General features: G+C 62.8%; 41 protein-coding genes and 1 tRNA gene (1 of these 42 running past the window's edge). 12 read left to right on the top strand and 30 right to left on the bottom strand.

The genetic code is table 11. The features are described from left to right. Positions 1-127: 127 nt before the first annotated feature. The 8 genes from ABIA90_RS36155 to ABIA90_RS36120 form a co-directional block, all read right to left on the bottom strand. On the bottom strand, positions 128-1,438 hold the full coding sequence (locus tag ABIA90_RS36155) for an ABC transporter substrate-binding protein (RefSeq protein ID WP_208088083.1): 1,311 nt from the start codon (positions 1,436-1,438) through the stop codon (positions 128-130). Between the two features lie 161 nt (positions 1,439-1,599). Further along, entirely contained in the window at positions 1,600-2,649 is a 1,050-nt protein-coding gene (locus ABIA90_RS36150; protein ID WP_166343504.1) for a methyltransferase, read from the bottom strand. 187 nt (positions 2,650-2,836) lie between these two features. Then, positions 2,837-4,072 (bottom strand): ABC transporter substrate-binding protein, encoded by a 1,236-nt coding sequence (locus ABIA90_RS36145; RefSeq protein WP_063981672.1) that lies wholly within the window; start codon positions 4,070-4,072, stop codon positions 2,837-2,839. Positions 4,073-4,112: 40 nt separating this feature from the next. Further along, the gene (locus ABIA90_RS36140; RefSeq protein WP_354120247.1) at positions 4,113-5,591 is read right to left on the bottom strand and encodes an ATP-binding cassette domain-containing protein; all 1,479 of its coding nucleotides are present in this window, start codon (positions 5,589-5,591) and stop codon (positions 4,113-4,115) included. After that, a complete protein-coding gene (locus tag ABIA90_RS36135; protein ID WP_014493139.1) occupies positions 5,591-6,517 on the bottom strand; it encodes a branched-chain amino acid ABC transporter permease in 927 nt (308 codons plus the stop codon). The genes ABIA90_RS36140 and ABIA90_RS36135 overlap by 1 nt, the downstream gene beginning before the upstream one ends. Before the next feature lies 1 nt (position 6,518). Further along, positions 6,519-7,394, bottom strand: a complete 876-nt coding sequence (locus ABIA90_RS36130; protein WP_063981675.1) for a branched-chain amino acid ABC transporter permease — start codon at positions 7,392-7,394, stop codon at positions 6,519-6,521. Positions 7,395-7,496: 102 nt separating this feature from the next. Next, the gene (locus ABIA90_RS36125; RefSeq protein WP_354120489.1) at positions 7,497-8,711 is read right to left on the bottom strand and encodes an ABC transporter substrate-binding protein; all 1,215 of its coding nucleotides are present in this window, start codon (positions 8,709-8,711) and stop codon (positions 7,497-7,499) included. Positions 8,712-9,009: 298 nt separating this feature from the next. Next, the gene (locus ABIA90_RS36120; RefSeq protein ID WP_354120248.1) at positions 9,010-10,110 is read right to left on the bottom strand and encodes an NAD(P)/FAD-dependent oxidoreductase; all 1,101 of its coding nucleotides are present in this window, start codon (positions 10,108-10,110) and stop codon (positions 9,010-9,012) included. Positions 10,111-10,335: 225 nt separating this feature from the next. Here ABIA90_RS36120 and ABIA90_RS36115 point away from each other — a divergent pair, with 225 nt between their 5' ends. Further along, positions 10,336-12,225, top strand: a complete 1,890-nt coding sequence (locus ABIA90_RS36115; RefSeq protein ID WP_354120249.1) for a peroxidase family protein — start codon at positions 10,336-10,338, stop codon at positions 12,223-12,225. Between the two features lie 87 nt (positions 12,226-12,312). On the opposite strand, the gene ABIA90_RS36110 is transcribed toward ABIA90_RS36115, so the two are convergent. Next, positions 12,313-13,530, bottom strand: coding sequence for an SMP-30/gluconolactonase/LRE family protein (locus tag ABIA90_RS36110; RefSeq protein WP_354120250.1), 1,218 nt, complete (start codon positions 13,528-13,530; stop codon positions 12,313-12,315). 269 nt (positions 13,531-13,799) lie between these two features. Here ABIA90_RS36110 and ABIA90_RS36105 point away from each other — a divergent pair, with 269 nt between their 5' ends. From ABIA90_RS36105 to ABIA90_RS36080, 6 genes are all read left to right on the top strand, one after another. Beyond that, complete coding sequence (locus ABIA90_RS36105; protein WP_354120251.1) at positions 13,800-14,054, top strand: hypothetical protein; 255 nt, start codon at positions 13,800-13,802, stop codon at positions 14,052-14,054. Positions 14,055-14,603: 549 nt separating this feature from the next. Further along, complete coding sequence (locus tag ABIA90_RS36100; protein ID WP_063981681.1) at positions 14,604-16,166, top strand: 2-isopropylmalate synthase; 1,563 nt, start codon at positions 14,604-14,606, stop codon at positions 16,164-16,166. A 173-nt stretch (positions 16,167-16,339) separates the two neighbouring features. After that, positions 16,340-19,942, top strand: a complete 3,603-nt coding sequence (locus tag ABIA90_RS36095) for a beta strand repeat-containing protein (RefSeq protein ID WP_354120252.1) — start codon at positions 16,340-16,342, stop codon at positions 19,940-19,942. Between the two features lie 222 nt (positions 19,943-20,164). Continuing rightward, on the top strand, positions 20,165-21,178 hold the full coding sequence (locus ABIA90_RS36090; protein WP_063981683.1) for a TRAP transporter substrate-binding protein: 1,014 nt from the start codon (positions 20,165-20,167) through the stop codon (positions 21,176-21,178). Positions 21,179-21,376: 198 nt separating this feature from the next. Next, positions 21,377-21,985 carry a Spy/CpxP family protein refolding chaperone gene (locus ABIA90_RS36085; RefSeq protein ID WP_155794966.1) on the top strand — a complete coding sequence of 203 codons (609 nt, stop codon included), beginning with the start codon at positions 21,377-21,379 and terminating at the stop codon, positions 21,983-21,985. Between the two features lie 180 nt (positions 21,986-22,165). Next, a tRNA-Lys gene (locus tag ABIA90_RS36080) sits at positions 22,166-22,241 on the top strand. A gap of 154 nt (positions 22,242-22,395) precedes the next feature. Here the strand turns inward: ABIA90_RS36080 and ABIA90_RS36075 are convergent. Further along, positions 22,396-22,743 carry a hypothetical protein gene (locus tag ABIA90_RS36075; RefSeq protein WP_354120253.1) on the bottom strand — a complete coding sequence of 116 codons (348 nt, stop codon included), beginning with the start codon at positions 22,741-22,743 and terminating at the stop codon, positions 22,396-22,398. Between the two features lie 444 nt (positions 22,744-23,187). Here ABIA90_RS36075 and ABIA90_RS36070 point away from each other — a divergent pair, with 444 nt between their 5' ends. Together ABIA90_RS36070 and ABIA90_RS36065 are read left to right on the top strand one after the other, a co-directional pair. Then, positions 23,188-23,925 carry a sensor histidine kinase gene (locus tag ABIA90_RS36070; protein ID WP_354115939.1) on the top strand — a complete coding sequence of 246 codons (738 nt, stop codon included), beginning with the start codon at positions 23,188-23,190 and terminating at the stop codon, positions 23,923-23,925. A gap of 87 nt (positions 23,926-24,012) precedes the next feature. Next, positions 24,013-24,639, top strand: coding sequence for a response regulator (locus ABIA90_RS36065; protein WP_063981767.1), 627 nt, complete (start codon positions 24,013-24,015; stop codon positions 24,637-24,639). 118 nt (positions 24,640-24,757) lie between these two features. Here ABIA90_RS36065 and ABIA90_RS36060 read toward each other — a convergent pair whose 3' ends face one another. The 8 genes from ABIA90_RS36060 to ABIA90_RS36025 form a co-directional block, all read right to left on the bottom strand. After that, positions 24,758-25,027, bottom strand: coding sequence for a twin-arginine translocation signal domain-containing protein (locus ABIA90_RS36060; RefSeq protein WP_354120254.1), 270 nt, complete (start codon positions 25,025-25,027; stop codon positions 24,758-24,760). 125 nt (positions 25,028-25,152) lie between these two features. After that, positions 25,153-28,281, bottom strand: a complete 3,129-nt coding sequence (locus tag ABIA90_RS36055; RefSeq protein WP_354120255.1) for an efflux RND transporter permease subunit — start codon at positions 28,279-28,281, stop codon at positions 25,153-25,155. Continuing rightward, positions 28,278-29,522 carry an efflux RND transporter periplasmic adaptor subunit gene (locus ABIA90_RS36050; protein ID WP_354120256.1) on the bottom strand — a complete coding sequence of 415 codons (1,245 nt, stop codon included), beginning with the start codon at positions 29,520-29,522 and terminating at the stop codon, positions 28,278-28,280. Before ABIA90_RS36050 ends, ABIA90_RS36055 begins: the two co-directional genes overlap by 4 nt. Before the next feature lie 35 nt (positions 29,523-29,557). Next, entirely contained in the window at positions 29,558-30,043 is a 486-nt protein-coding gene (locus ABIA90_RS36045; RefSeq protein WP_354120257.1) for a DUF992 domain-containing protein, read from the bottom strand. Beyond that, entirely contained in the window at positions 30,044-30,643 is a 600-nt protein-coding gene (locus tag ABIA90_RS36040; RefSeq protein ID WP_354120258.1) for a hypothetical protein, read from the bottom strand. Further along, complete coding sequence (locus ABIA90_RS36035; RefSeq protein WP_354120259.1) at positions 30,640-31,776, bottom strand: AI-2E family transporter; 1,137 nt, start codon at positions 31,774-31,776, stop codon at positions 30,640-30,642. The genes ABIA90_RS36040 and ABIA90_RS36035 overlap by 4 nt, the downstream gene beginning before the upstream one ends. Before the next feature lie 51 nt (positions 31,777-31,827). After that, positions 31,828-32,064, bottom strand: a complete 237-nt coding sequence (locus ABIA90_RS36030) for a hypothetical protein (protein ID WP_354120260.1) — start codon at positions 32,062-32,064, stop codon at positions 31,828-31,830. A 232-nt stretch (positions 32,065-32,296) separates the two neighbouring features. Continuing rightward, positions 32,297-32,494 carry a DUF6894 family protein gene (locus ABIA90_RS36025; protein WP_063981773.1) on the bottom strand — a complete coding sequence of 66 codons (198 nt, stop codon included), beginning with the start codon at positions 32,492-32,494 and terminating at the stop codon, positions 32,297-32,299. Between the two features lie 240 nt (positions 32,495-32,734). On the opposite strand from ABIA90_RS36025, the gene ABIA90_RS36020 reads away from it, so the two are divergent. Continuing rightward, on the top strand, positions 32,735-33,445 hold the full coding sequence (locus ABIA90_RS36020; RefSeq protein ID WP_063981774.1) for a Bax inhibitor-1/YccA family protein: 711 nt from the start codon (positions 32,735-32,737) through the stop codon (positions 33,443-33,445). Between the two features lie 13 nt (positions 33,446-33,458). On the opposite strand, the gene ABIA90_RS36015 is transcribed toward ABIA90_RS36020, so the two are convergent. The 7 genes from ABIA90_RS36015 to ABIA90_RS35985 all read right to left on the bottom strand — a co-directional run bounded on the left by ABIA90_RS36015 (position 33,459) and on the right by ABIA90_RS35985 (position 38,295). After that, positions 33,459-33,962, bottom strand: a complete 504-nt coding sequence (locus tag ABIA90_RS36015; protein WP_028152030.1) for a DUF1269 domain-containing protein — start codon at positions 33,960-33,962, stop codon at positions 33,459-33,461. Between the two features lie 187 nt (positions 33,963-34,149). Beyond that, positions 34,150-35,898 carry a complex I subunit 5 family protein gene (locus tag ABIA90_RS36010; RefSeq protein WP_354120261.1) on the bottom strand — a complete coding sequence of 583 codons (1,749 nt, stop codon included), beginning with the start codon at positions 35,896-35,898 and terminating at the stop codon, positions 34,150-34,152. A gap of 23 nt (positions 35,899-35,921) precedes the next feature. Continuing rightward, a complete protein-coding gene (locus tag ABIA90_RS36005) occupies positions 35,922-36,263 on the bottom strand; it encodes an NADH-quinone oxidoreductase subunit K (RefSeq protein WP_354120262.1) in 342 nt (113 codons plus the stop codon). Next, positions 36,260-37,189: an MnhB domain-containing protein gene (locus tag ABIA90_RS36000; RefSeq protein WP_224580856.1), complete on the bottom strand. Its 930-nt coding sequence runs from the start codon at positions 37,187-37,189 to the stop codon at positions 36,260-36,262. The genes ABIA90_RS36005 and ABIA90_RS36000 overlap by 4 nt, the downstream gene beginning before the upstream one ends. A gap of 11 nt (positions 37,190-37,200) precedes the next feature. Then, entirely contained in the window at positions 37,201-37,494 is a 294-nt protein-coding gene (locus ABIA90_RS35995; RefSeq protein ID WP_028152034.1) for a cation:proton antiporter, read from the bottom strand. Next, positions 37,491-37,781 carry an MrpF/PhaF family protein gene (locus ABIA90_RS35990; protein WP_071911305.1) on the bottom strand — a complete coding sequence of 97 codons (291 nt, stop codon included), beginning with the start codon at positions 37,779-37,781 and terminating at the stop codon, positions 37,491-37,493. Before ABIA90_RS35990 ends, ABIA90_RS35995 begins: the two co-directional genes overlap by 4 nt. Next, complete coding sequence (locus tag ABIA90_RS35985) at positions 37,774-38,295, bottom strand: Na+/H+ antiporter subunit E (protein WP_028152036.1); 522 nt, start codon at positions 38,293-38,295, stop codon at positions 37,774-37,776. The genes ABIA90_RS35990 and ABIA90_RS35985 overlap by 8 nt, the downstream gene beginning before the upstream one ends. Before the next feature lie 366 nt (positions 38,296-38,661). On the opposite strand from ABIA90_RS35985, the gene ABIA90_RS35980 reads away from it, so the two are divergent. Together ABIA90_RS35980 and ABIA90_RS35975 are read left to right on the top strand one after the other, a co-directional pair. Further along, on the top strand, positions 38,662-39,765 hold the full coding sequence (locus ABIA90_RS35980; protein WP_063986176.1) for an efflux RND transporter periplasmic adaptor subunit: 1,104 nt from the start codon (positions 38,662-38,664) through the stop codon (positions 39,763-39,765). Further along, on the top strand, positions 39,762-42,827 hold the full coding sequence (locus ABIA90_RS35975) for an efflux RND transporter permease subunit (protein ID WP_354120263.1): 3,066 nt from the start codon (positions 39,762-39,764) through the stop codon (positions 42,825-42,827). Before ABIA90_RS35980 ends, ABIA90_RS35975 begins: the two co-directional genes overlap by 4 nt. A gap of 6 nt (positions 42,828-42,833) precedes the next feature. On the opposite strand, the gene ABIA90_RS35970 is transcribed toward ABIA90_RS35975, so the two are convergent. The 5 genes from ABIA90_RS35970 to glsA form a co-directional block, all read right to left on the bottom strand. Further along, the gene (locus ABIA90_RS35970) at positions 42,834-44,663 is read right to left on the bottom strand and encodes an SLC13 family permease (protein ID WP_166343459.1); all 1,830 of its coding nucleotides are present in this window, start codon (positions 44,661-44,663) and stop codon (positions 42,834-42,836) included. Positions 44,664-44,715: 52 nt separating this feature from the next. Further along, positions 44,716-46,545: an SLC13 family permease gene (locus ABIA90_RS35965; RefSeq protein WP_354120264.1), complete on the bottom strand. Its 1,830-nt coding sequence runs from the start codon at positions 46,543-46,545 to the stop codon at positions 44,716-44,718. Between the two features lie 54 nt (positions 46,546-46,599). Next, complete coding sequence (locus tag ABIA90_RS35960; RefSeq protein WP_354120265.1) at positions 46,600-47,982, bottom strand: M20/M25/M40 family metallo-hydrolase; 1,383 nt, start codon at positions 47,980-47,982, stop codon at positions 46,600-46,602. A gap of 103 nt (positions 47,983-48,085) precedes the next feature. Next, positions 48,086-49,735 (bottom strand): MFS transporter, encoded by a 1,650-nt coding sequence (locus tag ABIA90_RS35955; protein ID WP_354120266.1) that lies wholly within the window; start codon positions 49,733-49,735, stop codon positions 48,086-48,088. A gap of 72 nt (positions 49,736-49,807) precedes the next feature. Next, positions 49,808-50,076 carry the 3' end of a glutaminase A gene (gene glsA, locus ABIA90_RS35950; RefSeq protein WP_354120267.1) on the bottom strand. It continues 730 nt past the right edge of the window, so 269 of the gene's 999 nt are visible here — the last part of the coding sequence; the start codon falls outside the window, past its right edge; the stop codon is at positions 49,808-49,810.

Genomic DNA, 50,076 nt, shown 5'->3' with positions numbered 1-50,076 from the left:
GCGACAACTACAGATCTTGGCAGGCAATTGCCGCGACCAGGGCATTCGCTCATGACGTCTTCAGCCTCAAGAGCCCATAACGCAACAGGCCCACAAGGGGAGAGGGGAAGAGACCGTCCGCATCACCTCACGCCCCGTAGGTCGAGCCCTTCGGCAGCGGAAACACCGGGTCCTGCGTGCGGATGTTGGTCGGCCACACCACCGAGATGCGCTCGCCGGCGTTCTGCATCACCACCGGCGTCGAGCGCTCGTTCTGGCCCGACAGCGGCGTGCCCGGCGGGAAGAACTTGACGCCGTAGCCCTGGATGGTGCCGCCGGCGGGAATGTCGACGTCGAGCGCGGCCTTGCGGATGGCCTCGGGATCGAAGCTGCCGTATTTCTCCTTGGCGACCGGCAGCACGTTGTTGAGCAGCACCCAGGTCTGGTTGAAACCCATCGAGCAGTGTGGCGGCACTTCGGTCGCGCCGGTCTTGGCCTTGTAGCGCGTGACCATGGCGTTGGTCAGATCGCCGATGCCCGGTGCGAGCTTTGCGGGATCGAGCAATTGCGCCGGCACCGGATCGATGTTGCAGAAATTGTCGATGTCGGCGCCGAAGGTCGCGCGCAGCTTGTCGAGCTGGCTGTAGCCGGCGCCGGCGCCGAACAACATCTTGAAGCGCAATCCGCTCTCGCGCGCCTGGCGCAGGAACAGGGTGATGTCGGGGTTGTAACCGGCATGCGAGATCACGTCGGCCTTGGCGCGCTTGATTTTCGTAACGAGCACCGAGAGGTCGGGCGCCGAGGCGGAGTAGCCCTCGCGCAGCACCACCTGGATGCCGGCCTGCTTGGCGTAGGCCTCGTCGGCCGCCGCGACGCCGACGCCATACGGGCCGTCCTCGTGGATCAGCGCGACCTTGACGTCCTTCGGATCCATACCGAGCTTGCCTTGCGCATGCTCGGCGAGGAAGCTCGCGAAGGCCTGGCCATATTGGTCGGAATGGATCTGCGCTCGAAACACGTATTGCAGGTTCTTGTCCTTGAACACGGCGGTCGAGACCGCGGTCGTGATCCAGAGGATCTTCTTCTGCTGCTCGACCTTGGCCGCGAGCGGCACCGCATGCGAGCTCGCATAGACGCCGTTGATGATGTCGATCTTCTCCTGACTGATCAGGCGTTCGGCCTCGTTGATCGCAACGTCGGGTTTGCTCTGGGAATCCGCGGCGACCGGAGCAATCTTGGTCTTGCCGCCGACACCGCCTTTCTCGTTGACGAGATCGATCGCGATCTGCGCGCCGATTGACGAGGCCACCGAGCCGCCGGCGGCGAAGGGGCCGGTGAGGTCGTAGATCAGGCCGATGCGCAAATTCTCGGCTTGCGCCTGGGCCCGGGTCCAATCGAGGCTGAGTGCGGCGGCGGCAGCCGCCGAGCTCTTCAGCAACTGCCTGCGTGAAGTCGGCATCCTATCCTCCCTCAAAACCCGTCTGTTGATTGGTCTTGTTATTTTTTTACGAATTATGGGGAGCGGGACGATGGAAAGTCAACATGGCGAAAGGTCGATAGGCGGGTCATGGCGCAGAACGCAACTGCGAAGACGAACTGCATCGAGCGATCTGCCCGACCTCAGTTGGTGTCGGAGCGCATTGCCTCGAATACCGCAAAGCCTGCGCCGTCGAGCAACGGCACCACCCTCGCCAATCGGAATCCGGCCTGCTCCAGCAGGGATCGATATTCGGCGTCGGTGCGCTCCATGCCGGAGACATTGACCAGCATCTCCATGTCGATATGGAGCACGCGCATGGCGTCGCGATGATCTGGCTCGATCCGTCGTTCGATCAGCAGAACCCGAGCATGTCCTGGCATTGCCGCGCGAACATTTCGCAGGATTGCCAGCGATTGTTCGTCATCCCAATCATGGATGATCTGCTTCAGGATGTAGGCGTCTGCGTCTGCCGGAACGGTTTCGAAGAAGCTCCCGCCGATGATCTCACATCGGTTCGTGCCTCCAATCGCCTCCAGAGACGCGCCGGCTACGACATCGGGAAGGTCGAACAGCACGCCTTGCATGGTCGGGTGGTTGGCCAGAATCGTTGTGAGCGTGAAGCCATGTCCGCCGCCTATGTCGACGATGCGGCCGATCCCGTGAAAATCGTAGTGCTTGAGAAGCGCGGTGGCCAACCGGGCGGAGCTGGTTGTCATCGTCGCGTTGAAAATCGCGGAGAGCTCGGCGTCCTCGCGCAAATAGTCGAAGACCCCCGTCCCGTGTGCGTGATCGAAGGCATGCTGGCCGGTCTGTACGGAGTGCAGAAGATGGCTCCAGGATTGCCAGTGCGACTGGCTGAGCCATAGCCGCACCACCGGACAGATCGAAGCCGGGATATCGGCGCGGAGGGTAGACCCAAGAGGTGTCAGCGCAAACTGCTTCGGAGACGTCTCGTCGAGCAGGCCGGCACCGGCCAGGAAGCGAAGCAGCCGGTAAAGCGTCGGAGCATGGCTTCCGGTCGTTGTCGCCAGATCGTCGCAATGGCGCGGGCCTGCCGCCAGGTGATCCGGAATGCCAAGCTCGACGGCAACGCGTAGGGCCTGCGAAATGCGGTACCCACCGATCAGCCTGAATATCTGGGCGAAATCTTGAGGTGCGGGAGATTGTCCGGGAGAGATGCCTGCGTCCATCTGAGATGCTCCGCTTCATCACCGGCGGGGTAGATGGCGGAGGTTGCGGCAAAACGTCAACGTGACCCAAGGTCGCTACGGGCCGGCCGCGGCGCAGCATGCTTCCTGAAGGACAAAGAGTCTTGAAGGACAAAGAAAAGCCCACCGCTCGCGAATAAGCGGTGGGCCTGATGCCGGGACGAGCCGGTTACTGCGACAGCTTCACGAAGGCCGGAAACTTCAGCTTGCCTTCCGCGATCTTCTCGGGCCAGACTACGACCTGCTTGCTGTCCTGCCACTGGAAGACGAGGCCGGACACGGTCGTGGGACCGGACTTGATGCCGTGGGTGAACTCGTCGTCCTTGCCGTAGAACTGGATGCGGCCGATCGTGCCCTCGTAGTCGGTCTTCTCCAGTTCAGCGACCATCTTGTCGGGATCGGTCGAGCCTGCGCGCTTGATCGCTTCGGTGATGAAGTAGACCTCGTCATAGGCGGTGTAGCCGGTATAGGCCGGCGGCGTGCCGAACTTGGCCTTGAACGCGGCCGCGAACGGCTTCGTCTTGGCGGTCACGGCGACGTCGGGCGTCGCCACTGCCAGCGACGGCACGCCGTCGGCCGCGCCATTGGTGTCCTTCCAGAAGGTCGGGCTCAGCGCCTGCGCGCTGATGCCGAACATCGGGATCGGCACCTGCTGGTTCTTCCACTGCACCGTCGGCTGCACGCCGACATGCGAGATGCCGGTCACGATCACGTCAGGCTTCTTGCCCTCGATGTTGTTGAAGATCGGCGTGAAGTCGGTGGTATCGGGCGAGAAGCGCACATGCTCCACGACCTTCAGGCCCGCCTTGGGCAGGCAGGCCTCGTAGCCGACGTCGAGCGGCTTGGTCCAGGCCGCATCCTCGCTCATGATCGCAACCGTCTTGAACTTGAGCTTGTCGACCAGAAGATCCTTGGCGGCGTCGCAGACGAGCTGGGCTTGCGCGGCCGAAGTCAGATAGCCGTGGAAGGTGTACTTGTTCTTCTCGTAGTCGTTGTGGATCGCCTTGGTGATCTCGTTAGAGGCGGCGCCGGGTGTGATCAGCGGCATCTTCAGTCGCGCCGCCCAGGGCTCGAGCGCGAGAACGACTTCGGAGATATAGCTCGCGATCACGGCGGAGACCTTGTCCTCGCTCACCGCGCGCTGGAAGGCGCGCACCGAGTCGGCCGACGAGCTCTTGTTGTCATAGGTGACGATCTCGACCTTGCGGCCGAGAATGCCGCCCTTGGCGTTGATCTCGTCGGCAGCGATCTGCGCGCCGCCCGGGGTCGCAGCGCCCGCGATCGACTGCACTTCGGCGATGACGCCGATCTTGATCGGATCGTTCGACTGCGCATAGGCGGGTGCGGCAAGACACAGCGCCAGTGCGGAGGTGAGGAGGCTGCTGCCGAGGATTGAAGGTCGCATGGTCGTTTCCCTTTCTATGCTTTTTGTTGATGTTGAGGACTCAAAGAAAATCGGCGCCGGCTTCGCTTGCGAAGCGGCCGGGATCGCCCTCCCAGACGATGCGGGCGTGCTCCAGCACATAGACGCGGTCGGCATGCGGCAGCGCGAAGGTGACGTTCTGCTCGCCAAGCAGCACCGTGATCGCGGTGGTCTGCCGCAGCTTCGTGAGCGCCTTGGACAATTGCTCGAGGATGACGGGAGCGAGGCCTAGCGTCGGCTCGTCCAGGATCAGGATCTGCGGCTGCATCATCAACGCGCGGCCGATCGCGAGCATCTGCTGCTCGCCGCCGGACAGCGTTTGTGCCATCTGGCCCTGGCGCTCCTTCAGGATCGGGAACAGCTCGAACAGCCAGGCGAGCTGCGCGGCGCGCTTGTCGTCGGAGAGATGCTGGCCGCCGAGATCGAGGTTTTCGCGCACGCTCATCTCGCCGAACAGCTCGCGCGATTCCGGGCATTGCACGAGGCCACTGCGCGCGATCTTCGCCGGGCTCGTGCCGCGCAGTCTGTCGCCGCCGCGCACGATCTCGCCGCTATAGGGCAGGAAGCCGGAGATGGTGTTGAACAGCGTGGTCTTGCCGGCGCCGTTGAGGCCGACGACGGAGACGAACTCGCCCTCGTGGACGTGGATCGAGACGTTCTCCAGCGCCTGCGCCTTGCCGTAGAACACGCTGACATTCTCGACCTGGAGCAGCGGCACCTTGTCCTTGAAGCTGGTCTCGGGCCGCGCATGGGTCTCGATGGCGCCGCCGAGATAGACCCGGCGCACCGTCTCGTTCTTCATGACCTCGTCGGCCTTGCCGGTGACGATTTCCTCGCCGAGATACATCGCGAGCACGCGGTCGACCAGTGCGGCGACGCTCTTGACGTTGTGGTCGACCAGCATCACGGCGCGGCCCTCGTCGCGAAAGCTGCGGATCAGGTCGGAGAAGACGTCTACTTCCGCCCGCGTCAGCCCGGCAAAGGGCTCGTCCACCAGCACGACCTTTGGGTCACGCGCGATCGCCTTGGCGAGCTCGAGCCGGCGCAGATCGGCGAAAGGCAGCGTCGGCGGCCGGCGGTTCATCACGCTGCCCAACCCGACGCGGTCCGCGATCCATTTGGCGCGCTCGACCAGCGCCTTGTCCGGGAACAGCATGAACAGGCTGTCCGGCAGCAGCGCGACCATGATGTTCTCCAGCACCGTCTGCCGGTTCAGCGGGCGCGAGTGCTGGAATACCATGCCAAAGCCTTTGCGCGCGATCTTGTGCGCGGGCAGGCCGGCGACGTTCTCGCCCTCGAAGATGACTTCGCCCGATGTCGGGCGTTCGATGCCCATCACGCTCTTCATCGCGGTCGACTTGCCGGAGCCGTTCGGCCCGATCAGGCCGAAGATCTCGCCGGCGTTCACTTCGAAGCCGAGGTTCTTCACCGCCGTCAATCCACCGAAGCGTTTTGTCAGGCCGCGGACGTCGAGCACGGGCCGGTTTGCGACCATATCCATCACGAGCGCGCCTCACGTGAGAGGGCCGCTCCGAGGAAGCCGCCGGGGAAGAACAGCACGACGAGCAACGCGACCGCCGAGACGATGAAGGTCGCGAGCTCGCCGGTCGGCCTTAGGAATTCGCCGGCGACGATCAGGAAGATCGCGCCGAGCGCGGCGCCAAGCACGGTGCGCCGGCCGCCGAGCACGGCCGAGACGATGACGTTCACGCCGACCGCGACGTCGACGACGGTGCCGACCGAGGCGGTGCCGAAATAGAACACCAGCAGCGCTCCGGATAAACCAGAGAAGAACGCGCTGACGATGAAGGCGGCGAGCTTGTGCTTGACGATGTTGAAGCCGAGCGCGCCGGCCTGTACCGGATCCTGGCCGCTGGCCTGGAGCACGAGGCCAATTGGCGATTGCGACAGGCCGTAGAGGATCGCCGCCGAGATCGTCATGAAGCCGAGTGCGATCCAGTAATTGGCGCCGGCGTTGATGGTGATGACGTCGGGGATGGTCAGGCCGATCTCGCCGCCGGTGAGATCGGCGAACACCACGATGAAATTCTGCAACATCAACACCGCGACCAGCGTGGTCAGCCCGAAATACGGCCCGCGCACGCGCAAAGCCGGCAACGCCAGCACGAGGCCCGCGATGACGGAGGCCAGCGCCCCCAGCACGATGCAGAGATAGACCGACCAGCCGAACTGGGCATTGAGAATGCCGGCGGTGTAGGCGCCGACGCCGATCAGGAAAGTGGGCCCGAAATTGACCTCGCCCGCGAAGCCGAACAGCAGGTCCCAGGCCATCGCGAACACGCCGAAATAGAACGCGACGGTGAGCAGGCCGAGCACGTAGCCGGAGACGTAGAGCGGCAGCGTCGCCGCGATGATGACGAGCGCGACCGAGATGAAGAACAGGCGGGAGGTGAAGAAGGTGGACATCTCAGCGCCTCCCCAGAAGGCCCTGGGGCCGGATATACATCACGAACACGAGCAGCAGCAGCGCCGGAATGGTGCGGTAGGCCGGCGAGACCAGGTAGGCCGTCAGCGTCTCGAGATAGCCGACCACGAAGGCCGCGATCAGCGAACCGGAGACGCTGCCGAGGCCGCCGAGCACCACGATCGAGAACGCGCTCGCGGTCAGCGGTCCGACGCTGTAGGAGCTGACGCCCAGGAACATGCCGAGCAGCACGCCGGCGATGCCGGCGAGGATCCCGTAGATTCCCCACACCACGATGTAGATGTTGGTGAGCTCGAGGCCGAGTAGCGTCACGCCGCGCGGGTTCATCGACGCCGCCAGCACCGCCTTGCCGGTGCGGGTGCGGTTCACGAGCAGCCACAACAGTGCGATCACGAGGCAGCACACGATCGCGGTGAAGATCTCGTTCTTCGGCGTGCGGACGCCGAGGATCTCGACCACACCCTCGACGATCGGCAGCACGGTCTTGGCGTTGTTGGTGAAGAAATAGGCGATCAGCTCCTGGATCATGATGCCCCAGAGCAGCGTGCCCGTGAGGACGAAGATCTCCTTTTCCTCGTTGGGAATGCGCCGGGAGTCCTGAATGGGCTTCACCACCGCGAAATAGGTCGCAAAGGCAGTGAGGAGGGCGACGGCGACCCCGATCAGCGCACCGGCGTAGGTGCCGACGTTGAGGATGCTGGCAGCGGCCCAGGCCGCCACCGCTGCGGCCACCATGATGGCACCGTGGGAGAGGTTGAGCACGCCGGAGACGCCGAAGATCAGGGTGAAGCCGGTGGCGCCGAGAGCGTAGAGAGCGCTGATGGCAAAGCCATCGATCAATATCTGGAAAGCTCGCATCTATGATTGGCCGGGTGGCAGCCGAGCTGCCGCTTTGAGGAAAGGTGCTGCGGAGAGCCGCATGTGGAAGCTCCCGGGAGGTGGTCCCGGGAGCATGTCCTGCTAGTTGCTGAGCTTGATGAAGCTCGGGAACTTGACGTCGACCTTGGCGACGTCCTTGGGCCAGACCGCGCTCTGCTTGCCGTCCTGCCATTGCAGCATCAGCCCGGTGATCAGGCCCTTGCCATATTTGATCGAGTGGGTGAACGGATCGTCCTTGCCGTAGAACTGGACGCGGCCGATCGTGCCTTCCCAGTCGGTCTTCTCGAGCGCGGTGACGAGCTTGTCGGCGTCGGTCGAGCCGGCGCGCTTCACCGCGTCGGCAATGTAGTAGACCTCGTCATAGGCGGTGTAGCCGGCATAGGAGGGATAATTGCCGAACTTCTTCTTGAAGTTCTCCGCGAACGGCACCGATTTCGGCGTCACCGCGACGCCGGGCCCGGAGACGCCCTGATAGAGCACGCCTTCTGCCGCCTGGTTGGTGTCCTTGCCGAAGGTCTCGTTGGTTGCCTGCGAGGAGATGCCGAACATCGGGATCGGCACCTGCTGGTTCTTCCACTGCACCGTCGGCTGCACGCCCACATGGGAGATGCCGGTGATGATCACATCGGGCTTGGAGCCCTCGATCTTGTTGAAGATCGGCGTGAAGTCGGTCGTATCGGGCGAGAAGCGGATGTGGTCGAGCACCTTCAGCCCGATCTTGGGCAGGCACTCCTCGTAGCCGACGTCGAGCGGCTTGGTCCAGGCGGCGTCCTCGCTCATGATGACCGCGGTCTTCATGTGCATCCTGTCGACGAGCAGGTCCTTGGCGCCGTCGCAGACCGAGAGCGCCAGCGCGGCCGAGGTCAGATAGCCGTGGAAGGTGTACTTGTTCTTCTCGTAATCGGCGTGAACGCTCTTGCTGATCTCGTTGGAGGCGGCACCCGGCGTGACGAACGGCGTCTTCAGTCGCGAAGCCCAGGGCTCCAGCGCCAGCACGACCTCGCTGATATAGCTGGCGATGACCGCGTTGACCTTGTCCTCGTTCACCGCGCGCTGGAACGCACGCACTGAATCCGCCGACGAGGAGTGATTGTCGTAAGAGATGATCTCGATCTTGCGGCCGTCGACGCCGCCATTGGCGTTGATCTCGTCGGCGGCAAGCTGCGCCGCCTGTGGAATGGAGGCGCCGGCGATCGCCTGCGCTTCCGCGATCACGCCGATCCTGAGGGGATCGGCTGCAAGTGCAGCGCCTGACGCTGCCATCATCGCGCCTGTCGCGGCCGCACCGAGCGCCATTCGCAATGCAACAGAGAGTCGTTTTTTCATGTTGTTCTCTCCCTTTGAACAGGCCTCTTGTGAGCCATTATGTCGCATCTATAACGGCGACGGCATTCTCGGCAAGTGAAACCGCGTTCAGGATTGGTAGAGACGGACTAAAGTCTAGCGCTGCGTAAATTGCGGGCAGGGTAGGTGCGAGACACTCATGACGCGCGCAGGCATGCAGATTCTGTCGGCGGGCATGCGTGAGCGTCGAAGCCTTGGAGTCGAAGCCTTGGAGCGGGCGGTAGCCTACAAGACGAGCAGCGATGCCGGTTCAGCGCGCTTGCAGCAGTGATGGATCGAGCGGCCTCAATCGGGCCGGATCGAATGGCGACAAGTCTACACGCGTCGCATCCTTGGCGATCAGCTGCGCCAGCGCTTCGCCGGTGGCGGGCGCATTGAGGATGCCCCAGACATTGTGCCCGGTCGCAACATAGAGGCCTTCGCTCTGCGGCACCTTGCCGATCAACGGCAGGCCATCCTCAGTCACCGGTCGGAAGCAGGCCTGCTGCGCGATGATTTTTTCGGGACGAAACAGTGGCGACAGCCGTTCGCACATGATTTGCAGGCGCGCGATCGCATCGACGTCCGGCACTACGGCCGCCGGATCGAGCGGCAGCGGCGCGATGTCCGAGAGTGCGGTGATATGCGTGCTGCCGTCGGCGCGTGGAAAGACCTCGATCGACACGGCGCTGCCGTCCTCGTCATACTCCAGGAACAACGCATCGGCGGGCACGTTGGGGCCGATGTCGTACACGATGCTTGGGCTGCGCTGGCCATAGACAGCGGGCAGGCGCATCCATTGCGCGGCGAGCAGCGACCATGGCCCCATCGCGATCACGACAGCGTCCGCCTCAACGAGGCTGCCTTCGACCTCGACACCCTTCGCGGTCGTGCCATTCGCGTCGCGCACGATGCCCGTGATGCGGCCAACGCGAAGCTCGGCGCCTTGCGCGACTGCCGCGTTCATCACGGCCGACGTAAATTTGCGGGGATGAACGATCGCAGTCGTCTCAGTCGTACCGATGCGCTGCGCGATGACGACGCCGTCGGCGAGCCAGCCGAGCGCGGATGGTGCATTCCGGCGCGAATCCCCGTCGGACACAACAAAGCCGCTATACGCGGTCATCGGGCGATAGCCCCAATCGCCGGCGATCTCCTCCGCCAGCTGCGCATGAAGCACAAAACTCCGCCGCGCGAGTGCGTCGAGCGGCGAGCCGGTGCACCAGTCACGCGCCAGAAAGCCGCCGGCCTTGCCGGAGGCTGCGGCCGCGACCTCGGTCCGTTCGACCACGATGACCTCGATGCCGTGGCGCCGGAGAAACAAGGCGGTGCAGGCCCCGATCACGCCGCCGCCGCAGATGATGACGCGCATGGCTTGTTCCTTGGATAGTGCTGCGCTGATGTGCGCAACATCGCCTGTTCGGCACGATCGTTCAGGCCAAGATTGCCGCTTCGCCGCTAGAGGTGCAATTCTGTCGTATATCGAATGTCGTCACTCAACGATCATGCGAGCGTCATAAAGAATCACAAAAGCGTCATGCCGCAAGCCGCCAATGGAGCAGGCGCTGGGGCGGACACTCTACGGGGAGGGTAAACCATGGCGCTCAGATTCCGCAGCATCGACGGCTCCAACAACAATCGTGCGGATCCCACCTTGAACCAGGCCGGCACCGACTTTGCTCGGCTGGGGCCGGCAAATTTCGTCGATGGGGTCAATGAAATGACGCCAGGTCCGAATCCGCGCGAGATCAGCAACATTGTCGTGGCGCAGACGGATATTGGCGATGGCGAGGAAGGCCCGCATCTGGTGGATGACGCCGGCGTCGCGCTGTCAGGCATGATGTATGCGTGGGGCCAGTTCATCGATCACGATCTGGATCTGCAGAAGGAGGGCACAGGCACGGATGATATCTCGATCAAGGTCCCGGCTGATGATGAGTTTCTGCCGCCCGGCAGCATGATCCCGTTGACGCGGGTGGCGATCGATCCTGCGACGGGGGTCACCGGGCATCCGGCAGCCGCGATCAATACGGTGACGGGTTGGCTGGACGGATCGCAGGTCTACGGTTCCGACGCGGCCACCGCAGCGAGCCTGCGAACGGCCGACGGCCATATGAAGGTGTCGGCGGGAGACAATCTCCCGATCGTCGAGACCGAGCACGGCAACGTCTTTGCGGCCGGTGACGTACGGGCGCAGGAGAATCCCGACCTGACCGCCTTGCAAGTCTTGTTTGTGCGCGAGCACAATTACCAGGTCGATCGACTGCACGAGGACCATCCGAACTGGAGCGGCGACAAGCTATACGAGACGGCCAAGGCAATCACCACGGCCGAGATGGTCAACATCACCTACAACGAGTTCCTGCCGCATCTGTTGGGCGAGGACGCCATCAAGCCGTACCAAGGCTATGACCGCACGGCGGACGCGCGGATCACCGAAGAGTTTGCCGGTGCGGCCTTTCGCTTCGGTCACTCCATCGTCTCCGACGAGATCAGTGCGACCAGCAATCTGGGTGCCTTTACGTCGGAGCAGACGCTGGCGCAATCGTTCTTCGAAGACACGGCGACTTTCAAGGCGACTGGTGCGGATGGCCTGCTGCGGCATCTGTCGGGGGACCTAGCCAATCCGCTGGACGCTCACATTGTCGATGGCTTGCGAAACCTCCTGTTCGATCCTCCGGACGGGATGGATCTGGCGGCGATCAATATCCAACGCGGCCATGATCTTGGGCTGGGTACACTGAACCAAACCCGGGAGGCGCTGGGGCTTGCGCCTTACACCAGCTTCGATCAGTTCAGCTCTGATCCGGCGACGGCAGCAGCGTTCGAGAAAGCCTATGGTTCGATCGATGCCGTCGATTTGTGGGCCGGTGGATTGGCTGAGGATCATGCGCCAGGAGCCGTCATCGGGCCCACCTTCGGCATAATCATCGCCGACCAGTTCGCCGCTTTGCGCGACGGCGATCGCTACTACTTCGAGAACCAGGGCTTCGATAAGCAGACCCTGAATGAGATAAAGAACACCACGCTGTCGGACCTCATTCTGCGCGACACCGATACCACTGCGATGCAGAGCGATGCCTTCGTCGCCACCGAGCGGCACAGCGGCACGCTGGGCGGCGTAGACCCGACCGGAGAAAAGGCTGCAGCAGGCATGGCGCAGCTTGTGGTCGGATCTCCCGGCAGGGATACCCTGACCGGCGGAGATCTGGATGACACGCTGGTCGCCGCGGCCGGCCGCATGACCATGACCGGAGGTGCCGGTGCCGACACATTCGAATTCGACCTTGGTGTTCTCGCAGGTAAGCACAACACCGCGGTCATCACCGACTTCGATCCCAAACAGGACAAACTGCAATTTTCGAACGACGTTCACGTCACGAAATCATCTGACCATCATGGCGGAACGCTGTTGCAGGTCGGGTCCGAGACCATCGACCTGCTGGGCGTAAAGCCGCATGAGATGCATCTTCACGAATGGGGATAATGCTGGGTCGCTTCAAACGAGCAATACAGCATCATTCGGCGCCGGCGGGGCACGCCGGCGCCGTGTCGTGATCCTGCTCGTCCCGCGTCAGCCTGGGCCGGCGCCTTGCGTCGCCGTGTACACGGCGTAGAGCGACTGGCTCGCGGCCATGAACAGGCGGTTGCGCTTGGGGCCGCCGAAGCAGACGTTGCCGCACACTTCCGGCAGGCGGATGCGGCCGAGCAGCTTGCCCGCCGGCGACCACACCGTCACACCGCTATAGCCGACGGCGCGCCCGGCGTTGCTGGAGGACCAGACATTGCCGTTGACGTCGCAGCGCAGGCCGTCGGGCCCGCACTTCACCCCGTCGATCACGCAGTCGCTGAACTTCTTTCCATTGGAGAGCTTGTTGTCGGCGCCGACGTCGAACACGAAGATCTCGCCCTTGCCGCCGGGCCCGGTGTCACCCGGTCCCTTGCCGGTCGAGGCGACGTAGAGCTTCTTGTAGTCCGGTGAGAAGCACAGGCCGTTGGGATCGGGCACCTGCTCCTCGGTGACGACGAGGTCGATGCGGCCCGAGGGATCGATGCGATAGCAGTTGGTGGGCAGCTCGCGCTTGCCCGGCACGAAGCCGGCCGGCTGTCCGATCCGCGGATTGAGCTTGCCGCCTGCATTGCTCGGGCCGCCCGCGACGTCGGGCTCGCCTTCATAGAGCTGGCCGCCATAGGGCGGGTCGGTGAACCAGTAGCTGCCGTCGGGATGCGCGGCGATGTCGTTCGGCGAGTTCAGGCGTTTGCCCTGGTACGAATCCGCGAGCACGGTGGCGGTACCGTCATGCTCGTAGCGCGTCACCCGCCGGGTCAGATGCTCGCAGGAGAGCTGACGGCCCTGGAAGTCGAACGAGTTGCCGTTGGAATTGTTGGAGGGCGTGCGGAACACGCTGACGCGGCCGTCGTCCTCGGTCCAGCGCATCTGCCGGTTGTTGGGGATGTCGCTCCAGAGGAGATAACGGCCCTGCGCGCTCCAGGCCGGGCCCTCGGCCCACAACAAGCCGGTGTAGAGGCGCTTGATCGCGGTGTTGGGCTGCGCGAGATCGTCGAAGGACGGATCGACGGTGATGATGTCGGGGTCCGAGAAATAAGTCGTCGGCGCGCCGTTGGGACCGAAATCGCGCGGCGGGGTGGTGATCGTCGTTGGCGGTGCGGCAGGTCCGGTCTGGGCCAGCGCAGGGCCGGCCACGGTCGCCGCGGCGCCGAGCGCAAGTCCCCGCACAAGTGTTCGTCGTGAAAGCGCAGCATCCTGGTCACGCTGCTCTGGGCGTTTCATCGCGTCCTCCCGGTTATGTTCGGCTGGCCGGTTGATCCGGCCGAGCGGACGAAGGTTAGTCCGGTCCGCGGCCGGTTGCGAGGGGCAGGTACGCATCCTCCGCGCGATGCCGCGAGAACGCCGCAACATCGCCGCATTGCGGCGGTGCAAGGCGACAATTCGTCCCGCCCGCGCGCGGTTAACCGGAAGCGGTTTTAGGGCCTGTCAAGCCTTGACCTCGCCCGCGATGCTGGCAGAACGTCGTCCAGGGGAAGAAGCCGGATCTCATAATGCTAGGTGTCGTCGTCCTGATTGTACTGCTCGCGATCGCGTTTGCGGCCGGCTATTTCACGCGCGACCACGTCTCCCGCAAACGACGCGCGGAGGCGCGCCGCTGGCGCGAATATTCCGAGCCGGACTGGCTTCGCGCCGCTGCACCTGCCAACACCAACGAGGCCGCAGACACCAACGCGGTCGCCACCGGCGAGCTCGGCCAGATGCTGGACCGTTGGGAAAGCCGGGCGCGCGCCCGCCGCGTCGGATAGCCTGACCGCAACCCGGGTGAGGGGAGCGACATCCGGGCGACCTTCCCGCATATCGCTCCGGTCTTGCTAGTCCCTTGCGCTGCCCGGCGACACCGGCATATTTCCAGCTTACGTAATTCGGATTTGCCGGATGATCCGTGCGATGACGGACCGGTCGCCGCGCCGCACATTGCAGATCTGGCGGCAGGTCAGTCCTTCTGACCATCTTTTGGCGTTGCGGTTGCGGCCATTTCTCGTCTAGAAACGGCGCATCGAGCCTCCCGGCAACCAACCGTCAACGGTTTTGACCGAGGATTTGAGGGCTCAAAAGGGTCTGGCAATGCTGATTCGCGGCCAAATCGATGGGATTTCGGGGGAGGTGGCTCTGGCCGCCGCCACGATCCCGGCCGCGCTGCTGCCCACCCTCCTGATTGGCGGCCTTCTTCTTACTTGCCCCTGAGGGCCGGCTGGGCGCCATGCGCCTGGGCGCTCAGGGGTTGGTCGAGATCACCGGACACCTCAAGCGCCCAGCAGACTGACGGCGCAAAAAAGCTCAAAAGGAATTTTGCAATGGCCCCCGTGAACAAGTCCGATAAGGACCGCGTCATCATTTTCGACACCACGCTGCGCGACGGCGAGCAGTGCCCCGGCGCCACCATGACGTTCGAGGAGAAGATCGAGATCGCCGAGATGCTCGACGACATGGGCGTCGACGTCATCGAGGCCGGTTTCCCGATCACCTCCGAAGGCGACTTCCAGGCCGTCAGCGAGATCGCCCGCCGCTCCAAGAACTCGGTGATCGCCGGCCTGTCGCGTGCCAACCCGAAGGACATCGACCGCTGCGCCGAAGCGGTGAAATTCGCCAGGCGCGGCCGCGTCCACACCGTGATCGCGACCTCGCCGCTGCACATGCGCGTCAAGCTGAACATGACGCCGGAGCAGGTGATGGAGCTCTCGATCGCCAACGTGACCCGCGCCCGCAACCAGATCGACGACGTCGAATGGTCGGCCGAGGACGCCACCCGCAGCGAGATGGACTATCTCTGCCGCATCGTCGAGGCCGTGATCAAGGCCGGCGCGACCACCGTCAATATCCCTGATACCGTCGGCTACACCACGCCCGAGGAATATGCCCGTTTCATGCGCACGCTGATCGAGCGCGTGCCGAACTCCGACAAGGCCGTATTCTCGGTTCATTGCCATAACGACCTCGGGATGGCCGTGGCGAATTCGCTGGCCGGCATTGCCGGCGGCGCGCGGCAGATCGAGTGCACCGTCAACGGCATCGGCGAGCGGGCTGGCAACGCTTCCCTCGAGGAAGTCGTGATGGCCATCAACGTCCGCAACGACGTGTTTCCGTGGTGGAACAAGATCGACACCACGCAGCTGACGCGCGCCTCGAAGGTCGTGTCGGCCGCAACCTCGTTCCCGGTCCAGTACAACAAGGCGATCGTCGGCCGCAACGCCTTCGCCCATGAGAGCGGCATCCATCAGGATGGCGTGCTGAAGGACGCCTCGACCTACGAGATCATGCGGCCCGAGATGGTCGGGTTGAAGCAGTCGTCGCTGGTGCTCGGCAAGCATTCCGGCCGCCACGCCTTCGTGCACAAGCTGGAGGAGATGGGCTACAAGCTCGGCGCCAACCAGCTGGAGGATGCGTTCACGCGGATGAAGGCACTGGCCGACCGCAAGAAGGACATCTACGACGAGGACATCGAGGCGCTGGTCGACGAGGAGATGGCGGCCTCCCACGACCGCATCAAGCTGACCTCGCTGACCGTGATCGCCGGCACCCACGGCCCGCAGCGCGCGACCATGAAGCTCGACGTCGACGGCCAGATCAGGATCGAGGAAGCCGAAGGAAACGGGCCGGTCGACGCGGTCTTCAACTGCATCAAGGCGCTGGTGCCGCATGAGGCGAAGCTCGAGCTGTATCAGGTCCATGCGGTGACCGAAGGCACCGACGCGCAGGCCGAAGTCTCTGTGCGGCTGTCCCATGACGGCCGTTCCATGACGGCACGCGCAGCGGATCCGGATACGCTGGTGGCCTCGGCAAAGGCCTATCTCGGCGCGCTCAACAAGATCGTCATGAAGCGCCAGCGCGATACGGTGACGACGGCAGCGGCGAGCTGACGCTTCATCCTCTCCAGTTCATCGGCAAACGCGGCGCCCTCGGCGCCGCGTTTTTCGTTTGGCACACGATCCCGTCATGTGGGGGTGCATCGCAATAAATATGTTATTAACATGTCATGTTAACATTCCATTAACCGGCAGCGTCGCGCGCCCTTGCTGCTGGAGAATTTGGAATGCCCCTTTCCGCTGGTTCGATCGCCTTCACCGGTTTCAACGGTGACGGCAACGATAATTTGTCCTTTGTCGCCCTGACCGACATCCCGCAGGGCACTGTCATCAATTTCACCGACAGCAACTGGAACGGCTCCGCCTTCGCAACCGGCAGCAACGCCGAAAGCACGATCGCCTGGACCGCGACCGGCGCGATTCCCGCCGGCACCGTCATCGACATCAACAACATCGGGAAGGGCACGTTCGGCACCAGCGCCGGCTCGGCCACTTTCACCAATGCCAACAATACCGGCCTGTCCAACGATAGCGAGGTCGTCTACGCCTATGTCGGCACCTCGACCGCGCCGACCTTTCTCGCCGCGATCTCCAATGTCGGCTATGCGACCTCAGACGGCACGCTGACCGGCACCGGCCTCGTTGCCGGCCAGACCGCGGTCAGCTTCACCGGCGGCCTCGACATCGTCGGCTATAACGGACCGCGCTCGGGCTTCGCCAGCTTCGCCGACTACCTTGCCGCGATCGGCAACACCGCCAATTGGGCGACCCAGAACGGCAGCGGCGACCAGAGCACCGACGGCACCACGCCCGACGCGCCGTTCCCGACCACCGCCTTCACCGTGGCCGCGCCCGCCACGCAGACGATCTCGTTCTCGTCGCCGAGCGTGTCGGTTGCCGAGGGGCAGAGCGGCACCAGGACCATGACTTTCACCATTGCGCGCACCGGCGGCACCACCGGCGTGCTCAGCTTCTCCGGCAGCTTCGCGGCCGGCACCACCGATGCGGCCGATTTCGGCGGCACGCTGCCGGCCTCGACCTTCAGCGGCAGCTTCGCCGATGGTGCATCCTCGGCGACAATCACCATCACGATCTCTGGCGACACCACCGCGGAGACCGACGAGAGTTTTGCGCTCACGCTCACCAGCGCCAGCAATCCGGGCGCGGCGGTTACGATCGGCACCGCGACGGCGACCGGCACCATCGCCAATGACGACGGCACTCTCGTCTCCGGCAACTCGTCGAACCCGATCACGCTGGCGAACAACGATCATCTGACCGTCCTCGCCGGCGCGACCCTGTCGGGCTCGACCCCGGTCACCTGGATCGGCGGCAGCACCTCGCCCGGCGCGCTGGTCGACAATTCCGGCACCATCACCGGCACCAGCCGCGCGATCGCCACCAGCGGTTCGACCAGCGGCAGCCTCACCATCAACAACAAGGCCGGCGCCACCATCACCGCGACCAAGGACGCTGTGAAGATCTCGAACCTGGTCTCGGGCAAGAGCGGCACCTTCACCGTCAACAACGAGGGCACGATCTCGTCGACCGGGACCGGCAGCAATGCCGGCCAGGCGCTCGATCTCGACGACATCAATTCGAGCGGCGCCAATACCGTCATCGACAACGCGGCAACCGGCGTGATTTCGGCGGCCGATGCCGACGCGATCCGGCCCGGCGCCAACGCCACCATCAACAATTACGGCCAGATCGTCAGCCACAATGCCTCGACGGCCTCGTCCGGCAACGACGCGATCGACTTCCAGTCGGTCAACACCGGCGGCGTGGTCAACAACTACGCCGGCGGAATCATCGACGGCGCCCGCCACGCCATCACCGGCGACCAGCCGATCACCGTCAACAACGACGGCACGATCACCGGCCGCAGCGGCTCCGGCATCAACATGGACAGCGCGGCTAACACGACGACGGTCGTGACCAACCGCGGCACCATCACCGGCACGGCGGTCGGCGGTGCTGACGCCGACGGCGTCGATGTCGACGGTCTGGTCTCGATCGACAATTTCGGAACGATCGCTGCGGTCGGCCTGACCAGCAGCGCCAACGGCCTCAACGAGGCGCTCGCGATCGGCGGCGGCTTCGTCCACAACGAGGTGGGCGGCCTGATCATCAGCGATCAGCGCGCGATCACCGTGGACGACAGCAATGACGGTAGCGCCTTCGGCGTCATGACCATCATCAACGACGGCACGATCCGCGGCAACAACGGCGAGGCGATCTCGATCGTCGGCACCTTCGGCGACACCGTCACCAACACGGGCGGCATTTTCGGCAGCGTCGCCACCGACGGCGGCAACGATACGCTCACCAACAGCGGCTCCATCATCGGTGACGTCTCGATGGGCGCAGGCGACGACAGCATCAATCTCGCCACCGCTTCGATCGTCACCGGCACGATCGACGGCGGCGACGGCGTCGACACGCTGGTGCTGTCGGGAAGTGGCTCCGGTTCGCTCCTTGGCACCGTCGTCAATGTCGAGAAGCTCGACGTCCAGAGCGGCGTCTGGCGGATCAAGGATGCGTCCGGCTATTCCGACATCCAGGTCGAGAGCGGCGCGGCGGTCGTGCTGGAGGGCTCGGCCAATGGAATGGTGGTTGCCGCGGGCGCCGCGCAGCTGGTGTTCGGTCTTGCCTCGAACTCCGTGATCTCGGGCAATCAGTACATCCAGATTGGCGGCTCGGCCGACGGCACGACGATCGAAGCCGGCGGCGACCAGGATATCCTCGGCGGTGGTATCGCGACCAACACTACCGTGGACGGCGGCACCCAGAACGTCTTCGGCGTTGCGATCCAGACCACGGTCGCGAATGGCGGCTTCCAGCACGTTCACAACAATGCTTTCAACACCATCGTCAATGCTGGGGGTGAGCAGAACGTCTACATCGACGGCAGTGCGACCGGATCCACCATCAATGCCGGCGGCATCCAGATCGATTGGGGCTTCACGATCATCACGACGATCAGCGGCGGCGGTCAGTACGTGTTCGGCTCGGCGAGCCTCACGACGATCAATTCGGGCCTGCAGGCCGTCGAGAGCGGCGGCACGGCCTCGGACACGACGATCCATGGCGGCGGGCAGGACGTCTATCTGGGTGGAACCGCGATCAACACCACCATGGATGGCGGCGTCCAGTCGGTCTATGGCGGCACGGTGGTCCAGACCACGATCAGCAATGGTGCCCTCCAGTATCTCCACGGCAACGCGTCGATCACGACGGTCAACGCCGGCAGCCAGCAGAGCGTCTACGCCGACGGCACGGCGACCGGTACCACGATCAATGCCGGCGGAGTCCAGGTCGATTGGGGCGCCGCCAACGCCACCATCGTCAACGGCGGCGTGCAATATGTGTATGGCAGCGCGACCGGCACGACGGTCCTGTCCGGCACGCAGCACGTGCAGGCCGGCGGCAGCGCTGACGACACCACGATCGGCTCGGGCGCGCTTGCCTTTGTCCATGCGGGCGGCACGATCGACGATGTGATCTTCGCCGGTCCCAATGCCTCGCTGGTCCTGGCCCAGGCGTCGGCCTTCACGGGAACGATCTCCGGCTGGCAGGACCATGACAGTCTCGATCTCGGCGACATCCTGTTCAGCGACAGCCTGACCTCGATGGCCTATGCGCAGAACAACGACAACACCGGCGGCACGCTGACAGTCTCCGACGGCACCCACGTCGCGACGCTGCACTTGCTCGGTCAGTACAGCGCGGCCGACTTTGCGCTGTCCTCGGACGGGCACGGCGGCACCCTGATCACCGATCCGGCGGTCGCGCAGCAGGCCCAACTCGCGCCGGCGCTGCACGGCTGAGGTTGCGAGAGGCGGCAGCGGCGATGGCAGGGTTTCCCTGCCATCGACCTGCGTGAGCCAGTCCAGCAGATTTCGCCTCCGGATACCGCATTTTTGCAAGCCGCCCCCTGCTAAGGGGCAATGGCGCCTGTGCTCGCTTCCCTATAATCCTGCCCTCAAGTCTTGAATCTAGGGCTTGGGGGCGACGGTTCGTGCCCCACCAAAAAACGTGTGGGAGGAAGTATGCGGAAACTCATTTGGGCTGCGGCATCGGTTGCGGTCTTGACCGGGGCGTTGGCCCTGACCGGGCCGGCATCGGCCCAATCGCCGATCATCATCAAGTTCAGCCACGTCGTCGCCACCGACACGCCGAAGGGCAAGGCGTCGGAGAAGTTCAAGGAGCTCGCCGAGAAGTACACCGGCGGCAAGGTCAAGATCGAAGTCTACCCGAACTCGACGCTCTACAAGGACAAGGAAGAGCTCGAGGCGCTCCAGCTCGGCAGCGTGCAGATGCTGGCGCCGTCCAACTCCAAGTTCGGCCCGCTCGGCATCCGGGAATTCGAGGTGTTCGATCTGCCTTACATCCTTCCGGACCTGAAGACGCTGCGGAAGGTGACGGAAGGCCCGCTCGGCCTCCGGCTGCTCAAGCTGCTGGACTCCAAGGGCATCACCGGCCTTGCCTATTGGGACAACGGCTTCAAGCAGATGAGCGCCAACAAGAAGCTGGTCACGCCCGCCGACTACCAGGGCGTCAAGTTCCGCATCCAGTCCTCGCGCGTGCTCCAGGCCCAGTTCAAGTCGCTCGGCTCGCTGCCGCAGGTGATGGCGTTCTCGGAAGTCTATCAGGCGCTGCAGACCGGCGTCGTCGACGGTCAGGAGAACACCTGGTCGAACATCTATACGCAGAAGATGCACGAGGTGCAGAAGTACATCACCGAGACCAATCACGGCTACATCGGCTACGTCGTGATCGTGAACAAGAAGTTCTGGGACGATCTGCCGGCCGACATCCGCGACCAGCTGTCGAAGGCGATGAAGGAGGCGACCGACTTCAACAACGCGCAGTCGCAGAAGGAGAACGACGACGCGCTGGCGGAGATCAAGAAGAGCGGCAAGAGCGAGATCATCAAGCTCACGCCGCAGCAGGACGAGGCGATGCGCAAGGCGATGGAGCCGGTCTACAAGGACGCCGCAGGCCGCGTCGGCCAGCCGCTGATCGACGAGTTCCTCAAGGAATCGAAGAGCACGACGAACTGATCAGGATCGACATCAATGAAGGGGCTTCCGTGCAGCCTGCGCGGAGGCCCTTTTTGTTGCAAAACATTTCAGTCTGCATCTGAATGGACATTCAGGGGAGTTACATCTTCGTAAGAACGCTCTCTCTGTCCAAGTTGTAAGTTGCGCGTCAGCCGTCCGGCGCTCATCCTCACCGGCATCCTTCCAGAGGAGGTCCGAATGAGGAAGTTCACCATCGCCGCCATCGCCGTGCTCAGCATCGCCGGCTCGGGCGCGGTCTATGCCCAATTTCATCGCCCGTGGATGGAGCACTTCCGCCACGTCCGCATGAACCCGGAGGACCGTGCCGCCTTCGTCGACGCGCGGATCGCCGCCGTCCATGCCGGGCTGAAGCTCAACGCCGACCAGGAGAAGCTGTGGCCGCCGGTCGAGGCTGCCGTGCGCGACTTCGCCAAGCTGCGCATCGACCGCGCCAACGCGCGGATGAATGCCGGCCCGGGTGATGCCGGCAAGAACGCCGACAAGCCCGAGGATCCGGTCGCCCGCCTGCGCCAGCGCGCCGAGGACATGGGCGCGACCTCCGCCGCCCTGAAGAAGATCGCCGATGCCGCCGATCCGCTCTACAAGACGCTCGACGAGGGCCAGAAGCGGCGCCTTGCCGTGCTGACCCGCCACCGTGGCCCGTTCGGCGGCGGTGGGGACGGCCCGTCCCGACACTTCATGGAACGGGGCATGGACCGCATGATGGAGCGCGGCATGGACCGCTTCCACGGCGACCGTTTCGACCGTGACGGCGGCCCGGACCGGGATCGCGAGGGCCGGCTCTGAGCCTCCCCGTATTTCCCGAGGAATTAACCCCGGGATTGGCCTTGGCGAAGCCGCTGGAATCCAGCGGCTTTTCGCATTTTCGGGCCTGTGGAAGAACCTTGGAAAACATGCGCCACATCGCTTGCCATACCCGGATCGCTTTGCTAAACGACCGGCCTCGCAAGGCATTGACCGCCTTTCGGGCGCATAGCTCAGTTGGTAGAGCAGCTGACTCTTAATCAGCGGGTCCCAGGTTCGAGCCCTGGTGCGCCCACCATATCGAAAGCCCTATTAGCGCAGGGTTTTTCCATTTCAGGCGACAGAGCAAAGCGCGTATCGTGCGACGCTTTTGGTGGTCGGACATCGCACCGTGCGTCGACTTGGCGATGTTCGCGAGATGTTCTTGCTGGTTCGCATCACCGTCGCGCTCGTCATCTCGCATGGTCGCCAGTATCGTCCATGACTTGTCGCACGCCCACAAGAGCGTCGCGTTTCGTCGCAGTTGTGACGTTTCGCTGGCCGACGTCGAGGATGTCCCTGGCGAGATAGGCGCACAAAAACGCTGCCAGCGCCGTGACCATCATGTAGACCGAGACTGGCCAGCTCGCGTCGCCACTCCACTGCACCAGCAGCGTCGAAATCAGTGGCGTAAAGCCGCCGACGACAGTGCCGCTGACTTCTTTTGCGAAGACGAGACCAGTGTAGCGGATCCGCGTGTCGAACAGCTCCGAATAGAACGCCGCGATGGATCCGGAGATCGATGCGACGCCGAAAGACAAGCCGACGATGCCTCTGTTGATTTCCGAATTACGGGATTTCAAAGAGGTGGCCCGGGCGGAATATGGAAAGACGTCTTACCTAAACAGCGGCGGACTGTTCTGCGGCGCAACACCCTCGCCGGGACCGCTCGATTGCTGCCGCCGCCGTCAAGCGGGCGATGACACAGCGCGCAGATTGACGGACGCGTCTTCATAATCGCGTTTTCGCCGACCCGCATGCTGCTCCTTACCTGCAGCTCCTTGATTTGAATCAGGGAGCATCGCGCCAAATTTGGGATGCTCGGCACGGCGGGGATTGGCTGCCTAGAGGATTTCTACGTAGTGGCTTATACTGATTGCGTGGTCGGTGTGTCGCGGCGGTAGGCTAAATTTATCGGAGAGTTGTCTGCATATGCCAGGAAACTAGCGGTGCGAAAGTTAGCACTGCAGGAAGGCGAGTGTATCATGTCCCTTCAGGAGACACCGGTCAGCCGACATGTTCGAAATGCCTCCGGAGGATCGAGGCATGCGCGCAAGGCGAATTCCGAACGGCTCGCTCTGCAGGAAGAAGTTCATCGTCAAATTGCTTCGGAGCTTCACGATTCAACGTGCCAGCATCTGGTGGCGGCGAGCCTCATTCTGATGCAAGTAAGGAGTGCGCTAGGCGATCCTCTGAAGGCGACGAGACATTGCGACCAGCTCGACATCTCGATCGATCGCGCTATGAAGGAATTGCGGTCTCTCACATATCTGCTTCACCCTCAGGACCTGTTTGAAGGAGGGCTCAGGACGACAATCGAGCAATTCGCAGAAGGGCTCGCAGCCCGAACGCCGCTGAATATTGAGGTCTCGATATCGTCCGCGGTCGACGGCCTGCCATACGGGGCGCAGCGAGCGTTGCTGAGAATTGTTCAGGAGGCCCTGACGAACGTTTACCGCCACGCCAAGGCGACACAGGTCGTCATAACTATCGGGACGAGGGACAGGAAGTTCAAGCTCGAGGTCCGAGACGACGGACAAGGCATGGTCGCTGCAGATGGCGCATGCCGCTTTCGTCCGTGGGCACCCGGAGCGGGAATCCGTATCATGCGAGCTCGATTGCAAGAGATGGGAGGGCAGCTTGAGATATTATCGGCACCCACAACGCTGCGGCGCGGAACCATCCTGCGCGCGACCTTTCCATGCGCTCTTGCGCGCGAGTGAGATGGCCCGGTTGGAGATGCTGCTGAAACGCAGCGCCCATCGTTCGTCCAGGTTCTCTTGCGACAAGATCATCGAGGCAGCCCTCTCATGAAACGAATTCTCATTGCTGATGATCATGATGCTGTTCGATCCGGGCTACGGGCGGTCCTCGAGCAGCGGCCGGGTTGGATGATTGTCGCCGAGGCGTCCGACGGAAGATCGGCATTTGAGGCCGCTCTCAAAGAGCGGCCCGATGTTGCGATCGTCGACTTCTTCATGCCGCGCATGACGGGACTGGAAATAACTCGAGGAATAAAAAAACATCTCCGCGAAACTGAGGTGCTGATCTTTACCGCGCACGAATCCGGAGTGCTGGCTCAAGAGGCGCTTCAGGCGGGTGCGCGCGCGTTCCTGGTCAAGTCGGACGCAAACAAGCTGCTGTTGGCTGCCGTTGAAGCGCTAATGGCACGTAAGCCATTCGTTGGCGGACGATTTTGTGGTCAGTCGGGTCGAGAAGACGAAGCCGGCGAGGGGCATGTGAAGCTGTCTCCGCGAGAGCGGCTCGTTGTCAAGCTCGTGGCCGAGGGGTACAGCAACAAGGGTATCAGCGCGATGCTGAGCTCGAGCGTGAAGACCACGGAAACGCATCGGGCGTCGGCCATGGGAAAACTGGGGGTCAATTCGATAGCTGGACTGGTCCGCTACGCGATCAGAGCTAAATTGATTGAAGAGTGAACGAAATCAGCGGCTGCCGGCCCGCCGCGCTTCGCAACCGATCGCGGCGGTGAAGCAGAGCTGATCGCTGCGGAAGCGCAACTCTGTCCTTTCCCTTCAGCAAGGGGATCGCGGACGGTCACCTCCACCGCCACCCGCAATGGCGGCGACCGCGATGCCACCAGCAAACCCAACGGCGCCTGCGCGGTCGCGGCCGCCCCCAACCGGGGCCATGCGGAGGCCCCCACTGCGCCTGCGTTGCGAGATCCGTGGTTATCGCGGCCCGTCCCAGATTTGCGGCGACCGGCATAGCCTCCGCTGACGAAATGAAACGAACGCCGATTGCGCCGACAGCTGCGGCGGCGACGGCACCCTGCGCAAGGAAAGCACGACGTGTGGGAGCGTTCATTGTTCTTCTCTACTTGTTACGCAGTTTCAAGCACGGACTACGGTAGCGGGGGAACGGCAACGCCGGCATCCGTCGAAACCCTGAGCAACAGGCTCGCAGTATTCCCGCCGTCCTGGATACTCGGGTCACGTGGTTTGCGCCGGGACCGGTCGTGCCTTCGCGCGCTCGCGCAGGCGTTGAAACGTGACGTAGAGCATCGGCACCATAAAAATCCCGATTGAGCTTGCGGCGAGCATGCCGGCAAAAACAGCGGTCCCGACCGCCCTGCGGCTCAGCTCGGCGGCGCCGGTTGCGAGTACGAGCGGGAGGAGTCCAAGAATGAAGGCAACCGAGGTCATCATCACCGCGCGGAACCGCATATGCGCCCCCTGGATCGCGGCCTCCGCAAGCTCTGTGCCGGCTTCCCGTCGTTCCTTCGCGAATTCCACGATCAGGATGCCGTTCTTGGCGGCAAGCGCGATCAGCACCACGAGGCCAATCTGGCCGTACAGATCGAGATTGAGGCCGGCGATTTTAATACCGATATATGAGCCTAGAACGCCGACAACGACGGAGAGCAGCACCGGGATCGGGATCACCGTGCTCTCATACAGCGCCACCAGGAACAGATAGGCGAACAGCACGGCGAGCGCGAGCACCATCCCGGTTTGTCCTGCTGCCTGTTGCTCCTGATAGGCGGTGCCGGTCCACTCGAAACTGTAACCTGCAGGCAGCACGTTGTTGGAGATCTCTGCCATCGCTGCCATCGCGGTGCCGGACGAGACGCCTGGCGCCGGGCTGCCGTTCACCGTCACTGAACGATAATTGTTGTAGCGGGTAATGACCTGAGGCCCGGTTACGATCTTGATGCCGGCGAGCGACCGCATCGGAACCATCTGACCCGTGCTATTGCGGACATAGATGCGCCAGATATCGGAAAGGTCGGCGCGATCGAGCGCCTCCCCCTGCACGTTGACCTGCCAGGTACGTCCATAGAGGTTGAAATTGTTGACGTAGATGCCGCCCAGCGTCGCCTGAAGGGCCGTGAAGATATCGCTGATGGTCACGCCAAGCGCCTGCGCCTTACGTCGATCGATGTCGAGATAGATCGATGGATTGGTCGCGGTGAAGGTCGAGAACACTCGCGTCAGCCGCGGATCGGCATTGGCCGCTCCGATCAACGCACCCGTGACACTGGAGATCGCGGCGGGGCTCTGTCCTTCCAGCGCCTGGAGCTGGTACTCGAACCCGCCTGAGGTGGAGAGTCCGATGATCGGCGGCATATTGAACGGCAGTACATTGGCCTGCCGGATTTGCGCGCCGGCTGCGTAAGTCTGCCGGATCAACGCCTGCACCGAATCCGCGGCCGCCTTGCGATCGGCAAACGGCTTGAGGCGCGTCACCACCAGCGCGCTGTTGGGCTCGGACGCCCCGTCAAGCAGGGAGAAACCAATGATGGCCAGAACATGGTCGACGGCCGGCATCTCCTTCAGGACGTCCTCGATCTGTTTGGTGACTTCACTGGTCCGCGCAACGGATGCACCGTCCGGCAACTGCACCGAAGTGAAGAAAGCGCCCTGGTCTTCCTCGGGGAGGAACCCTGTCGGCGTCAGGTGCGACATCCCGAAAATGCCGACTGCGAACACGGCGACCAGGATGAGGGAGAGACTGGCCACGCGCAGCAGCCGTCGTACGCCGCTGCTATAGCCATCGCGGATCCAGTCAATGCCGCCAAGAACGTGGCCGATCATGCCGCGCCGGGGTCCAGTATGCCGCAGGAACAGCGCGCACAAGGCGGGCGACAAGGTCAGCGCATTCAGTGCTGAAATCATCATGGCGGCGCTGATCGTCACCGCAAATTGCCGAAACAGCGTGCCGGAAATGCCAGGAATGAAGGCGATCGGAGCAAAGACGGAGAGCAGCACCAACGTGATCGCGATGATCGGTGCCGTGATCTGCGTCATCGCCTTCTTGCTTGCCTCGACTGGCGAAAGATCCGGTTCCTCCTCCATCACTCGCTCGACGTTCTCCACGACGACGATGGCGTCATCCACGACGATGCCGATGGCGAGCACCATCGCGAGCAGTGACACGGTATTCGCGGAATAGCCAAGCATCAGCAGCACCGCGAAGGTGCCGACCAGGCTGACCGGTACGGCAATGGCTGGTATCACCGTGGCCCGAAGATTACCGAGGAACAAATAAACCACGATCACGACCAGGACGAAGGCCTCTCCCAGTGTCCGCAGAACCTCCGAGATGGTGTCCCGTACGAAGCTCGTGGAATCGTACTGCACGAGATAGCTCAACCCCGTCGGGAATCGCTTCGATAGCCGCTGCATCGTCGCCGCGACCGCCTGCGCCGTCGTCACGGCATTGGCGCCCGGCGCCAGATAGATCGCGAGAGGCACCGCGGCGCGCCCGTCGATCCGCGCTTCGCTGTCGAGGTTCTGCGCGCCAATCTCGACCCGGGCGACGTCCTTGACGAGCAGCGTCGAACCATCCGGGTTGGCGCGCAGCACGATATCGGCGAACTGGTCGACCGTCGCGAGCCGTCCCAGGGTCTGGACGTTGAACTGGAATTGCTGGTCGTCGCTGATTGGACGCGCGCCGATGCGGCCGACCGGCGCCTGGACGCTTTGCGTTCGAATTGCCGCGATCACGTCCGAGGGCGTGAGATTGAGGCTGGTCAGCCGCTGCGTATCGAACCAAATCCGCATCGAGTAGTTCATCTTGGCGAACAGGTGAGCTTGGCCGACACCGGGCGTGCTGGAGATCGCATCGAGTATGTTGATGATCGCGTAGTTGGTGATGAACAGCGGATCTTGCTGGCCGTCGGCACTGTAAAGCACCAGAAATTGCAGGATCGCCGACGATTTCTTTTGCACGGTCACGCCCTGCTGCTGCACCTCGGTGGGCAATTGCGACAGCGCGCTCTGCACCCGGTTGTTAACATTGACGGTGTTGATATCGGGATCGGTGCCAAGTGCAAATGACACCGTCAGGGTGTAGCTGCCGTCGTTGCCGCTCGTCGATTTCATATAGAGAGCTCGGTCGACGCCGATCACTTGCGCTTCGAGCGGTTGAGCGACGCTGGCCTCCACGACCTCGGCAGACGCGCCGGGAAAGGTCCCGGCAACCGTGACCTGCGGTGGCACAATGTCCGGAAATTGCGCCACCGGGATCCGTGTCAGCGCGAGCGCACCTGCAATGGTGATGATGAAGGCCACGACCATCGCAAGTCGCGGGCGATCGATGAACACGGCGGACATCATGGCTTTTTGTCCCCCGGGCGCGGATCAGTTGAACCGCCATGGTCCGGCTGCGAAGGCGCGTCGCCTGTGCCAACCTTCATGCTCGACTGGATCAGCGCGCTCGCCGGGCCCGGAGAAACCGCCTGACCCGGACGAACTCTTTGCAGGCCTTCGACGATGACCTTGTCGCCCGCCGCGAGGCCGCTGATGACGGAGGCGATGGTGGGCGTCGATTGCCCCAGCTTGACGCGGCGTTGTTCGGCCTTATCGCCGGCGCCAACGGCGAGGACATAGTCACCCTGCTGGTCGGACAGCACCGCCGAACGCGGGACCGCCAACACTTCGATGGGCTGGACACCTTCCAGCAAGACCGTGACGAACTCGCCGTCAGTCAGTTCGTGAACGGTTACGCCCGCGGCGGACGGCGCGCGCAGGATCGGGTTGGCGATCTCGCCGCGCACGGTGATCGTGTCCGTGTTCTGGGCGATGGTGTTGTCGACAAAATCCAGCTTGCCGGACTTGCCATACATGCGGCCATTGGGCAGCCGCAGCCGGATCACCACGGCTTCCAAGCCTCCCTGCGGACCATAGCGTTCGCGTAGTTCGAGCCCCTGGCGCAACGGCACCGGGAAGGTGACGTACATCGGATCCTGGCTGACGATCGTGGTCAGGACGCCCGAGCTGGGACCGACGACATTGCCTTCGGTCACGGCCGTACGTCCGATCTTGCCGTCGATCGGCGCGCTGATCATGGTGTAATCGAGGTTGATCTGTGACGCATCGACTTGTGCCTGCGCGGCCTGGACCTGGGCTTCCAGGCTGCGTTGGTTGGCGATCGCCGCGTCGTAGGTCGATTGCTGACCGGCCGGCCCGCTGAGCAGCGTACGCGCCCGGTCGGTCGTCAGCTTGGCGTTCTCGAGCATCGCTCGGAGCTGGGCCACCTGCGCCTGCTTTGACGCGAGATCGGCCTCGAACGGACCGCGCTCAAGCCGGTAAAGCGGGTCGCCCTTCTTGAGCTCGGCACCCTCGACGAACAACCGCTGCTCCAGGAATGCGGTGACGCGAGCCACGACATTGACGCGATTGACCGCCTCGATCCGCCCGAGAAATTCGTTGGTCTCGGTGATCGGTCGTCTGGTCGCTTCCACGATGCCGACAGCGGGCGGAGGGCCTGCGGCTGGCTGTGTCCAGCCCGTGCCGCCAGCGATGAATGTCAGGAAACCCGCCGCCAGCATCCTGACCGAGACGTCCGCAAGGTCCATTTTCCGCTCCTTGCTCCGGGGGGCGGGACAAGCCGCTATCCCGGTCCGCGCGGGCCGAGTGTCAGGTTCGTAACGCCTGCCGCAAGGTTCAATCCGATCGATCGCTCGATCGACAGAGGCTGGAGCGTAATCGTCCGGCGAGAGCCTCCGATCAGAACGTTCGCTCCGAGACCGGGGCCGAACGCGACATTGCCGCTCGCCCCCACGTAGTTCCCGCGCAGCGTGCCGGGGCCGACGCGCGAGTTCCTGGCGAAGACGGCCCATGAGAGGGTTCCTGCGCTGGTCACGCCGATGTCGAGACCAACGCGCCTGATCCGTCCGTCGTAGACGTACTGCCGGGTCGGGCGTCTCGTGATGAATATACAACGAAGCTCCTGCGCGGAGCCAAGCACCAGCCCAACGCGCGGAGTGCTGGTGCATACGAGCCGGCCGACTCTGAAGGCCTCGGCGCGTGCGGGAAGGGCGTCGGCGCACATCAAGGCGGATCCAGAGATGATCGCAAGAAGCAGGTTAATGCGCATTCAGGCCTCCATTTGACTTCCGGTGTCGGTTGACGAACTCCCTGGGCTGCGATCCTGGCGAAGCCAGAACGTGATGCCGAGGCCGATCAGCAGGACGGCGCCCAACAGGAAGAAGATGATGGATTGCTGTAACCAGGATATCGCCGGAACCGTGACGCCCATCGCAAGGCCGAGGAAGGCAATTTGCGGCGACAGAAGACTGACGCCCGCAAGGAAGGTGCCGAGCGCAAGTAATGTGAGAAGGACGAGGCTGGTCGCCGGCGTCGGCAACAATTGCTGAACGCCTGACACCAGCATGATGTTCATCGTGACCAGGACGGCAACCCAGTGCAGCGCCTGGGTCCAGATCAGTCGCCACCGGGCCTCCTTGCCATCGACCTCCGGCCATTTGTTGATGACGCACACAACGCCGATGGCAAGCGCGAGAAATTCCCAATAGCCAACGAGAGGCTGGTGAGAGGCGTTGGTATAGGCGACGCCCGCGACGGCGAGCACCAGTGCAATGATGTAGGGAAGTTGCTGCCACAGAAAATGTGTCATCCGCGCGTGCGCCGGGGATGGCTCCATTCCATTGTTCCGTTCGGCTCGAATCTCGCTCATGGCGCGCCCATTTGCAATGGTCCCTTGTTGGACATGCGACCGCTGTTATCGCCGAGGTAATCCTCGACGTAGAATCTGATGATCGCGACCCGGCCGACCGCGACCAGCGGCATGGCGAGTGCGATACCCATCACGCCCAGCATTGCGCCCAACAGTACGATCGCGACCAATGTCCATGCGGGAGGAATTTCGACCGCCTGGCGCTGGATCAACGGGCCGATCACATAGCCCTCGATCGATTGAATGATCGTGTAGATGACGACGGCCCAGATCAGCAGCGATGCGCCGAGCGGCATCGCGACGAGCGCGATCGGGATCGCGGCAAGGATGGGTCCCAGATACGGAACGAAGTTGGAAAGGCCCGCCTGCAGCCCAAGCACGAAGGGGCCGGGAAGCCCGATCAGATAGAGCGCGACCCACACGCACAGTGTCATTAGGATGATGCGGATCAGCTGTCCGACGAACCACAGCCGCAGGACGTTTCCCATCTCGTTCATTACGGCGCGTGTTCGGGCGCGGTAGGAAGGCTTCGCCAGCATCACGAGACTCTCGCGATGGCTGGTGGGATCAAAGGCGAAGAGGATACCGAGGAACGCGATCACCAGCACACCGGTCAGAAAGCTCGACGCTCTGCCAACGACGAGCTGGGCGTGGCTGAAGAACCGGCCTTGATCGGACAGCAGCCATTGCGCAAAATCGCGCCCCGATTCCGGACCAAGCAGATCGACGCCGTAGGTCAGAAGGCGTTGCTGCAAGACGTCGAACTGGGTGTCCATGACCTTCAGCAGGATGCGTGTTTGCTCCGGCAGCTTGCCGCCTCCCCAGACGAGGCCTAGTCCGACCAAGGTGGTGAGCAGCAGCAGCACGAATGTCAGCCGCCAGACACGATTGAGTGGAATTAGTAGCGCCAGTGCGCGTGCGGCGGCATCCAGAAAGGCAGCAAACAGTACGCCTGCGAAGATGATGAGAAGACTCGAGGCGGTTTGCCATACGAGGAAGAGAGCAACGCAAGTGGCGAGCAGGGCGAGACCCGTTGCGAGAAAGCCGCGCCGCCTGTCGGTCATGCCCTGGTCTGGAGGCTCACGGACCACGACCTCGCGCGGTTGCTCTTGTCCTGTCCTCACGTCGCTCATCGATCGGGTGTCTCGGCGGCGGATTGCAATGACGAACTGTCGCGCCGGGGCTCAGGTGCGAACACGGCGGCTGCCATAATGGGGATGCGAGCCGCCGCGATGACGCCAGTAGCGATGCTTGGTGGGGTTCGTATTCGTATTTGGCGCGGCGGTGCTTGGGGCAGGTGTCGTGACCTGCTTTGGCACGGATGCGGCCGGATTGGTCGTCTGCGCCTGGGAACTGGTCGACTGCGCGGTCGCAATCGATCCGGCAAGGATCAAGGCACCGCAAATGGTCCGAACATTCATGTTTGTCTCCAACTGACCCACAACAACACTTCAGATCGAGATAGCGCCGACGGCCAACGCATAGACGCGGACGCGTGCGGCGAGCCCTCAACCCCGGAGATGAGGTGGGCGGAAGGGTCGAATTTGAACGGGGTAGGCCGGCCACCCTCGGTTACGAGACTAGAGGCAGCTTCTCGGTCGGCGCATCAGGGATTCTATGTAGAGGGCGAGGCAGGAAATCGGTCGACCGCCTCTAATGAGGACTTGCCGATCCGGGCGCAGCGGCCGGGGCGACCAGCACGAAGCTCGCGCGGAACAACTCGCCTGCCTTGGCGAGTTCAGTCGCGATATGCCTGGCGTGCAGAACGGCGGCGTCATGGTCGGCGCACTCGCATCCAATTCCGTCCGGACAAAGGCCGTTCTTGTCGACGATGTGAAAGAAGTAGCGCATGCGAACGGATTAGGCCGGTGCGTGACCAGCTTCCAGTGACAAAGGTGTAAGAGTCCAGGCAAAAAGGATGAGAAGCCTGGGGCAACCCAAGGTTACGTTTCGGTAAGTCGCTCTGGCGGATACGGGTATCCCGAGATAGGGTGATATATCTTCCGGCGCTCGGGTGATCATCCGATGTCCCCGCAGGGGCCGGACCGCTAGCTTGGTTTGTTCATGCGAACCAATCCGAGGAGGCAAGCGATGTCGAATTATGATCCGAATCTGACTGCCTCGGGCACTGGTGGCGGCGCGCTTGCGATCGATCCCGGATTGCGCGCCTACATGCTGCGCATCTACAATTATATGGCCGCGGGCGTGGGCCTGACTGCAATTGTGGCGTGGCTGACGTATCAGCTCATGGGTCCCGCATTGCTCGAGAGCCCGTTGATGTGGGTTTTCATCCTGGCGCCACTCGGGCTGGTGTTCTTCATCGGGGCGCGCATCAATACGCTGTCGGTGGAAACGGCGCGCATTCTGTTCTTCGTCTATGCCGCGCTGGTCGGCGTTTCGCTCTCGACGCTGCTGCACATCTACACCAGCGCCTCGATCACGCGCGTGTTCTTCATCGCGGCCGCGATGTTCGGGGCACTCAGCGTCTTCGGCTACACCACGAGGCGCGACCTGTCCGCGGTCGGCAGCTTCCTGTTCATGGGCCTGATCGGCATCATCGTCGCAAGCCTGGTCAATATTTTCCTGAGGTCGACGGGGCTCGATTGGTTGATCTCGATCGTCGGCGTTGGCGTCTTTGCGGGACTTACGGCCTATGATACGCAGCGGATCAAGGCGATGTACGAGAGCAGGGACGATGCGACGACGGCAGGCCGCAAGTCGGTGATCGCGGCACTGTCGCTCTACCTCAACTTCCTCAATCTGTTCATGATGCTGCTGCGCCTGCTCGGCGGTAGGCGGTAGGCGGTAGGCGGCTTCAGGCCGCCGGCCGCTCCGCCGCGCTGGCGAGCGCATCGCGCAGGATCTTTTCCTTGGTCTCGTCCAGGGACGTTTTCAACACGACTCCGCCGGCATCCTTGATTTCCTTCAATACCTTGTCTGCCGTCATGTTCTTGATCAGGACGAAGAGCGCGGCGTTGCCGGTGTGGAGCGAAGCGGACAGCTCCTTCATGAAGGAATCGTTGATGCCGAAATCGGACAAGGCGCCTCCAAGCGCGCCGGACGCAGCGCCGACCGCGACACCGATGATCGGATTGAGGAAGAGCACGCCGACCAGGAGTCCCCAGAAGCTGCCGGTAATCGCGCCCGTCGCCGTGGTGTTGACGAGCTGGTTGAGCTTGATGTTGCCGTTCTCGGCCTTGACGGCGATCACTGCGTCACTGATGGTGATCAAATATTCCTTTTGCAGTTTGAGCAGCCGAGTTCGGACTTCTTCGGCCTTTGCTTCGGTCGGGTATACGATCGCAACCAGATCAGACATGGAGACCTCCTGGGCATTCCCGCAGGGACCGCGGGAAGACTGATGCCAACTGCATGGCGCGGAGACTAAACGGCGAATTGCAAGCTCGACATCCGAGAAAACCCTTGGGCGCGGGAGAGACTGTTCCGGATCATTAGAGCAGGGGAATCCCTCGGCCCGATCTGCGCGATCCGGCTGTTCTGAGTCTTCAATTTGCTGCGAACATCGACGCGGCGAGCAGCAGCGACACCAGGAGCAGGGAGATGCCCGCGGCGGACCATTGACGGAGAACTTCGTCGCCTCTTTCGATAAGGCTGCCTAATCTAAGACAGCCGCGCCGGAGCGGACCGACGACTCTAATGAGCGCTTTCCAGGCCGCGGATGAGCCCAGCGGGTGTGGCCACGGGCTGAGCAGGATCGCGAGCGCCGCGCCTCCCAGCACAGGCAGGAGCAATTTGGATAGCGCGTCGATGCCGAACAGCTTCGATGTGGCATCATACGGGACCGGCAAATACGAATCCCAGGGCAGCAAGCCAAGGAACAGAGAACAGAGGGCCAAGGCAAGTGCAGCAAGGTCCCGGCTGAGCGGTGCTGGGCCGATGAGGGTAATCGGCTGGTCTGATGGCGCGAACGCATGGGACAGGACCAGTACGACATAGGCGGTCGTGAACATTCCGCCGGCCTGGAGCACGACGGCCCACCACCACTGCCCCGTCCTCGCCGTGTCCTGGAGCAATAACTCCTTCGCGAGTGACGCTCCGCTCGGTTGAACACCCATCAAGGCGATGCCGCCAATCGCGAACGCCAGGACGCTCAAGGGCAGGGCCCGTGCGACACCTCGCAGCCCGGTGATGCGATCGTGGCCGAGCCCGGTGTAGATTGATCCGACGGCCATGAACATCGCCGCCTTGGCAGTCGCATGGGAAACTGCCTGCAACAGGCCGCCCGCCAGGGCCTGGTTACTTTCGAGCTTCCCGGACGTGCCGAACGCAAGAGGAAACATCAGGAAGAGATATCCAATCTGAGCCAGCGTCGAATATGCAATCAGGAGCTTGAGGCGCTCTTGCCGGAGAGCGACAACGCTTCCGAACACGATCGCTCCGGTTCCCAGCGCTGCGAGCAATTGTGCGGCAGCCAAGCCGGGCAAACCTGGCATGACGTCGAACCAGAGCCGCACGAGGATGAAGAACGATCCCTTCACGACCAAGGCGGACAGGATCGCGCTAGCTGCGGCCGGTGCGCCGGCGTGAGCGGGCGGCAGCCAGAGGTGCAACGGAAAGAGTGCAGTTTTTGCGAGGAGACCGGTCGTCATCAAGGCTGCCGCGATGAGCACGCCGGAGTCCGCGCTCACGCGATGCGACAACAACTGGATATCAAGGGTGCCGTAGAGACCATAGAGCAGCGCGGTGCCCATCAGGTAGAGGACCGAGCCGAGCAGTGCGAAGAGCAGATACCGCAGCGCGGCCCGAAGCGTCTCCGCGCGACCGTCGAGAGAGACCAGAGGCACTGCGGCGAACGTCAGCAATTCCAGCGCAACATAAAGCGTGAAGAGGTCTCCCGCGACGAAGATCGTGTTCAGCGCGCCCCAGATTGCCAGAAGCAGGATCCAGAATGCGAAAGGTGCGCGCGCTTCGACAGATTGGGGACGAAAATCGGTTGCGGCAAAAATAGCGACCGCGCAGATCACGACCGCCGTCGTCGCGAGCATGACCGCCGACAATCCGTCCGCGCGGAGGGCTACGCCGAGCGGCGGTGGCCAGGCGCCGAGTAGGTAGACGAGGTGGCCGTCGCTCCGAGGCAAGAGCACGAGAACGGCGAGAGCAATCGCCAACCCGACCGGTACGACCGTGGAGGCAACCTGCCGGACGTAGCGCTGGCCGAGAGCGAACGCCAGCAAGACGCCCGCGACCGGCATGACGATCGACAGCACCAGCAGGAAGCCGCCGGCGGTGGTCACCAGCGCGGGGGCGGGGGGCAGCATCAGTGACCGGACGGATCGGAGCGCGGGCTCGCCGCCGCCCGACTGTCGAGCGTCGTGGAGCCGGCGATCTGAAAAAGCCGCAGCAACAAGGCGATCGCCAGAGCCGTTGCGGAAAACGCGACCACGACTCCTGTGATCACCAGGGCCTGCGGCACCGGGTCGTTGCCAAAGCCCGCTGCGGCGCCTCGGCGCCCGACGATGCCGAACAGAAGAAACACGCCGCTGCCGAGCAGGTTGAATGCGATGATCTTGCGAAGCGGTTGCGGATTGGCAATCAGGCCGTAGAGCCCGAGCCCGACCGCCGCGGCGGCGCATAGTCCGAAAACCGTCACGGCGCTCATCGCTCAGCGCTCCTTTCAGGTGCACCGGCGAGCAGCAGGCCGAGCGTCGTCGCGATCGTCAGGAGCATCGCGACTTCAATGCTCAGAATTAGCGGCTTGGCGAACGCAACGGGATAGGCAAGGAACGCCGACCCAAAACAGAGCCCGCCAAGGCCGACGGCAAGGAACAGGCCGGGGCCGCCCACCAGGATGAGACGTAGCCATCGACTGCGCACGGGCGGGGTATCCACCAACCCGGCCATGATCACCAGCAGCCACATCGATGCGAGAACCGCGCCGCCCTGAAATGCTCCGCCGGGGTGATCGGCGCCCGTCCACAGGATGTAAATGCCGACCACGATGCCGGCGGGTGGCAACAGGCGCGCAAGAAAGGCGAGGACACCATTTGGATCAGCCTGGTGGCGTGGTCCGGGACGACCGCCCCAGGCCTGGTCCGACGCAAGCGACCAGACACCGACGATGGCGAGCAGGAGCACGACCTTCTCGAGCATGGTGTCCATTCCGCGGAATGCCATGAGCACGTTGGTGACGGGGTTGGTCATTCCGGTCGCCCCGGCATTCGCGACGACGGCGGGCGCGAGCGTTGGCGCCGGATCGGGCAGCAGCAGGATCGTGACGGCCAGCGCTGCCGCGATCGACGCGGACAGTATGGCCGCGCTCAAGCGCACGATCAGGCTGGGCCCTTCCGTTGTCATCGCCTCGGTATCGCGCAGCCGGGCCGCCGCACCCAACAGCACGACGCCGCCCAGGCCTCCGCCAATTGCAGCCTCGGTCAGCGCGACATCGACGGCGTCAAGACGGACCCAGATCAGCGCAACCAGCAGTCCGTAGGCGATGAAACCGACCGTGGCCGAATAGGTGTCGGGGACGGCGATCGTCCAGATGGCGAGGCCCAGCACCACGGCGGCGAGCGCGATCTCGAACACTGTTGCGATGTTCATTTGCCTGACCCGCTCTGACGTGCCGTGCGCGCAATCAATTGGGAGACGGTGGCGCCCGCGAGCAGCACGAACATCCAGATGCTGATCAGCTTCAGCCCGTCGCGCAGGCCTCCTGTTTGGGGGAGCAGCCCGAGCACGACGAAACCCAGGCCGAGGTTATCGGCCTTGCTGAGCGCGTGCAGACGAGTCAGGGTGTCGGGAAAGCGAAGAAGGCCGACGGTGCCGGCGAAAAAAAAGAATACGCCTGCCGACACTCCCGCAACCGTGATGATGTCGCGTGCGACGCTCATCTGTCCTCCCCCGGATCGGCCCCATCGGTTTCGAGGCGGGAGAGCCCCTTCTTGACGAATGCGATGGATGCGAAAGTGGCGAGCAGTGCCAGTATCAATGCCACGTCGACGGCCGCCGGCACCCCTGTCACGGTGCCGAGCAGCAGCAAGACGGCAATGCCGGCAGTCCCGATCAGTTGCGCCGCCATCATCCGGTCGGCATCTGTCGGGCCACGCAAGATCGAGACCAGCCCGAGCCCCAGCATCGCCAGGATCAAGCCGACTGCGGCCGTGAGGAATTCAGTCATTGTAGAGGGCCCGAACCAACGCCGCTTCCTCCGCGGCAAGTTCGGCAACGACCGGTTGCTCGACGTCGAGACAGTGATAGACGAGCTGCCCGTTCTCCTCCCCGGTTGGCACTGTGCCAGGCAAAAGGCTGGTGAGTGTCGTGAACACGTTCCGTTGCATCCCGCGTGAGAGGCCGGTCGGATAGAACACAAATCCCGGCCGCAGCGGCAGCCGGGGATCGAGCGCGCGGCGTGCGACGTCTACGCCGGCGACCACCGATTGGTATAGGAAAAGCAGCGCCAGGCGGACCATGGCAGGAATTGACCGCCGGGATCTGCTCGGCTCCAGCAGGTGCAGGCTTGTCCAGGTTGCTGCCGCGATTGCTGCCGCCGCGGCAGGAATATCTGTCGGATTGGCGCCGGCAAGCACGAGCCAGAGGCAAAGGAAAAATGCGGCTCTGAAAGTCGCAGTTCGCCACGATCCTCCAACCGCGACGACGGCACGCCCATATCGATCACCTGAGGACCCTGTCATCCCGGTTTCCTCGGTTGCTCCCGGATTGTGTCGTCCGGGTCTGCCGTGCTTTGAGGAAGCGCGTTTGCGCGCCCCAGACGAGAATTCAAACGGCGGAGCCGCGGCAGGGGTCGCGACTGCTTCACCTGACGATTGCATCATGCGTCGTGGACGGAACCGGCGACATCGGGTGATTGCCTGATCATGTCTCAGGAATCTGCTGATGGCCGAGCACGGATTCCATCCGGCGCCACCGAGTAGATTTACCGATGTTGACGGCGGACTCCTTCGGCAAAAATGCGGATGTCGGTACCGGGGAAAATGCGACTGCGGACTGAGCAATCCTCCCGGCAAGATCTCACTCCCGGAACGGAACAGGTCATGTTCATGCACGGCAGCCGATCCGCGCCCCGAAACATCCTCACATCGACGCTGGTGACGGCGTTCTCGCTGATGCTGGCAGGATGTGGACGGGAAACCGAAACCAAGGACGCATCTCCGCCGCGGATCGTACGCACAGCGACCGTAGAAAAACGCAAGGTCACAACGCCGCTGACATTCTCCGGACGGGTCGAGGCAGAAGACGAGGTGAATGTCGCATTCCGGATCTCGGGACGATTGTTGAGTAATGACACCAAGATAGGCGACCGGGTCAAGGCCGGCCAGGTGCTGGCACGATTGGAGTCGCAGAATGAACTGAGCACGCTGCGGCAGGCGCAGGCCTCCCTTGCCGCCGCTCAGGGGCAATTGACCCAGGCGCGCAATCACTTCGATCGTCAGGAGACGCTGTTGGCGCAGGGGTGGACCACGCGCGTCAACTATGATGCCGCAACCCAGGCACGGCAAACCGCGCAATCGCAAGTCGATGCGGCCGAAGCGCAACTGAGTTCTGCGCATGACCTCGTTGGTTTCACCGAACTCAAGGCTGATGCACCCGGTGTGATAACAGCCACAGGTCCGGTCGCCGGCGAGGTCGTCCAGGTCGGGCAGATGATCGCCAGGATCGCACGGCAGGACGGTCGCGATGCGATCTTCGATGTCCCCGCTCAATTGATCAGGTCGGCCTCCACCGATCCAGAGATCACTGTCAGCTTGGCTGACGATCCGTCGATAACGGCGCAAGGGCGCATTCGCGAAGTCGCCGCACAGGCCAGTGCTGTGACCCGAACCTTCGAGGTCAAGGTCGGCCTGACGGATCCGCCAGCCGCGATGCGGTTGGGTGCGTCAGTGATAGGGCGAGTGAGTACCACTGCAGGGCCGATGATCGATATTCCATCTTCCGCGCTGACCAGGATGAACGAGCAGCCCGCCGTATGGGTCGTCGACCCGGCCACCGCCACGGTCGCGGTGCGCAATGTGGACGTGCTGCGATTCGATGAAGCGCAGGCCATCATTTCCCAGGGGCTCGACATCGGCGAAATAGTTGTCACCGCCGGCGTCCAGGCGTTGCATCCGGGTCAGAAGGTCCGGATTCTTGGATCCGAGCCATGAGCGGAATTAATCTTTCCGACTGGGCTCTGAAACACCGTTCGCTGGTCGTCTATATGATGATGATTGCGGTGGTCGGGGGGGCGCTGTCCTATTTCCGGTTGGGGCGCAACGAAGATCCCGCCTTCATCATCAAGACCATGGTCGTCCAGGCCGCGTGGCCCGGCGCAACTGTGGAAGAGACGATGAAGCAGGTGACTGAGCGCCTCGAACGTCACTTGCAGGAAACGCCGCATCTGGACTTCCTGCGGAGCTTCACAAGGGCCGGTGTCGCGACCGTCTTTGTAAATCTGAAGGGGAGCGCGAATGCTAAACAGGTGGCCGACACCTGGTACCACGTACGAAAGACGATCGGAGACATGCGTCACACACTACCCGCAGGCGTGATCGGGCCGGGGTTTAATGACGAATTCGGTGATACATTCGGCATCATCTATGGCTTTACCAGTGACGGCTTCACTCAGCGTGAGTTGCGCGATCGGGTAGAGGACATCCGCTCAAGGCTGCTTCTCGTACCTGACGTGTCAAAGATTGAGCTTCTGGGCGAACAGGATGAAGTGATCTTCGTCGAGTTCTCCACGAAGGAGCTCGCGGCCCTCGGAATTGATCGGTCCGCTCTTATTGCGGCGCTCCAGTCGCAAAACATCGTGCGTCCGGCAGGAACGATTCAGACCGGCTTGGAAAGCATCTCGATTCGGGTATCAGGCAGCTTCCAGTCGGAGCAGGACATCGCCAACATCAATTTTTCCGCCGGCGGCCGCATGCTTCGCCTGAGCGATATTGCGCAGGTGCGACGCGGCTACACGGATCCGCCCCAGCCGATGTTTCGGATCAATGGCAAACCGGCAATAGGCCTTGCAATCGCCATGCGGGATGGCGGCGACATTCTCGCGCTCGGCGCCAATATCAGAAAGGCAATGGCGCAAATCACCGCGGATCTCCCCATTGGAATCGAGCCCAGCCTGGTCGCGGACCAGCCCGTTGTCGTCGACCAGGCGATCCGCGAGTTTACGGTCTCGCTGATGCAGGCGATCGGCATCATCATGGTGGTGAGTTTCATCAGCCTGGGCGTACGACCCGGCCTGATCATCGCGCTGGCCATACCGTTCACGCTGGCGATCGTGTTTCCGATCATGGGACTTCTCAGCATCGATATGCAGCGAATATCGCTTGGCGCGCTCATCATTGCGCTCGCATTGCTGGTCGACGATGCGATGACCACGACCGATGCGACGCTCAGTCGGCTCGCAGAGGGCGCCAGCAAGATCGAGGCGGCAACTTTCGCATATCGGACCCATGCAATGGCGATGCTCGCGGGCACGCTGGTGACGATAGCGGGCTTTATACCGGTCGGCTTTGCCGCGAGTTCCGCCGGTGAATACACGTTCTCGCTCTTCGCAGTGGTCACGATCGCACTGCTGGTTTCCTGGTTCGTTGCGGTCATTTTCACGCCACTGCTCGGAGCAGCGATCCTTGTTCCACCGAAGCAGACAAGTACGGCGGATCCAGGCAGGATCTTCCGCATGTATCGGAGTTTCCTGACTTTCGCGATGCGCGCGAAATGGCTGACGATCGCGATCTCCTTGACGCTCTTCGTTTGTTCGGTGCTTGCGCTGCCGCTCATCCCGCGACAATTCTTTCCATCGTCGGACCGTCCCGAATTGCTCGTGGACCTGAGCTTGCCGCAGAACTCGTCAATCCACGCGAGCGAGGCTGCGGCAAAGCGCCTGGATGCTGCCCTTTCGACCGATGCCGATGTGGCGCGGTGGAGCACCTATGTCGGGCGCGGCGCCATCCGCTTCTATTTGCCCCTTAATGTTCAGCTCCCGAACGATTTCTTCACGCAGGCCGTGGTGATCGCCAAGGATGTCGCTGCACGCGAGCGCCTGCATTCCAAGCTCGAAAAGCTGCTCGCGCAGGAGTTTCCTAACGCGATTGCGTTCGTTTCTCCGCTTGAGCTCGGACCGCCGGTTGGATGGCCGGTGCAGTATCGGGTCAGCGGGCCCGACGTAGAGCGGGTGCGCGAAATCGCACTCAAAGTCGGACAGATCGTAGCCTCCAGTCCGGACACCAAACAGGTGAATTTCGATTGGATGGAACCCAATCGCCAAGTGCGTATTCGCGTGGACCAGAACGAGGCTCGCCTTCTCGGCCTCAGTTCGCAAGCGATCGCGACGGTCCTGAATACGGTCATATCCGGCACACCCATTACCCAGGTTCGCGACGATATCTATCTGGTCAATGTGGTGGCGCGCGCGACCAACGAGCAGAGGGGCTCGCTGGACGGTCTGCGCAACTTGCAGGTGGCGCTGCCGGGTGGGCAGACTGTTCCTCTCAGCCAGTTCGCCTCCTTCGAATATGACCAGGAGTTTCCGCTCGTCTGGCGGCGCGACCGCATTCCGACCCTGACGGTTCAGGCTGCCATTGCCGGCGACAAGCTGCCGGAGAGCGTGGTTACGTCGCTCTCGATGGCGATCGAGAACTTCAGAAAGAGCCTTCCTTCGGGGTACAGCGTCGTCGTGGGTGGCACCGTGGAGGAAAGTCAGAAGTCGCAGGCGTCTGTGCTGGCGGTGGTGCCGGTGATGCTGTTCGTCATGTTTACCGTCCTCATGGTGCAGCTCCAGAGCTTTCCGAGACTGTTCATGGTGCTCAGCGTGGCGCCGCTCGGCCTTATCGGCGTGGTTGCAGCGTTGATGCTGTCCGGCAGGCCCCTGGGTTTTGTCGCCATTCTCGGCGTACTCGCGCTGCTCGGCATGATCAGCAAGAACGCGGTCATTCTGATCGGTCAGATCGACGCCGAACGCGCTTTGGGCAAGACGGCCTGGGACGCTGCGGTGGATGCCAGCAGTTCCCGTTTTCGGCCGATCATGTTGACGGCCGTATCGACTGTTCTCGGGATGATTCCAATCGCGCCAACAGTATTCTGGGGACCGATGGCATTCGCGATCATGGGCGGACTCCTTGTCGCCACCGTTCTGACGCTGGTCTTCCTGCCGACGCTGTATGTAGCCTGGTTTGCGCGGGACGAGAAAGAGCAACCGTCCGCGGGATCGCGCCCGGCCTGACGGCCGCTAAAATCGGAGCAGCCAAGGCACCAGCGCCAGGGTCGTTACCATCACGACGACGGTAAAAGGGACACCAATCTTCAAGAAATCGCCGAAACCGTAATTGCCCGGTCCGACCACCAAGGTGTTCACCGGCGAAGACACAGGCGTCATGAAGGCGGCCGAGGCTGCGATGGCGATAGTCATTGCGAAGGGATACGGCGAGGCGCCGATGTCCTTCGCGACAGCGAGCGCTACTGGCGCCATGAGCACCGCGGTTGCCGTATTCGAGATGAACAGGCCAAGGGTAGCCGTGATCACGAAGAGCAGCGCCAACAGGACTCGCGGTGATGCCTCGCCCGCAAGATGCGTCACCGCGTCGGCGGCGAGATCGACGCCACCGGTTCGTTGCAGCGCCAGCGAAAAGGGCAGCATGCCGACAATAAGAACCAGGCTCTTCCAATTGATCGAGGCATAGGCGCTGTTGAAATCCACGCAGCCCAGCAACCCCATCAGCAAGCAGCCGATCAGAACCGCGTGCACGTTCGGCACCACACCGCTGACCATCATACCGACCGTCAAAGCCAGCACCGCCAGAGCCTGAGGTGCGAGGTTCGCGGCCGGCAGAACCTCTTTGTGCTCGGTCGGCAGGTTCAGGACGACAAGATCCGAGAATTCGGATCGCAGCTTGCGGATGTCAGACCAGAAGCCGGTCAGCAGAAGGGTGTCACCGACCTTCAAGGTCTCATCGAGCAGCCCCTGGCTCACGACCTCGCGACCGTGCCGCAACCCCAGCACCGTCAATCCCATTTCGCTGCGCACCCGCGCTTGCAAAATGCTCTGGCCAATCAGCTTGGACTCCGCCGGGACGATGACTTCGACCATGCCGATCTCCTGCGAACGATCGGTGAAGTAGCCGCAATCGCCCAAAGGGAGCTTTTCGACCATATAGTCATTCAGCATCCGGTTGGTTTCGGCAGGGGACGCGATAACGTCGAGCAGCAAGATCTGCCCCGCGGCGAGCTCGGTCCTTGCGTTCGGGCGGATCGCCTCGGACCCGAAGCGGCCGGGAAGCTCGATGGCGAGCAAATTCACGCCACTGTTCCGGAGCGGGAGCTCTTCCAGGCGCTTGCCGACCAGCGGCGAGTCAGTCAGCACGCGTACGCGTAAGGCGCGATCGGTGAGGCCATACTGCGTTACCCAATCAAGCAAGTTCGGCTGACGGCGCTCGCCGTCCACACGCTTGGCCGAGACGGGCAGAAACCGCCGCGCGAACAGCATATAGGCAATGCCGAGCGCCAGGAATGTGAGCCCAAAGGGCGTGAAGCTGAAAAAGCCGAAGCCTGCCGCACCCTGGCGGATCAGCTCGGCGTTGACCACGAGATTCGGCGCCGTCGCGACCAGGGTGAGCATGCCACTGATCAGGGCCGCAAAGCTCAAGGGCATCATCAGCTGGCTCGGCGCGGCGCCCGTGTTCTGACAGATGCGCAGCACGACCGGGATGAATATGGCCACCACGGCGGTCGAACTCATGAATGCACCGAGCCCGCTGACCGCGAGCATCAGCAGCACCAGCATGCGCGTCTCGCTGCTGCCGGCGGTCGCATTCAGCCAGTCGCCGAGGCGACGCGCCACACCGGTGCGCACCAGCCCTTCTCCGATCACGAAGAGGCCCGCGATCAGCACGATGCTGGGATCACTGAACCCCGCCAGCGCCTCGTTGATGGTAATCACCCCAGTAAATGGCATGATCACGATCATCAGCAGCGCGACCGCATCCATGCGCGGGCGATTGGCCATAAACATCACGATCGCGGCCGCAAGCAGCAGAAGAACCAAAGCAAGATTGGTGTTCATGCGGAAATACCCGGTCGGTTAAGACGCAAACCAATCATCCTGCGCAAACTGCTCATCCTGCGAATGGCCAGAGCATGGGCACGAGAAACGTGCCTACCAGGAAGAACCAGAGCAGCAACGGTAGACCCATCCTCCAGAAATCGCCAAATCGATAGCCGCCGGGGCCCTGCACCATGAGGCTCGCTGAGGCGGCGATTGGCGTAAGAAAGGAAGCGGCCGCAGCCACCGCCACAGTCACCAGCGCGGTGCGCGGCGAGACACCGACGGCTTCCGCGGAGGCAATCGCTATCGGAATGACGATGAGTGTCGTCGCTGTGCTGCTGATCAACTGGCCGATTAGCGCCGTGAGCAAAAACAGCCCCGCCAGCAGCGCGTACGGGCTCGCATTGCCGACAATGGCAACGAGTGTATCGGCGATGAGATAGGCTGCACCCGTCTTGTACATGGCGGTCGAGAGCGGGATCAGCGAAGCGACCATGATCAGCACGTTCCAGTTGATCGCCCGATAGGCTCGTTCGATCTTGAGTACACGCAACAGGATCACCGCGCAGGCCGCCGCCAATCCAGCGACGACTCTTGGCACGACGCCCGTCGCTAGCAGCGTAACCATGACCGCGAGAATGACAATGGCGCGTATGGAGCCGGTGCCCAGGGGCCTGGCCTGGCTGCGGATCATGTCAGGGGCAGCAACGACGAGCACGTTGGGATCTCGCCCGTACTCCTCAAGCGCTTCCCAACGGCCTTGCAGCAACAGCGTGTCACCCGCCGCAAGAACGGTTTCGCCCGGTCCGAGATTCTCGCCGCCGCGTTGAACGCCCAGGATAATCAGATCGCCACTTTCGGTGACCATGCCGGGGAAGACGGTCTCACCGATCAGACGAGAGCGGGGCGGCAGCACCACCTCGGAAAAGCCATGGCTATCGTTGAACAGTGCCTCCCGCATTTTGCCGATCGTCTCCTGGCAGGGCGTCAGGCCATGCTGCTCCGCGAACGCGTCCATCGCCGCCTGCTCACCGCGCATGATGAGCCGATCGCCTTCCACGAGAGAATGTTGCCACGAGATGCTGTTCTGGCGGCGAGGGCGAATAGCGATGAAGCTGAGTTCCGGGTGGTTCTCGCGCTCCAGCCGCGATTCCAGTACTGCCTGCAACGTGCCGCGATAGGGCGAGGCGGCGGTGATCTCGAGCTGGTACACCTGGTCAAACAGCTTGTATTGCTCGGTCAGCATGCGCGAATGGTGGCTTAGATCCTCCGGCATTTCCCGGCTAGTGCGCACCGGCAGCAGCGTATCGCCGAAAAGAATCACGATGGCCACGGTGCCTGCCAGGAGCGGTACGCCGATTACCGTCATCTCGAAAAAGCCGAAGGGCGCGAGGCCGACATCGCTTGCCGCGTCGGAAAGCAGCACGTTCACAAGGCTTCCGGTCAGTACCAGCATCGAACCCGAATAGGAGGCGAAGGCGAGAGGCATCATGAGTTGCGCAGGCGGACGCTTGAGCCGGACGGAGACGATCACCAGCATGGGCAGCAGGGCAGCCACTGCGCCACCCGAGCCGATCAGCGCCGTGAGAAAGGCCACGAGCAACATCGACAGCACCAACAGGCGTGTCCGGCTTTCGCCGGCGTAACGGATCAGCACCTGGCCTGCCCACGTGGTGACGCCGGACGAATCCAGGCCGGCACTCACCACGAAGAGCGAAGCAATGAAGAGTATTGTGGTGTCGCCGAAGCCTGCCAGCGCCTCGGAGAGCTCCAGAATGCCGGTCGCGTAAAGCACGAGTGTCGCACTTAGCGCCACGACCGCGACTGGCACCTGGTTCGAGACGAACAGCAGCACCATCGTGGCGATGATGGCGAAGGTAATGAGTATATGCGGCGTCATCGCACCTCGCGAGGGCGGTCTGGCCTAGAGCCAGCGCTGCGTGCCCGTGCCGCTCTACCGCGACAGCGCTTCCAGAATACGTGCCCAGGAGCGGATGCCCTTATGGAAGCTCTTGAGATTGTACTTCTCGTTGGGGCTGTGGATGCGGTCATCCTCGAGGCCGAAGCCCGCAAGCACCACGTCCATGCCCAGCGATTGTTTGAGCTGATGGGTTACGGGAATGGAGCCGCCACCGCCGATGAAGACTGCGGGCTTGCCCCATTCGGCCGTCAGTGCGTCGCGCGCCTTGCCGAAGGCCGGGGCCTCGATCGGGAAGCGGATCGCCTGACCCGCGCCATGCTCCAGGAATTCCACACGGCAATCGGCCGGGACGCGTGCATGCACATGCTCCCGGAAGGCTTTGCGGATGGCATGGGGGTCCTGATCGAAAACCAGGCGGAAAGACACCTTCGCCGATGCCATGGCGGGAATTACGGTCTTGAATCCGGCCCCCTGGTAGCCGCCGCCCATGCCGTTGATTTCGCAGGTCGGGCGCGACCAGACCATCTCCAGCGCGTCGCGGCCCTTCTCGCCGGCTGGAATCGAAAGCCCGATGGCGCCGAGGAAGGACTTTGCGCTGAAGTTCAGGCTGTCCCATTGCTCGCGCAGCGCCTTCGGTAGTTCCGGTACGCCGTCATAGAAGCCGCGCAGCGTGACGCGTCCGTTGTCGTCGTGCAGGTCAGAGAGGGTGCGGGCGAGGATGCGGTTCGGATTGGCCGCGGCCGAACCATAGAAGCCCGAGTGCAGGTCGCGGTCGGCGGCGTGTATGATGACCTCTTCACCGCAGAGTCCGCGCAGCATGGTCTGGATCGCCGGCGTCTCGTGGTCCCACATGTTGGTGTCGCAGATCAGGCCGATATCTGCGCGCAGCTCCGCGGCATGGGCATCGAGAAAGCCCGGCAGGTTCACGCCACCGGATTCCTCTTCGCCCTCCAGCAGGATCGAAACCGGAATCGGCAGTTTGCCGGTGACCGCCTTCCAGGCGCGGCAGGCCTCGACAAAGGCCATGAGTTGGCCTTTGTCGTCCGCGGCGCCGCGGCCCGTGATGATCTTCGCGCCATCGGGCATCGTCTGGATAGACGGGTCAAAGGGATCGCGCTCCCAGAGCTCGAGCGGATCGACCGGCTGCACATCGTAATGGCCGTAGAACAGTGCCGAGGGACCGGGCACGCTGCGGTCATGTGCCACGACCATCGGGTGCCCCGGTGTCGGGCGCACCGAGGCGTCGAAGCCAATGCTCTTGAGGTCGGCCACGTGCCATTCGGCATTGGCCGTACATTCGGCCTTGTAAGCCGGATCGGTCGAAATCGACTTGATGCGCAGGATCGCGAACAGACGCTCGAGAGCCGCATCGAGATTTGCGTCGACGTTGGACAGGACATCATCGAGCTTGGTCATGGAGCCCTCCGGAGGGTCTTCTGAGCCGTTGGTCAGTACGCGGGCGCGATCGCCACATTGTCCGTCGTAGCAAACGCTGTTTCTTGCCAGGAGGTTACGATTGCTATTCGTTCCTTCCGCGCTTACGCGGCGCCGGGTCGGGAATTTCGCCTGGCAGGAAGTTGGGCAGCTTCCCTGCCGGGAATATCGCAAGCAAGGCAACGCCAGCCATGATGAGGAGGCCAATTTTCAAAGCGCGTAATCGCACGACAGTGTTGACGCGCACCGCTTCCGCCACTTGAGCCGGAGAGGCCGTGGTTTGCTCCATCACGCTCTGCAGCCGGTCATTGCTGATGAAGGTGATGTTATCCAGGTCCAGCTGCGCCTGTATCTCAGGCGGCAATTTTGGATTTTCGGCGATGGTCCGCAAAACAGCCGCGCTTAACAGGCCGACGAGCAGTGCCCCGGCCACCGCTGTGCCGACGGCCGCGGCGAGATTGTTGGTCGTGCCGCGCAGCGAGCCGACGTCACCCGCGAGCTCTTTCGGCGAAGCCGTGACCAGCACGTTGAACAGCAGTGTGACCAGCGATCCCTGTCCAATGCCGAAAATCACCAGCCCAAGGAGAACCGGGACGGCGCTCCAATCATTCCTCACGACAAAGGCGAGCCAAAGGAGCGCCACAGTGCAGAGTATGAAGCCACAGCGTCCGATCTGCCTCGGCGTGAACCGACCATAGAATCGCACGATCAGCATCGCCGCGAAGAAGACGGTGAGGTTGAAGGGCATCATGGCGATTGTTGTCGCCAGCGGCGTGCGCCCCTGCACGATCTGGATGTATAATGGAACCGAGAAATTGAGCATCGCTTCCAGCGCTACGACAGCAAACATCGCATACACCGCCGCCCGCTCCTGCGGGGAGTCGATCACCTCGAGCGCAAGAAGCGGCGTCTTCCCCGCAGCCTGCTGTCTGTGGGTCCAACTCAGAAAGCCCTGACCGAGCACGATACCCATCACGATCATGATCGGGGCGGGAGATACGCCAAAGAGGTCGAATGGCGCATTGGGCCCCGCCAATCCCAGCCCCCACCGATTGAGGTTGTTGAAACCGAAGCTGATCAGAATGATGGCTGCGGCAGCGAGAATGACACCTACGAAATCGATCCGGACCTCCGGACGCGCCTCATCGGGCTTGAGACGAAAGCTCAAAAGGAAAACCACAGCCGACACGGCGATCAGAATCCCGAACGCAGGGCGCCATCCGATGAATGTGCCTAGAGTACCGCCGATTACAAACGCCAGAACGCCCGCAGCGGCACGCGCGGAGCCCAATGCGCCAACGGCTGTTGCCTGCTGCCGCCCCTTGTAGTTTTCCGCGATAAGCGCGACCAACGACGGTACGATCACCGCACCAGCCGCGCCGGACAAGGATTGCGCAGTAATCATGAGATCCGCGTTTGGACTGAACGTCATCAACGCCTGCGCGGCGCCGAACACGGCAACGGCAACGCGGAATACGTGCGTCGCCCCGTAGCGCTGTGTCAGCTTCGCACCGAGCATGACGAAGCCGGCAACAAGCATCGAATAAGCCACGATACCGGTGGCGACAGTCGTGGGCGGAACGCCAAAACTGTTGACCATCCCTCCCAGCGCAACCGGCAAGGAGGCGACGTTGAAGGACATGATCATCTGGCCGAGGGCGATGGTGATCATCGGCACCCAGGATGCATTCTCTTCTTCAACGGAGTGAACCGTCGTCGCAGATGCCATCGTCATGGCGTGTCCCCTGTCATTTTTTCTGAAGTCCAGCCACAGTCAGTGCGGGCTGAATCTCCGACAATTGCAAACCTACGCTTCCGGGTTGGACATGAATAAATCCATGCCCAGCCGCTGCGACAGATACTTCGCTACAAGCTGTCCCTTGACGCTGTTTCCGGCGCTGTCGAGCGGCGGCGCAAAAGTCCCCAGACCGCCCTTTCCGGGGGAGACCGTGACGATCCCGCCGCCGATGCCGCTCTTGCCCGGTAGCCCGACATCGTAAAGCCAATCGCCTGATGTCTCGTACATTCCGGCAGTCGTCATGACGGCCAGTGCGTAGTGGCAGACCGACGGATCGA

This window comes from Bradyrhizobium sp. LA6.8 (genome assembly GCF_040547935.1).
GTDB classification, from domain to species: Bacteria; Pseudomonadota; Alphaproteobacteria; order Rhizobiales; family Xanthobacteraceae; genus Bradyrhizobium; species Bradyrhizobium barranii.
The sequence above is the reverse complement of the archived record's forward strand: the minus strand, read 5'-3'. Positions and strand labels throughout refer to the sequence as shown.

Bases quoted from the DNA above. Each gene is read 5' to 3' on its own strand.
- ABIA90_RS36155 (WP_208088083.1), bottom strand. From the start codon at position 1,438: ATGCCGACTTCACGCAGGCAGTTGCTGAAGAGCTCGGCGGCTGCCGCC.
- ABIA90_RS36150 (WP_166343504.1), bottom strand. From the start codon at position 2,649: ATGGACGCAGGCATCTCTCCCGGACAATCTCCCGCACCTCAAGATTTC.
- ABIA90_RS36145 (WP_063981672.1), bottom strand. From the start codon at position 4,072: ATGCGACCTTCAATCCTCGGCAGCAGCCTCCTCACCTCCGCACTGGCG.
- ABIA90_RS36140 (WP_354120247.1), bottom strand. From the start codon at position 5,591: ATGGATATGGTCGCAAACCGGCCCGTGCTCGACGTCCGCGGCCTGACA.
- ABIA90_RS36135 (WP_014493139.1), bottom strand. From the start codon at position 6,517: ATGTCCACCTTCTTCACCTCCCGCCTGTTCTTCATCTCGGTCGCGCTC.
- ABIA90_RS36130 (WP_063981675.1), bottom strand. From the start codon at position 7,394: ATGCGAGCTTTCCAGATATTGATCGATGGCTTTGCCATCAGCGCTCTC.
- ABIA90_RS36125 (WP_354120489.1), bottom strand. From the start codon at position 8,711: ATGGCGCTCGGTGCGGCCGCGACAGGCGCGATGATGGCAGCGTCAGGC.
- ABIA90_RS36120 (WP_354120248.1), bottom strand. From the start codon at position 10,110: ATGCGCGTCATCATCTGCGGCGGCGGCGTGATCGGGGCCTGCACCGCC.
- ABIA90_RS36115 (WP_354120249.1), top strand. From the start codon at position 10,336: ATGGCGCTCAGATTCCGCAGCATCGACGGCTCCAACAACAATCGTGCG.
- ABIA90_RS36110 (WP_354120250.1), bottom strand. From the start codon at position 13,530: ATGAAACGCCCAGAGCAGCGTGACCAGGATGCTGCGCTTTCACGACGA.
- ABIA90_RS36105 (WP_354120251.1), top strand. From the start codon at position 13,800: ATGCTAGGTGTCGTCGTCCTGATTGTACTGCTCGCGATCGCGTTTGCG.
- ABIA90_RS36100 (WP_063981681.1), top strand. From the start codon at position 14,604: ATGGCCCCCGTGAACAAGTCCGATAAGGACCGCGTCATCATTTTCGAC.
- ABIA90_RS36095 (WP_354120252.1), top strand. From the start codon at position 16,340: ATGCCCCTTTCCGCTGGTTCGATCGCCTTCACCGGTTTCAACGGTGAC.
- ABIA90_RS36090 (WP_063981683.1), top strand. From the start codon at position 20,165: ATGCGGAAACTCATTTGGGCTGCGGCATCGGTTGCGGTCTTGACCGGG.
- ABIA90_RS36085 (WP_155794966.1), top strand. From the start codon at position 21,377: ATGAGGAAGTTCACCATCGCCGCCATCGCCGTGCTCAGCATCGCCGGC.
- ABIA90_RS36070 (WP_354115939.1), top strand. From the start codon at position 23,188: ATGTCCCTTCAGGAGACACCGGTCAGCCGACATGTTCGAAATGCCTCC.
- ABIA90_RS36065 (WP_063981767.1), top strand. From the start codon at position 24,013: ATGAAACGAATTCTCATTGCTGATGATCATGATGCTGTTCGATCCGGG.
- ABIA90_RS36060 (WP_354120254.1), bottom strand. From the start codon at position 25,027: ATGAACGCTCCCACACGTCGTGCTTTCCTTGCGCAGGGTGCCGTCGCC.
- ABIA90_RS36055 (WP_354120255.1), bottom strand. From the start codon at position 28,281: ATGATGTCCGCCGTGTTCATCGATCGCCCGCGACTTGCGATGGTCGTG.
- ABIA90_RS36050 (WP_354120256.1), bottom strand. From the start codon at position 29,522: ATGGACCTTGCGGACGTCTCGGTCAGGATGCTGGCGGCGGGTTTCCTG.
- ABIA90_RS36045 (WP_354120257.1), bottom strand. From the start codon at position 30,043: ATGCGCATTAACCTGCTTCTTGCGATCATCTCTGGATCCGCCTTGATG.
- ABIA90_RS36040 (WP_354120258.1), bottom strand. From the start codon at position 30,643: ATGAGCGAGATTCGAGCCGAACGGAACAATGGAATGGAGCCATCCCCG.
- ABIA90_RS36035 (WP_354120259.1), bottom strand. From the start codon at position 31,776: ATGAGCGACGTGAGGACAGGACAAGAGCAACCGCGCGAGGTCGTGGTC.
- ABIA90_RS36030 (WP_354120260.1), bottom strand. From the start codon at position 32,064: ATGAATGTTCGGACCATTTGCGGTGCCTTGATCCTTGCCGGATCGATT.
- ABIA90_RS36025 (WP_063981773.1), bottom strand. From the start codon at position 32,494: ATGCGCTACTTCTTTCACATCGTCGACAAGAACGGCCTTTGTCCGGAC.
- ABIA90_RS36020 (WP_063981774.1), top strand. From the start codon at position 32,735: ATGTCGAATTATGATCCGAATCTGACTGCCTCGGGCACTGGTGGCGGC.
- ABIA90_RS36015 (WP_028152030.1), bottom strand. From the start codon at position 33,962: ATGTCTGATCTGGTTGCGATCGTATACCCGACCGAAGCAAAGGCCGAA.
- ABIA90_RS36005 (WP_354120262.1), bottom strand. From the start codon at position 36,263: ATGAGCGCCGTGACGGTTTTCGGACTATGCGCCGCCGCGGCGGTCGGG.
- ABIA90_RS35995 (WP_028152034.1), bottom strand. From the start codon at position 37,494: ATGAGCGTCGCACGCGACATCATCACGGTTGCGGGAGTGTCGGCAGGC.
- ABIA90_RS35990 (WP_071911305.1), bottom strand. From the start codon at position 37,781: ATGACTGAATTCCTCACGGCCGCAGTCGGCTTGATCCTGGCGATGCTG.
- ABIA90_RS35985 (WP_028152036.1), bottom strand. From the start codon at position 38,295: ATGACAGGGTCCTCAGGTGATCGATATGGGCGTGCCGTCGTCGCGGTT.
- ABIA90_RS35980 (WP_063986176.1), top strand. From the start codon at position 38,662: ATGCACGGCAGCCGATCCGCGCCCCGAAACATCCTCACATCGACGCTG.
- ABIA90_RS35975 (WP_354120263.1), top strand. From the start codon at position 39,762: ATGAGCGGAATTAATCTTTCCGACTGGGCTCTGAAACACCGTTCGCTG.
- ABIA90_RS35970 (WP_166343459.1), bottom strand. From the start codon at position 44,663: ATGAACACCAATCTTGCTTTGGTTCTTCTGCTGCTTGCGGCCGCGATC.
- ABIA90_RS35965 (WP_354120264.1), bottom strand. From the start codon at position 46,545: ATGACGCCGCATATACTCATTACCTTCGCCATCATCGCCACGATGGTG.
- ABIA90_RS35960 (WP_354120265.1), bottom strand. From the start codon at position 47,982: ATGACCAAGCTCGATGATGTCCTGTCCAACGTCGACGCAAATCTCGAT.
- ABIA90_RS35955 (WP_354120266.1), bottom strand. From the start codon at position 49,735: ATGACGATGGCATCTGCGACGACGGTTCACTCCGTTGAAGAAGAGAAT.